Origin of the sequence: Domibacillus enclensis (assembly GCF_900156125.1) — a bacterium.
Lineage (GTDB): Bacteria > Bacillota > Bacilli > Bacillales > Domibacillaceae > Domibacillus > Domibacillus enclensis.
Genome location: NZ_FTLX01000007.1, coordinates 115,344 through 172,375, shown reverse-complemented (window position 1 = coordinate 172,375; position 57,032 = coordinate 115,344). Strand labels below are relative to the sequence as shown.

The window sequence follows — 57,032 nt, the reverse complement described above, 5'->3', positions numbered from 1 at the left end:
TTTTGCGCGAAAGCAGCACAGCCAATACTTCCGATCCGTCCAGCGCGCCGCCGTTACGGAGTACAATACCGATGCCGACACCGAGAAATATACCGCCTGCCAGCACAATCAGGAGCGGGTCTTCCGGGCCTAAAATAATGGTGACATGGTGCAGCAGAACGGTCGAAATCGAAAGGGCCGCGATGCCGACGATGCTCATAATCGCGAAAGTTTTTCCGACCTGCTTGTAGCCGAGGTACACAAACGGCAGATTTAAAATGAACAGTAAAACACCCAGTGGAAGCCCGAATACGTAGGACCCCATAATGCTGATGCCCGTCACGCCGCCATCAATGACGCTGTTTGGAATAAGAACCGCTTCCAGGCCGTAAGCGGCAATGACGGCCCCGAGTACAATCATGATCACTTTCCGTACGGTTTCAAATGTTTTGTTTTTCTTCACGTTTTTCTCCTTCTTTGTTTTAATTGGCAAAAGAACACTTTTTTCAGTTTACCATAATGGGAAAGAAAGACGCTTCTGCGAAAGGAAGAAGGCGAGGAAACGGCGAATAGATAAAGTATCTATTCATGAGGAGGAATGATTGTGTCGGATCAAACGGTAATGGTGAAGGTAGAAGGCAGCGACCTGATTATGGAAAGAATCGTAGCAGCACCCCGTGATCTTGTCTTTCAGGTTTTTTCATCTTCAGATCATGTAGAAGCCTGGTGGGGGCCAGCAGGCTGGGAAACGGAAAATCGTCAATTTGAGTTTAAGCCCGGAGGCGTTTGGCACTATTGCATGCGCTGTACAGATAAGGACCAGGGGGATTTCTACGGGATGGAGTCCTGGGGAAAAGGGGTTTTCCATGAAATAGTTCCACCTGAAAAAATCGTATACACTGATTATTTTTCAGATGAACAAGGGTCAGAAAGCAAGGAAATGCCGTCGACACACAGCACCATCCTGTTTGAAGAAATCGGAGAGGAGACGAAGCTGATCTTTCGGTCCCGCTACGCTTCAGAGGAGGCACTTCAGCAAGTGATGGATATGGGCATGGTTCAGGGGTTCTCCTCTCAGCTTGAGCACCTCGATCAATTGCTGGCAAAGCTTCAGTCTAAATCAATCTAAGCATTTTCAGTTCAATGTTTCATATAATGGAGCATCTGAAGAGATGGGAATATAGAAGAAAAGAGGCGGCTTAAAGCGCCTCTTTTCTTCGTCTTTAGTCGCTGGAAACGCCTGTGTAAATGAGAATCGCGTCCCGCAGAAATGCCGTTCCGCCTTTGACGTGCTGATCGTAATACGCGGTGAACCGTTCGTCCGCCACATACATTTCTGCAAGACCGGCATGTGCTTTTTTTGAGTAGCTTGGCCATGAATACAGAAGCCACTCCTTGTGCCTGGCGGCAAGTTCTTGTGCGTCTTCTGAAGAGGGATCACCTGTTGCGTAAGCTTGTTGAAGCAGAGAAAGAAGGTTATGCTCCAGTGCCTGCATCGCCTCATATTTTTCCTGAGACAAGCCCCTTAGCTTCGTATTGCTGGCATTGATGACCTCGTCGCCATACTTTTCGCGAATGTCAGCTCCATAGGTCCGTTCATTTTCCTCAATCATTTTTTCTTTCATGCCGTTAAATTTTTCGTTGTCCTGCATCGGTATCCCTCTTTCCTGATAGGCTATGGTTTTTTCGATGGTCGCTAAAATGGTGTCAAGGCGGTCGCGCTTTTGCTGCAGCTTCGTGTAATGAGATTGTAACGCTGCGGTTTTGTCGAAGGCCGGGTCATCCAGTATCACTTGAATGCTTTCCAATGGAACCTCCAGCTCCCGGTAAAACAAAATGTGCTGAAGCCGGTCGACCCCCGCTTCTCCGTAAATGCGGTAGCCGGATGAATTGATCCTTGCCGGCTTTAATAGCCCGATCTGATCGTAATAGCGCAAAGTCCGGACTGTGACGCCGGACAGCTGCGCCAGCTTTTTAATGGTATATTCCATAAGCAGCCCTCCTGATGCTCTTATCTTAAAGGCTGACGCTGCGTGAAGGTCAAGAATTTCTTGAGAGTTTGTGAAAAAATGTAATAAAAAAATTCTTTTTTTATTTGGGACATATGTCCTTTTCAACGATGCACAGTTTGCTTTTTAATAGTAAGAAATGAATAATTGAGGAGAATAACAGATGAAAGGCATTGTATTTGCTTTTTTAGCGGGCGCATTTATTACGCTGCAGGGGGTGGCGAATGCCCGGATCAGTGACGCGATCGGGACGTGGCAGGCTGCCACACTCACCCAGCTGACGGGCTTTGTGGCCGCTATGCTTATTTTTTTGTTTGTGCGGGATGGCACGGCGGTACAGTTAAAGCAGGTGCATCCGCTTTATTTAATGGGCGGCGGGCTGGCTGCATTTGTGATCTTCAGCAACGTCACCGCCATTCAGCATGTGGGCGTGACATTGACGATTGCATCGCTGCTCATTGCGCAGCTGCTTTTCACCTTTGTGATTGACGGAATGGGCTGGTTCGGCGTGAAAAAACAGAAGATCCGGCTTCCGCAAATCATTGGCATCCTGCTCATGGCAGCAGGTGTTGTCATGTTAAAAATGTAACCGGCTGGGGGAATGAGTATGAAGGAACTAGCGGATCGCGATCAGCTGAATGCATACGTCCGGGCTCATCAAATGGAGGACGTCTTTCCGAAGTCGCTTGCGCCCTATCTATCACTTTACCTGTTTGAGCCGGGCGAATGGATTTGTGTGCAGGGGCAGGCGCTGGAATATGTGTATGTTCTCGTCAAAGGCAAGGTAAAGGTGTACACGAATTCCGCTGAAGGGAAAACGCTGATTCTTTCTTTTAAGACGCCTCCGGAAGTGATCGGCGATATTGAATATATTGAAGAAACAGATATTATTAACACCGTTGAAGCGGTGTCGCCGGTTGTGATGATCGGTGTTCACCATACGCGGCTGAAGCAGCACGCAGACGAGCATCCGCCGTTTCTCCGCTTTATGCTGAACATTATTGCACGGAAGTTTTACGTGAAGTCGACGTCCTTAAGCTTTCACTTAATGCATTCGGTCGATGTCCGGCTGGCGAGCTATCTTCTGTCGGTTTCGTCGGAGGAACGAAAGACGCTCAGTACGGCCAGCTTAAAGGATGCAGCCAACTTGATCGGCACGAGCTACCGCCACATGAACCGGGTACTTCAGTCGTTTAGCGAAAATGGCTGGATCGAACGAAAAAGAGGCTCAGTTGTTGTGAAGGACCGGGAAGGGCTTTATGAAGCTTCGGGACAAAGTATTTATGAAAAATGAAGGAGGGTACACATGGCAATCGGTCTTTTTTTCGCGGTCGCGGCAGGTGCGCTCGTCGGCATGCAAAATGTATTTAACAGCCGGGTGAATGAGCGGACCGGCTCCTGGGCGACAACAGCGCTTGTGCTCGGAATGGGCTTTGCGGCGTCACTTGTGATGGGTCTAGTCTTTGAAGGAGCAGGATTATTCGCACCAAAGCCGATGGAAATGTGGTTCTGGTTCAGCGGCTTGATTGGTGTCGGGGTGGTCACCTGTCTTGTGCAGGGCATGAAGCGGCTCGGCCCGACTTTTGCCGTTTCCATTATGATGATTTCCCAGCTTAGCTTTGCGCTCGTCTGGGATACATTCGGCTGGATGGGGCTGGAAAAGGTTCCTTTCACATGGCAGCAGTTGATTGGGGTGCTAGTCATTGTCTCAGGAATTATTGTATTCAAGCTTGGCGGCGCGAAGGAACCAAATACAGAAACAAAAACAAAGCGGCAGGCCGGGTAATGGCTGCCGCTTTGTTGCGTTAATACTTATAGGATTGTCCGCCGTCGATCGGTACGACTGCAGCATTGATGAAGTCCGCCTGAGTTGATAGGAGAAATGCAACGAGGTAGCCGACTTCCTCAGGCTTCCCGAAGCGCTTCATCGGATTCACGCTCACAAATTCTTTTCCAACCTCTTGCCAATTATCGCCGCCGATTTGACGAAGAGAGCCCTCAACCATAGGTGTCATGATTGCACCTGGAGCGATCGCTTTTACACTGACACCAAACTGACCGTATTCAACGCCTGAATTACGGGTTAATCCGACGACACCATGTTTGCTTGCTGCGTAGCCTGACTGATTGCCCACACCACGAATGCCGCCGACGGAAGCGGTGTTGACGATCGAGCCGAAGCCCTGATTCTTCATGACTTTAAGAACATGCTTCATTCCATAAAATACACCGTTCAAATTGATGGTGACGACTTTATTAAACTCATCCACCGTAAAGTCTTCTGTTAAGTTTTGCTTTCCTTCAATGCCAGCGTTGTTAAAGAAGCTGTCGATTTTGCCAAATTTGCCGACAGTTTCCGATACGTAACGCTCAACGGCAGATTCATCTGCTACGTTTGCTTCCAACAATAAGATATCCGTTTCCGGTGCCGCTGCTAGAACTTCTTCTTTTGTATCTTCCAGAGCACCAGCGTTGATATCTACAAGTGACAGAGCAGCGCCTTCTTTTGCTACTTGCAGCGCAGCAGCTCGTCCAAGGCCAGAGCCTGCACCAGTAATTAATACAACTTTTGACTCGAAACGTCCCATTATATCCACTCCTTATGAAGCTGGCGCATGAATTCTCGCTCTTATCAACTTATAATAAAATAGGTGAGTAGAAGCAATCCTTCATGATACAGCCAGTTTATGAATTCGTTTACAATATTAGTGTAAGGCTTCTTTTTTTAGTGATCAATCAGTAATAAAGAGCGATATGTGGAGTATTCCAACACTTTGGTGAAAAGTGTTGGAGATATGGGGGGACAGGTGAGGATGGAAAACCAGAGCAGACGAATAGTACGGACAAAGTCTCACTTAAAGACGGCATTTATTGAATTAATTGAAGAAAAAGGCTACAGTCATGTGACAGTAACAGATATTGTTAAGAGAGCACTTTATAATCGGACGACCTTTTACCACTACTACATAGATAAGCAGCATATAACAGAAGAGCTGCAAAATGAAATGGTTGAAGCCATTAAAAAGACGAGTATGGACAAGTATCAAGAAGGGGATCAAATACAAGTCAGCAGCATGGGCCCTCATTCCTTTGAATTAATTTACTTTATTGAACAGAATAAAAATTATTTTAACCTGCTGTTAAAAGCGGATACGATTCCTAATATGCATCATGACCTGCCGAATGCGATTTATCAAATTTTGGACGAGCAATTTGAGTTTGTGTCAGATATGCCAACGATGAATACGCCTGCCCATAAACGCTATATGGCGCATGGGACGTCAGGGCTGATTGTAGAATGGATTAAAAATGGGTATGACTTGACGCCTGAAATGCTGTCAAAAGAGTTGATTAACATTTTGCAGACGATGGCAAAAGGGTTCGTCGTCAAAAAAAGTGATAGAAAGAAGGAGAACGAATGGTGAAGAAAGCAAAGATTGACGCACCCAAGCTTCCCCGGGATCTCGACAGTGTCGATTTCCGGGCGATTTACGACGAAGACGAGCCGGAGCTGTCAGCCTGCACGGTAACAGGCGCTCAGGCATCGGACATAGAAATAGAAAAGATCATTTGTTCAAAAGTAGTCGTCAAAAACAGTTCATTTACGCATGCACGGCTCGAGCGCGCCGACTTAATGGATGTTGTGTTTGAAAACTGTGATTTGTCCAACGTCCTCTTTCATAAAGGTATTTTTCACCGGGTGGCCTTTAAGGATTGCAAGCTGACGGGGGCCGATTTTTCCGAGGCACATTTGAGTCACGTTACATTCGAGCAGTGTGTGGCGCCGCTTAGTGACTTTGTTGATGCCCAGCTTAAACATACTGCTTTTCGTGAATCGTCGCTAAAGGGAGCTAATTTTTGGGGCAGCGCGTTCCAGCACGTGTTCTTCGAAAAAAGTGATCTGGACGATGTTCAATTCAAGCAAATGTCGTTAAAAGGAATCGACATTCGTACATGTACATTTGATCAGCTTCATGTGGAGCTAGAAAGCTTGGAGGGCTGTGTAGTATCTCCGGAGCAGGCCATCGGCTTTGCGAAGCTGATGGGCTTGAATGTAAAGGAGCAGGGGCAATCATGACATTGCAGCAGTTAAAGTATGTCATTGAAATTGTGCATTGCGGATCGATTAATGAAGCGGCTAAGCGGCTGTTTTTGTCGCAGCCGAGTTTGTCCAAAGCAGTGAAAGAACTGGAGGCCGAGCTTGGCATTGCCATTTTCGTCCGCACGTCCAGAGGCATTACGTTATCAACGGACGGCGCTGAGTTTTTAGGGTACGCCCGACAGGTGGTCGAGCAGGCAGAGCTGCTCGAGGGGCGCTACTTGAACGCAAAGCCGGCACGCCAGCTGTTTTCGGTCTCAACCCAGCATTATGCGTTTGCAGTGAACGCCTTTGTGGACACGATTAAAAAGCATGGGGCGGATGAATACCAGTTTACACTTCGGGAAACACGAACGTATGAAATTATTGAGGATGTAAAAAATTTACGCAGTGAGATTGGCATCTTGTATGTAAGTTCCTTTAACGAAAAAGTCATCAGCCAGCTGTTAAAAGATCATGGGCTTTTGTTTGAAGCGCTGTTTGAAGCGAAGCCGCACGTATTTGTCAGCGTACAAAACCCGCTCGCAAAGCAATCATCTGTGACGCTTGAAGAGCTGGAAGCATACCCGCGCCTTTCCTTTGAACAGGGAGAATTTAATTCGTTTTATTACGCGGAAGAACTCTTCAGCACACTGCCGCATCAAAAAAGCATTCAGGTGAGTGACCGGGCGACACTGTTTAATTTGTTGATCGGATTAAATGGCTACACCATCTCAACCGGCATTTTAAGCGAGGATTTAAATGGAACCGATATCGTGCCGGTGCCGCTGCAGGCAGAAGAAACGATGACCGTCGGCTGGATTGCCCATGAAAAAATACAGCTGAGCCGGGTAGCCCAGCTGTATTTAAAGGAGCTTCAATCCATTATAGACGGTCATTTGGCTCATGAATGAGAAAGGCAGGTCACGGTGTATCCAGTTCCGTCAGTTCGAGCATGACCGCACCGTTAATGCTTGATTGAATGCGCCCTATGTTCGGTGCATAATAAACCTTTACGCCGCCTTCACCTGTGACTTCCACCACATGATGAAACGTACCTGCCGGTGTTGTGACGGTTTCAGTAGTCGACGTGATCGTCAATTTTCCAGTTCCATCCGGGTTGATCGACCAGCTTTGACCGACAACAGCGGGGTATTTCAACAGCTGGACGATAGAAACAGGTCCTTCCTCTGTTAAATAGCTGAAGTAATAGCCTTCGCTGTCTTCACGCTCGACCATCGGATCTTCTGCCCTCACGCCGCCTTCATACGTGTTCCATACGTTCCATCCGTTCGGTTCGGTTTCAGAAAAAGAATACGAAATCGTGCCCACTTCATCAGCGCTGTAGCGGTACACCTTGCTTTGATCCATCGCATAGCTCGGCTGCTCAACCTTAAACCGGTCATCCAGCGCCCGGGCTAAAAAAGCGGAAAATTGAGCGCGTGTCACAGCGTCATTCGGGCGGTACGTTCCGTCAGGATAGCCGGCTGCAATATTCTCTGCTGTTATGCGCTGAATAAACGTATACGCCGCCATGTTCGGTGAAATATCGGAAAACGGAACCGCTGCTTCGTCTGTCAGTTTAAAGGCCTTCGATAAAAAGATCGCCATTTGACCTCGTGTGACCGTTTCATACGGCTTATAAGTGCCATTCGGGTACCCGCTTATAATGCCTTCATCGACAGCTGAAGCGATGTAGCCGCTTGCCTGCTGGCTGCTGCTGACATCTGAAAAAGACGTATCACGCTGCTCACCGTCAAGCTGCAGAGCTTTGCCGATCATAATGGCGGCCGCTGCTCTCGTGACAGGTTCTGCCGGACGAAAGGTTTGATCGGGATAACCCGAGATCACCTCGTTCTCTTCTAAAAACATCATTTCCTCATAAAAACGGTCCGATTCCTGCAGGTCGTCAAAGCCATCGGCGCTGGCGGTCAGGGAAAATCCGCTGAAAAACAGGAGAAAAACAGCTGAAAACAAAGATACGTTCCTCAAACTAAACGCCTCCTTTAATATTTACAAATAGGGCATCATTTCCTTTTGATATTCCCTATACTTCCAAATGAAAACGGATACTCGGGAGTTTTTTGTATTTTTTTGATAAAACATTCGAAACGAGGGCATCTTTCCTGTACGATGAGAAGAAAAAGAAGTTGTGCAGGTGAGGATATGGCTTTTGTCTTAATGGTGTTCTTTTCGCTGATTCCTTTGACAGCAGTTTTCATTTTATTTCGGATGCCGCATCAGCGATTCACGTATCCGCTTGGTGTTTTTTATTTAGCGATTAGTATGTGGCAGATGAGCATTGCGGTTTTATATGGCGAGGGGTGGCTGGAGCAGCCGGTTATTGAGCAGCTGTTCCGCTTTTTTCGAGCGGGCACCGTCATGTTTGCGCCGCTTTTATTTTATATGATTTATCAGCTTTTATTTTTTGAAGCATTAAAACTTTCTGATCAGAAAAAACGCAGATTGAAAAAAATAATTAACAAGCCTGCTTTTCTCACCCTGTTAATGTGGAGCATTGGTGTCTATGCCATTAACTGGACCTCGTATGGTATAGCGGAATTTGAGCTTCATTCTATTGAGCCGTTTAATGAAGTCTTTTATTACCCGATGGCGGGGGCGCTTGGCTGGACCTTTTCGTTGAATGTCCTGCTTATTTTCGCGATCAATATGCTGGCGATCTATTTAACTTTTTCCGTTGTTGATAAGCATCGCAAAACGTTTTTAATGACCTTTTTTACGGCCCTGTTATGTGCCTATGTGTTTGGTATCGTGAATCTATCGCCGGAAAGCCCGCTGTTTCAAGCAATCTTTGCTTTAATCATTTTAGTGATGGGCATTTTTTACGCGTATATTAAAATGAATTACGACATGATCAAAGAAGGAAATGGCCAATTGTTTGTTCAGCAATTGTTTTTAAGAAAGGTCATTGATTCGAATCCGAATTACATTTATGCAAAGGATCAAAACGGCCGTTTTTCAATGGTGAATACCGCGCTGGCAGCTGCTTATCAAACAACGCCTGAGGAGATGACAGGCAAAAGCGAGAAGGACTTTTCCTGGACGCAGGCGCAGGCACCGCAGATGATTCAGGAAGACTTGTCGCTGCTTGAGAAAAATGAACAGCTGATGCAGGAAAAGCGGCCGTTTGCGACCGCAGACGGAGAGCGTACGGTTCAAATGGCGAAAAAGCCGATCTTTTTTGCGGAGGGTCATAAAGAACTTCTCTGTGTGGCGAATGATATAACGGAACTGGAGCAAAAAGAAGAGTACATTCGCCGGACGGAAAAAATGAATATCGTCGGACAGCTGGCAGCCGGAGTGGCCCATGAAATTCGAAATCCGCTCACTTCCTTAAAAGGCTTTGTCCAGTTGATCGACCAGGAGTACCAGATTGATCCGAAGTATACGACGATTATGCTGGATGAGCTGGACCGGATTCATTTTGTGGCGAGTGAGCTGCTTGTCCTCGCCAAGCCGGAAATAGCGGTAAAGGACACGATTGCACTGACAGATTTAGTCAAGGATGTCATTGGGCTTTTGACGATGCAGGCTATGATGAAAAGCATTTCAATCGAGCATGTCTCTTTTAATGAGGAAATTAAGCTTGAAGGAAATGCCAATCAGCTGAAGCAGGTGTTTATTAACATTTTAAAAAATGCAGTAGAAGCTTCGGGCGAAAATGCGACGATCCTCGTTCAAGAAAACGTAACGGATGGAAAAGTGGCTGTATCCATTTCAGATCAGGGAGTCGGCATGTCCGAGGAGCGTGTTTCCCGGCTGGGAGAGCCTTTTTATACAAGCAAGACGAGAGGAACGGGGCTTGGCCTCATGATCAGCTTCCGCATTATCAAAGAGCATGGCGGCGAAATATTGTTCAAAAGCAAGGAAGGAACAGGAACAACCGTCACGATTTGTTTGCCTGTTCACGAGGTTTCCCGGTAACCAAGAAAGCCGAACGCATGCACTTGAAGCGTTCGGCTTTTTCTCGTTGCTGACACTAAATCGTGGGTTCTTTTTCATATGTTTTAACAGCCGGCGGTGTATGAGAATGAAACGATGCAAGCAGCTGCTCGGGGGACTCTTCAACGAGAAGCATCGTCCGGTATTGCTCCTGCAAAAAGCGCTCATCCGTCATATGATCGAAAAAGGAAACGAGCGGATCAAAATAGTGGGCGATATTGAGCAAGCCAATCGGCTTTTGATGAAGACCGATTTGAGCCCATGTAAACACTTCAAAAAACTCCTCCATCGTGCCGGCGCCGCCAGGCATCACGATAAAAGCATCCGCAAGCTCCGCCATCTTGGCTTTGCGCTCGTGCATAGAATCAACAATGTACAGTTCCGTCAGATTGGTGTGCGCAATCTCCTTTTCCTGAAGAACCGTTGGAATAACGCCAATCGCTTCACCGCCTTCCTGTAAAACGGCTTGAGCGACAGCACCCATCAATCCTGCACTGGAACCGCCGTACACAAGCCCAATACCTTGTGCAGCCAGTGTTTTGCCCAGCAGAGAAGCGCCTTCTGTATATGCTGCTGAAGCCCCGCTTGCTGAGCCGCAAAAAACCGCTATACGCTTCATCTCCAACTCCCTCATTTCTTCTTTGTCTTTTTTTAAAGTATACGGTTTTTCCGTTAGAAAAAGAACGGAAAAGGGGTGATCTTAACAGAATCTTCATACGGCAAGGAGCTTTTTTTAGTTTACACCCATTAAATTTTCTGTCTGTTCGTCTAACGGTTCACTCCTGTGGGTATAACACTACTACAAAAAGGAATTGGCTTGAGGAGGAACACATATGAAATGGCAGGGAAGAAGAGGCAGCTCAAATGTGGAAGACCGCCGAGGCATGGGCGGTGGAAAAGCGGTTTTGGGCGGCGGCATTGGCGGCATCGGTCTTATTTTTGTCTTGATTTTTACGCTGATGGGCGGCGACCCTTCCCAGCTGCTTGGTACGGGAACGACGGAGCCTTATCAGGAAACTGAACAGGACAGGGAGCTTGCTCAGTTTGTGTCGGTTGTCCTGGCCGATACAGAGGATGTCTGGACAGAAGTGTTTGAAGAAGAAGGAATGGTCTACGAGAAGCCGGTGCTGGTCCTGTTTTCAGGAAGTGTCGATTCCGCCTGCGGGACGGCAACATCCGCTGTTGGACCGTTTTACTGCCCGGGCGATCAGCGCCTTTATATTGATTTAAGCTTTTATCAGGAGCTGCAAAACCAGTTCCAGGCGCCGGGCGACTTTGCGATGGCGTATGTGGTCGCGCATGAAGTCGGCCACCACGTACAAACGCTTCTCGGCACATCTCAAAAGGTGCATGCGATGCGGAACCGTGTCAGTGAGGAAGAGTACAATGAGTATTCCGTTAAGCTGGAGCTGCAAGCAGATTATTATGCCGGTGTGTGGGCACATCATGCACAGGGAATGGGTGTGCTGGAAGAAGGTGACCTGGAAGAAGCGCTGACGGCGGCCAGTGCAGTAGGAGATGACACCATCCAAAAACGGGCGCAGGGCTATGCTGTTCCTGACAGCTTTACGCACGGAACGTCCGAACAGCGGAAAAACTGGTTTTACCGTGGTTTTCAAGCGGGCAACTTGAAAAACGGCGACACGTTTAATGCACGCGATTTGTAAGGGTCTGTGATGTAATTGTATAATGAGCTGTACAGAAAACAGCTGGAGGGAATAAAATGGAAAAGTTACAGTCAATGGAGCAATTTGAGCAATTGAAAAAAGAAGAGCGGGTCGTTTTTATGTTTTCAGCAGACTGGTGCCCGGACTGCCGGGTCATCGAACCGATTCTGCCGGGCATTGAAGCCGATTATCCGGAATATCAGTTTATTTATGTAGACCGTGATCAGTTTATTGATTTATGCGGAGAATTAAGTGTATTCGGTATTCCTAGCTTTGTGGCATTTCATGAAGGGGAAGAAGCCGGCCGCTTTGTCAGCAAAGACCGGAAAACACAGGAAGAGATTGAAGCCTTCTTAAATAGCCTGTCTGCTTGAGGCTTAAATGAAAAAGCGGCTGTCTTACAGGACAGCTGCTTTTTTGTTGTATAATGGAAGGCAACGAAACATGTTTGGAGGTGGATGATGGTGAATGTGAAATGTTCGTCGCAGATTCAAGCGGCCCATGCAAAGCCTGGTTCGGAAAAGGCGATTCTTTGCATGGGGTGAATTTTTTCATCGCCTGAATCATTCCGAAACCGGCTTTGCCCTTACATTGAAAAAAATGATAAGGAGTGGCCGGAAATGAATTACGTAAAAGCAGGAGCTGTTTTACCAGAGGATCTGCTGAAAGAAATTCAAAAGTATGTCCAGGGGGAAATGCTGTATATTCCCAAAACGAAAGACAAACGAAAAAAATGGGGAACACAATCTGGAGGCCGACAAGAGCTGGATGAGCGAAACCGGCGAATAAAGGCCGCTTTTCAGCATGGATGCCCGATTGATGAATTGGCCGATACGTATAGGTTATCTGTGGAAACGATTAAAAAAATTGTGTATAAGAAATCTTTGTCATAAGGGAATTGGGACAAAAGGGTTTAAATAGAAGAGAAAGCCGAGCGGATCATGCGAAACATCGCATCCATTCGGCTTTCTTTGTTGATCTTCATTGCATACTCTTATTAATCAAACAGCCGTTTTAATTTACCAAGTGTCCCTGCTGGCTTGCGGGCTTTCATCACATTCGTGTACAGGGCGTCAATCAGGCTCATTTGAACGATGCGAGAATACATATCGTCTGTGCGTGACTCGATGCCGCTGGAGATGGTGCGCAGCATGATATCGGCTTTTTTATTCATCGGCGACCGCATCATGTTCGTCATGACAATCGTTTTTGCGCCGGCTGCTTTGGCCGCTTCAAAGACGGCCAGTGCTTCGTCTGGTGCATCCGATCCGATAATAATAAAAGCAATATCGTCTTCGGACAGCTGTGAGGCTGCTCTGCGCTGCAAATAGGGATCTGTATACGCATTAGTAGATAATCCAGATCCAATAAATTTATGGTGGGCATCAAGGGCGACAATGCCTGAATTGCCCGTTCCATAAAACTCGACTTTTTCCGCTGCCATCATGGCATTGACCGCTTTTTTAATAAGTGAAAAATCCATCGTTTGAATGGTGTCCTGGAACGTCCGGATGCTCGTATTGAAAATCTTTTCCGTGACCGCCCGCTCATTGTCCTGCTCCTGAATTTTTTCCTGCACCATATCGCGGAGGGGCGAAGCGATTTCAGACGCAAGGGCGATCTTCAGCTTCTGATAGCCCGTAAAGCCCATTCGCTGGCAAAAACGGAAAATCGTTGATGATGCGACACCAACATCTTCGGCTACTTGTGTAATGGTCTGGTTCATAATCTTTTCGGGTGCTGTTAAAATATAATCCGCTATTTTTTTCTCGGTATCGTTAAATTCCGGATAAAAGGATTGGATTCGTGTCAGGCACTGCTGTGGCTCCACGTGGTTCACCTCCATGAAAATCGCTCTTTTCTCCATTATACTGAAATCGACGAGAAAAGAAAATTTTTTCTTGTAACCGATTGCAGGAGAAATAATTTTCCGTATAATGAAAGAACAGACTATAGGTGTTGAAGCAATCGGAGGCGCAATGATGTCCGAATTTTATTTAATATCCGCGGTAGCTGCGGCGATCACGCTTCTTTTATTTTTAATTATGACATTGAAGCTTCATGCTTTTGTCGCTTTGTTCCTTGTCAGTTTATTTGTTGGGGTGGCAACGGGGATGCCGCTTGATTCCATTTTGTTTTCGATGCAAAAAGGAATGGGCGAGACGCTTGGCTTTGTGGCAGTCATTGTTGGGCTTGGCGCCATGTTCGGCCAGATGCTTGACGCATCGGGCGGGGCAGAACGGCTGTCCCGAACGCTAATTCGAACCTTTGGTGAAAAACGAGTGTCCTGGGCACTTGCATTTACAGGCTTTGTTGTCGGCATTCCGGTCTTTTTTGATGTTGGGTTTATTTTGCTTATTCCGATTGTGTACCGGCTGGCGAAAAAAAGTGGCCGGTCACTGCTTTTTTATGCGTTGCCGCTGTTTGCCGGACTTTCTGCCGCCCACAGCCTGATTCCGCCCACGCCGGGACCTATTGCCGTGGCGCATTTGATCGGAGCGGATCTTGGCTGGGTCATTTTGTTTGGGCTGGCTGCCGGGATTCCGGCTATGATCGTGTCGGGTCCGCTGTTCGGCTCATATATGGCAGGGAAAATCCATGTATCGGTTCCGGACTATATGGCGATTCCGGACCGATCGGAAGAGGAGGAGGAGCTGCCGGGGTTTGGTCTGCTTGTTTTCATTATTGCGGTTCCGCTTTTATTGATGCTGATGAATACAACGACAGCGGCTTTTTTAGCTGAAGGCAACGTGCTGCGAACTTTTTTCGCTTTTGCAGGTCATCCGTTTACGGCGATGATTATGGCGGTGCTGCTTGTGTTTTACTTTCTTGGCATTCGGCGCGGCTACTCCAGACAGGATGTGAGGACGATCGCGGGGAGAGCTATACAGCCGACTGGCATGATTATGCTTGTGACGGGAGCGGGCGGCGTTTTTAAGCAAGTGCTTGTTGATTCCGACTTGAACCTTGTTCTCGGCGAGCTGCTTTCCTCGTCTGCCGTCCCGCCGCTCGTTCTCGGTTATGTGTTGTCCGCTTCCATTCGAGTGCTGCAAGGGTCTGCAACCGTCGCTATGGCTACGTCTGCCGGTTTTATGGCATCGATTATTGAACCGATGGCACTGTCTGGGCCCGCGCTTGCCCTTCTCGTCATCTCCATCTCGGCAGGCGGAATTATGGCGTCACACGTCAATGATTCCGGGTTCTGGCTCGTCAACCGGTATCTTGGTCTTGATGTAAAAGACACACTGAAAACGTGGACCGTGCTGGAGATCGCAAATTCGCTGACTGCCTTTGCCGTAGTGCTTATTCTCAGCTTCGTTTTCCTTTGATCATCAATAGGTCATTTTCAATTCTAAATCGTTTTTGGTATTTACGGAGGCGGGGCTTTCTTTTAAAGTGGATGAGAATGGAGTGATCAAGATGGACCCTTTTATGAAAAGTGACCAATATCATTTTCTGAAACATCAGGCAAAACTGTTAGCCAGTGCGTATGGCTCAGTGAATGATGCATCTGTATTAGAAGCGTTGACGTCTCTTGCACAAGAAAAAGCAGTCGGGTTATTTGAACAGCTGACGAGTGAGCAAAAATTATTGCTCGAACCGATCAATGCGGTAAAAGACCGAGAAGGTGCGGATGCGTTTGCGGCATCGCTCAAGGCATACGTGATCCCATTTCCGGACTTGACCGAGCAGGCATTGAAAAAAGCCTTCCCTAAGGTGAAAAAGCTGGAGGTGCCGCCTCTTGAAGAAGTAGATTTTAAAGAAACATCATATGTACGCTGGCATGACGCAGGGGCCAATAAAACGTATATTGTCTTTGAAAAAGACGGCAGGCTGGCAGGAGTGCGCGGGTTAATGAAAAACGAAGGCATTAAAGGTATCTGCAGCATTTGTAATGGACACGAGGATATCGCCTTGTTTATGTCCGAATCCAAAAAAACAGTACAAGGCACTTCTGTGAAAAGGGGAAACTATATTTGTAAAAGCAGTCTTGTATGCAATGAAAATATTCAATCACGGGAAAAATTGATTGAGTGGATGGCGCGACTGACACAATAGGACTTGCGGTTCGTTTTCCTTCTGAAACATAGTATAATGGAAGAAAATCGTTGCTCGGAAATAGGTGATCGTGTGGAAGAAAACGAACAGAATGCGCCGCTTTTAAAGGGGTGGCTCGGACTGACTGCTATTCAGGCAGCTGTTACGAGAGACCTTGAACGGGCACTGCAGGAACAGCATCAGCTTTCGTTGAATGAATGCTATGTGCTGCTGTTTTTGTCAGAAGCGCCGGAAAAGAAATTAAAGCTGTTTCAATTGCAGGAAATGGTCGGTTTAAGTCAGAGTGCCCTTTCCCGGCTGGTGAACCGTCTGGAAGAAAAAAATTGCCGAGTTGTCAGAAGACATAGCTGTGTGGAGGATCGCCGCGCCATTTATGCCTCGCTTACAGATGAGGGAGAAGCAAAGCTTGAACAGGTGCTCAAAACATTTTGTCAGGCACTGGACACCGCTTTTTCCGATTCCGCTACCGAAAAGGCGCTGGACCGGGCGGTCAAGCAGTTGAAAAAACCATAATGTTTAAAAAGCTTTCCAACCGGGGAAAGCTTTTTTGTGTGGAAAAGCGATTATTTTTGACAGTGAAAAGTGTAAATGATAATTTATATGCATGTGCATACATATAAACAAGGAGATGAATTAACATGAATCATTTATTTTCGCCATATTCTATTAAAGGTCTTGGATTAAAGAACCGGGTTGTTATGCCGCCGATGTGCCAGTATTCAGTGGAAGCAAAGGACGGCGTCGCAAACGACTGGCACGCTGTTCATTATGAAAGCCGCGCCATTGGCGGGACGGGTCTTGTTATTGTGGAAATGACCAACGTGGAGCCTGAGGGGCGCATCACCGATTTCTGCCTTGGCTTATGGTCAGACGAGCAAGTGCCGGCGCTGAAAAAAATTGTCGAGGCTGTGCACAAGCGCGGAGCAAAGATCGGCATTCAAATTGCGCACGCCGGCCGTAAAGCGGAGGATGCAGAAATGCCTGTGGCGCCGTCAGCGATTGCGTTTGATGAGAAGTATAAGACACCAAGAGCGCTGTCAACCGATGAAGTAAAGGAAATGGTCCAGAAATTCGGAGCCGCTGTCCGCCGGGCAGTGGAGGCCGGATTTGACACGATTGAGCTTCACGGTGCCCACGGCTACTTGATCCACCAGTTTCATTCACCGCTGACAAACAAGCGGACAGATGAATATGGACAGGAATTAACAAAATTCGGCAAGGAAGTTATTCAAGCAGCCAAAGCGGAAATGCCAGCAGACATGCCGCTTATTATGCGGATTTCAGCTCAAGAGTACGTAGAAGGCGGCTATGGCATTGATGAGAGCATTGCCTTCGCGAAGGAATACAAGGAAGCAGGAGTAGATATGTTCCACATTAGCGCCGGCGGTGAGGGACAAATTGCAGCAGCGGGGCGCCCTGGCACACATGCGGGCTATCAAGTGCCGCTTGCACGCCAGATCAAGGAAGCGGTCGAGGTGCCGGTTATTGCAGTGGGCCGCCTGGACGATCCGATTTTGGCCAACGCTGTGATCGGTAATGAGGACGCTGAATTGGCTGCCGTAGGACGCGGCATGCTGAGAAATCCGTATTGGGCGCTTGAAGCCGGTGTTCAGCTCCAGAAAGAAGCGGACGTACCAAAGCAGTATGTCATGGGGTTCCCTAAAAACTGATGCTCTTGCTATCTGTATAGGCTTAACTTAAAAAGATGTGACCCCCCTTTGTGGCGGTCACTATTTTTAAAAAGCTTGGGACAAAAGGTTTTGAATAGTAGAGAAAGCCGAATGATCGTGCGAAAATATCGCATGCGTTCGGCTTTCTTTTTTTGATTTTTAAGGTGATGAGCCCTTTCGCGACCGCACTTGCGCGAACACAGTCCGGGCGGCTTCTGCAGGACTTCGCGTTCGGAGGGGCGGGCGGTGAGCTAACTTTTGTCGCTCCGCTCCAAAAGTGGATCTCACCTGCCCCGCTGATCCCTCCCGAGTCTACGTCCTGCGCCAGCCGCCCTAAGTGGGGAGCGAAAGCAGTTGATAAAACCCAAACAAGAGCGTCATGAACGGGAAAAAAACAAACGGATCTGTCCTTCCATTTCATAAGAAAAAAGAGAAGCTTCTGCTCATACAGCTACTCGTTAACCGCTGAAAACAGTCGTTTTCAAGCATCTTTCTCCTCCTTGTTTCATTAGAAGGACAACGGGCGGAGGGAGGCCGGCGAATGCTCCCACTGGACGAGCGGACAGGGTAAAACAGCCACGTTTTTTGGGCTGGTTCAGCGTTCGCCCAGTAGGAAAGCGAAGCCGGCAGCCCGGAGCCCCTGCTTGTGCTTTTCCAGAAAAAAGAACATTCAAGACTTTCAGCTACTGGGTCGTTCGGATTCACCGGCTGCCCTCACTGTTATGTCACAGACTCTTATTGTAGAATAAGATGAGAGCGTTATTACAGTTGAGGGGGAATACTGGATGGGGAATTTTTCGATTGTAAAGGTGAAGAAAGAGAAGGGTGTGGCGTACGTCACCATCGACCATCCGCCGGTCAATGCCTTGAATCGTCAGGCACTTCAGGAGCTGGGGGATTGCGTGGATCAGCTGCAGCAGGATTCCTCTGTTAAAGCGGTCGTTTTGACTGGAGAAGGGTCTTTCTTTATTGCGGGTGCTGATATCAAAGAATTTACTCATTTATTTGGACAGGAAGAGCTGGCGGAAGGAGCGGCTCAAAGGGGGCAGTCGCTTTACAATAAAATCGAGCAGTCAGAAAAGCCATTTATTGCAGCGATTAACGGTGCTTGTCTCGGCGGCGGGCTGGAGCTTGCGATGAGCTGCCATATGCGAATTGCTGCGCATGAAGCAAAGCTCGGGCTGCCGGAAACAAAGCTTGGCATTATTCCAGGCTACGGCGGAACACAGCGGCTTGCCCGGCTGACCAATACGGCTAAAGCGTTAGAGCTCATCCTGACCGGCCGTTTTATTGACGGACGGGAAGCGGAGAAAATCGGTTTGGTGAATCATTCTGTTGAAGCGGATCAGCTTCAGCACCGAGCAGCAGAACTGGCGGAATTGGTTGCTGAGAAAAGCAGCTTATCGATTAAAGCCGCGCTGACGTCTGTTTTAAGCGGCATTGATTTGTCGATAGGAGAGGGGCTAGCGCTGGAGGCCCGGCAGTTTGGCTCTTTATTTGGCACAGAGGATGCAAAAGAAGGCGTGACCGCATTTATTGAAAAACGGCCAGCAGCATTTAAAGACCGTTAAAACGGTTTTGTGCGGCACTCTTTCTTTGTTGTATAATAAGCATAGATTGATAATGGAAAGCGAGTGTTCAGTGTGGGACGTAAATGGAATAATATTAAAGAAAAGAAAGCGTCAAAGGATGCCAATACAAGCCGGATTTATGCAAAATTCGGCCGGGAAATTTACGTAGCGGCAAAGCAGGGTGAGCCGAACCCGGAAAGCAATCAGGCACTTCGGATGGTGCTTGAACGTGCGAAAACATACAGTGTGCCGAAAACCATTATTGACCGTGCCATTGAGAAGGCAAAAGGCGGTGCGGAAGAAAGCTATGATGAGCTGCGCTATGAAGGCTTTGGCCCCAGCGGTTCAATGGTCATTGTCGATGCATTGACGAACAACGTGAACCGTACAGCATCTGATGTTCGCGCGGCATTTGGGAAGAACGGCGGAAACATGGGCGTCAGTGGATCTGTTGCGTACATGTTTGATGCAACAGCTGTGTTTGGACTTGAAGGGAAAACGGCGGATGAGGTGCTGGAGCTGCTGATGGAAGCGGACCTTGATGTGCGTGATGTACTGGAGGAAGACGAAGCCGTTATCGTGTATGCGGAGCCGGACCAGTTCCACGCAGTGCAGGAAGCTTTAAAGCAAGCCGGCGTAACAGAGTTTACGGTAGCCGAGCTGACGATGCTGGCACAAAACGATGTTGCATTATCCGAAGAAGACCAGGAACAGTTTGAAAAAATGATCGATGCGATTGAAGATTTAGAGGATGTACAGCAGGTGTATCACAACGTAGATCTTGGATAAAAAAGAACAGGCAGCGCTCATGCCGGGCGGCTGCTTTTTCTTTTGCCCCAGAAATGCTTTAGCAAGATGAACTGGATTATTCTAGGGTGCACCTGTTATGATCGAAGTAGAACGTTACTTCATAAGAATCGGGGAAAAGCCATGTTTGATTTTGCTACGTTATTGACATTTACAGCCGTTGTCATCGGCTTGTTTTTAATACCAGGTCCAGCTGTTTTGCTGACAGCAGCACGCACGATGCAAAGCGGTCGAAAAGCAGGGGTCATTACCGGCCTCGGCCTTGCAGTGGGGGACTTTACGCATACGATTTTTGCAGCGGTCGGGCTGTCAGCTATTTTAATGACGTCTGCTACAGCCTTTAATGCGGTGAAGCTGGCCGGTGCTCTTTATTTGTTTTACATGGGCATTCGAGCGCTGCTTACAAAGGCAGCCGATGCTGAAATGGCCAAAACAACACCGGTTTCATCAACACGTATCTTCAGCCAGGCTGTGCTGGCAGAAATGCTGAACCCGAAAACAGCGCTGTTTTTTCTGGCGTTTTTGCCGCAATTTGTCGATCCGGCACGCGGTGCCTCCATGCTGCAATTTTTAACGCTCGGAGCGATTTTTGTGCTGCTCGGCTTGATCTATACGACGATGATCGCCTTTGTCATTGGGCCGGTAAGTGGGTGGCTGAAGAGAATCTCCTGGCTGAACCAGGGCGGAAACAAATTCATCGGCCTCCTGTACATCGGTCTTGGGGTCAAGGTTGCCTTTCAAGGAAAGTGAAAAAAGAAGCTTTTCTTTCTGGCGATGGAAAAAGCGATCGCTGGTAAAATAAAAATACCGCCGATATCGCCCTGTCTATCGCTGATAAAATGGCAATACCGCCGATATCCTGCTGCCTATCGCTGATATCATCAAAATATCGGCGATAGCTAATGTATATCGGCGGTAAATACCGTATACCGGCGATACTGTAATGAACAAGTTGTTTTTCAAACCGATGAAAGCTTTTGTGCTACAGCACAGAAGCTTTTTTGTCGTTCGGAAAAAATTTTCTTGTAAGGGGTTGCATGAAGAAAAAATATTCTATATAATCACGGCATAAGGAAAAAATTTCGACGATAGATAGAGAAAAAGAAAAATGATTTCGAAGTTCCGCTTAAATTGGAAGCGGTCTCTATTTTGTCGGGGTATACATACAGATGAACAGGAGGATGTTTCATGTCAGATTCAATGTTAATTTTAATTGCGATGGCAGGTATTTTTGCTCTTTTGTTTTTAGTGATTCGGACAAAGCTGCATGCGTTCGTCGCCTTGCTGCTTGTCAGCTTAATTGTCGGTGTTCTTGCCGGGATGCCGCTTGAGGAAGTGGTTGCTTCTGTTCAAAATGGAATGGGCGGCACCCTTGGCTTTGTCGCAGTTGTCGTTGGACTCGGTGCGATGTTTGGGCAGATGCTTGAAGTATCCGGCGGGGCTGAGCGTTTAGCTCAGACGATGATTAAGAAGTTTGGTCAGGACAAGGCGCAATGGGCGCTGGGTATTACAGGCTTTCTCGTTGCCATTCCCGTTTTCTTTGATGTCGGCTTTATCATTTTAGTGCCGATCGTGTACGGATTGGCGAAAAAAACAGGCCGTTCTCTTTTGTACTACGGTATTCCGCTTTTAGCCGGTCTGGCTGTTACACACAGCTTTATTCCGCCGACACCGGGACCGATCGCGGTTGCTGACTTAATCGGTGCCGATCTTGGCTGGGTCATTTTATTCGGAACGATCGCCGGGATTCCAGCGATGATTATTGCAGGTCCACTGTTCGGCCGCTATATTGCGAAACGCATTCACGTAACAGTGCCGGACTATATGAACCTGGAAGAAAAAGAGTATGACAAAGATCTGCCGGGCTTCGGCTTGATTGCTTCATTAATTATGATTCCACTCGTGTTGATTTTGTTGAACACGGTTTCAGGTGTATTATTAGAGGAAGGCAATATCGTTCGCTCGGTTCTGACGTTCCTTGGGCATCCATTTGTTGCCCTGACAATTGCAACATTGGCAGCGTTTACGCTGTTAGGAACAAAGCGCGGCTATACGCGCCAGGAAGTACAGGATATTGCAACAAAGGCGCTGGAGCCGGCAGGGATTATTATTCTTGTGACAGGAGCCGGCGGTGTATTCAAGCAAGTGTTAATTGACTCGGGTGTCGGCGAAGTGCTCGGCAATATGATGGCCGGTTCTGCCTTGCCGCCGCTTTTATTAGCCTTTTTAATTGCCACTGCTGTACGGATTGCACAGGGCTCAGCCACAGTATCCATGGTGACAGCTGCCGGCTTAATGGCACCGCTTATTGACATGCTTCAAATCGAGGGTCCGTATTTAGGCTTAATGGTTATTGCCATTGCCGCCGGTGCTACGGTTGTTTCTCACGTAAATGATTCAGGCTTCTGGCTTGTGAACCGGTACTTCGGCCTGGATGTAAAGGATACATTAAAGTCGTGGACGGTTATGGAAACGTTAATCGGACTTGTTGGGTTTATCGTTGTCTTTATTATCGGCCTAATTATTGGGTATTAATGAAAGGATGAGTGGATGATGGGATTTTTATATACGATGGGGATTGATATTGGCACGACGAGCACAAAAGCCGTTATTTTTAAAAAGGATGGCAGCTTTGTTCACCGGGCTGGCGTGGAATATCCGCTTCACACACCTGAGCCGTCCGCTGCGGAACAGGACCCGGATGTGATCTTTCGGGCGGTGCTGACGTCGATCCGCACGTGTATAGAAGAAAGCGGTGTGCGCGAGGCGGACATTGGCTTTCTGTCCTTTTCATCCGCGATGCACAGCGTCATTGCGGTAGACGCGGAAGGGCGGCCGCTGACCCAGTCCATTACATGGGCTGATAGCCGCAGCACAAAATGGACGGAAAAGCTGAAGGAAGAGTGGGGCGGCCATGACATTTATATGCGAACCGGCACACCGATCCATCCGATGGCACCTTTATCGAAAATCATTTGGCTGCGTGAGGAATTCCCGGAGCTGTTCAGACAAACAGCGAAATTTATTTCCATTAAAGAGTACATATTTTACCGATTGTTCGGGGAGTATGTGATCGATTATTCGATTGCATCGGCAACGGGGCTGTTTAACCTCGAGGCTTTGGATTGGGATCAGGAGGCGCTTCGGATTGCCGGCATTGACGAAAGCCGCTTGTCCGAGCCTGTTTCAACGACACATATTGTCCGTGGCATGGCACCGGGGTTTGCGGTAGAAGCCGGAGTTCGATCGGATATGCCGGTCGTCATTGGGGCAAGTGATGGCGTGCTGTCCAATTTAGGAACAGGGGCAATTAAATCTGGAGATGTCGCGGTAACAATCGGAACGAGCGGAGCCATCCGTGCGGTGACGAACAAGCCCGTGACTGATCCGAAAGGGCGCATTTTCTGTTATGCACTCACAGAAAACCACTGGGTGATTGGCGGACCGGTCAATAATGGCGGTATGATTTTCCGCTGGGTTCGGGATGAGCTCGGTGCAGCAGAAACGGAAACGGCCAGACGGCTTGGAAAAGACCCGTATGATGTACTGACAGAAATCGCGGCCCGCATTCCGGCTGGAAGCGAAGGGCTGCTGTTTCATCCGTACTTTTCAGGAGAACGGGCGCCACTCTGGGACGCAAACGCACGCGGATCGTTTTTCGGACTTGCGCTGCATCATAAAAAAGAGCACATGATTCGTGCGGTGCTCGAAGGCATTTTATACAACCTTTACACGGTGCTGCTTGCATTAGAAGAGCTAACGGGCGAGCCGCAGCGAATTTTAGCAACCGGTGGCTTTGCCCAGTCGGCCTTCTGGCGGCAGATGATGGCTGACGTGTTTGATCATCCGGTGATCGTGCCGGAAAGCTTTGAAAGCTCTTGCTTTGGGGCTGTTTTGCTTGGCTTGTACGGGCTTGGCGAAATTGATTCTCTGGATGTGGCCGCAGATGCAAGCGGCACGGTATTCGAGCATGTTCCGAATGAAGAGAACAGCGATGTGTACCGCGAATTAATTCCATCCTTTATCCGTATTGCCAGAGCGCTGGCACCGGAATATAAAACGATTGCTGAATTTCAGCGCGGGCTGTCCTCAACATGAGGACGGCTTTTTTTATTAAGCATGCTTCCAGTTTGTTGATTCTCCTGATTTTGGACAAGAAGGGAAGGTATCGCCTGGCGCCAATTCCACTTGATCGCCATCTTCATCAATATAGGTATCGGCTTCTGTCACCTGATCGCCTGTATGATGAACATGGTCAGCATGGCGCCATGTAGTCGGTTCATTTGATTTCGGACAAACAGGGAAGGTATCCCCTTTTGTCAATTCAGCGCGTTTCCCGGCAGCGCAAATGTACGTACCTGTTTCTCGAACAGTTTCATTTGTGTGGTGTAGATCCTGAGTTTGGCTCATGTGAAAAATCCTTTCTGTTTTTGGAATGAAGTGTTTACATACAATAGCCGCAATAATAGAAAATAAAACATTTTTCTTGAATTAACGCTTTAGAAGGAAGCAGGTGGGGAAAGGGGAAAGATAACCATTCAGTTAAAAGGAGTGTCTCTATATGGCAAGCCAGAGTGCTGCAGCTTATTTTAAAAGTATTCATCCCAGGCAGATGATTATGCATACAACGGGAAAAGGCTCTGTTTCCAAAATGGACATGAGCGTCATCGAAGATCTGAATAAGCGCTACCACCTGCCGGATGAGGTGGTAAACGTTCTGGTACAATATATTTTGCTGGCCTCGCTTACGCTAAGCCACCCGTCTTTATTCAAAATCGCGATCCACTGGAGCCGAATGAAGGTGAACACTGCTGAGCAGGCGATGAGCCTTGTGAAAAAAGAGCATACAAAATATAAAACGCTATGGATGACCGATATTTTGCATTCGAAAAAGAAGTCAGGCCTGACAGTGGACATGATTCGGGGAGCAGCTGACAGCAATTTAACTGATGAGCAGCTGGGCGCTTATATCCGGGAGTTGTTTTCCCGCTAAAATGCTTGGATTTAAAAAATCTCAATACCGTGTATAATCGTTTCATAAGTAGCGTACACGGAGGAAAATGATATGACGCAATCAAAATGGACCGCACTGGGCTGGATTTCGGCTTCGGTTTTATTTGCGCTGAGTTTGTGGTTCAGTGCTTCTGTGGTCATGGACGAACTCACTGACAGGTGGGGGCTGGCAGACGCAGCGAAGCCATGGGTATCCGCCGCTGTGCCGGCAGGATTTACAGTGGGTGCGCTTTTCAGTGCATACGTTGGACTCGCAGACCGGTTTCATGCACGAAAGGTCTTTATGGTCTCCGCATTGGCAGGTGCATTGATCAACAGTTTGATTCTAGTGGCGGACAGCGGTATCCAAGGGATACTGCTCCGCTTTTTAACCGGTGTGGCACTTGCCGGTGTATATCCGACCGCTGTAAAGGTATTAACGATATGGTTTCCGAAGCAGCGGGGGCTGGCGCTAGGCATCGTGATCGGGGCGCTGACAATGGGGTCAGCACTTCCGCATCTGCTGTCCCTGTTAGCTTCTGGAGTAGACTGGAGAATGGTTATCGCCGGGAGCTCGGTCTTATCCGCTTTATCCGCTTTTATGATGATTGGGCTTGTGAAAGATGCACCGAATCAAGGGAAGCATGCAGTTTTTTCCTTTCGAATGATTGGAAAAGTGCTGCGGAACAAGCCGGTGATGCTGGCGAATTACGGCTATTTCGGTCATATGTGGGAGCTGTATGCCATGTGGACGTGGCTTCCGCTGTTTCTTGCTGCAAGCGGTCTCTTTCATTCATCCTTTCTTTCATTTGCGGCGATTGGTCTTGCAGGAGCTGCCGGCTGTGTAGCGGGCGGCCTGCTGGCAGATAAAATAGGAAGAGCCCGCTTAACCATATGGTCAATGGGCATCAGTGCCGCCTGCTCCATTTTAATTGGCTTTTTCTTTGGGCACTTTCCGTGGCTTACGATGATCATTGCGCTCATATGGGGGTTTTCAGTGATTGCGGACTCCGCTCAATTTTCCGCCGCTGTGTCCGAATTTGCAGAAGCGGAGTACTTAGGGACAGCATTAACCTTTCAAATGAGCATCGGTTTTTTAATTACTATTTTATCGATTAATCTTATTTCGTTTCTTCAGCCTTATGTGGGCTGGGAGTGGGTATTTGTGATTCTTGGAATAGGCCCTTTGCTGGGAGTAGCAGCGATGATGAGATTTAAGGAATATGAATAAAGTCACCGTTTTGTCAAAAAAAGCTTGATAATATCGCTTACATTCAGTATTATGTAGGAAATAAGAATCATTTACCACTTGATAATAGTGAAAACGATCAATTCTACGATACTGGCAAACTTATCGAAAGGTAAGGACGCAAAGCTACGGGTCTAAGGCTGAAAAGCTACGATCGCCGGGTTGCCGAAAAGGAATGGAATACGAAGAAAAGAGCTGCTTTTTGCGTAAGCATCTCTTATTTGAGTATACCCCGCCAACCTTTTTGGCGGGGTATTTGTGTTACAAACTACGCATTCTACGATAATAGCAAACTTGTTGAAAAGCAAGGACGCAAAGCCACGGGTCTAAGGCTGAAAAGCTACGATCGCCGGGTTGCCGAAAAGGAATGGATATACAAAGAAGAGAGAAACCGTCAAAAAATGTGCGGTTATTCTCTTATTTGAGTATGCCTGCCAACCTTTTTGGCGGGTTTTTTGTATTTTATGATGAAGGGGAGAGATAAAGATGAATGTAGAAATCGGAATGGATCGGAAATTAGTGGAAGAACATGTCCGGGGCATTTTGCAGCTGATCGGTGAAAATCCGGAGCGGGAAGGATTGAAGGAGACACCGAAACGAGTGGCAAAAATGCTTGAAGAGGTTTTTTCAGGCGTCGGCATTCGTCCTGAAGAAGCGCTGACGACGACATTTGAAGAAAAGTATGAAGGCATGATTGTTGTAAAGGACATTAGCTACTATACGTTTTGCGAGCATCACTTGATTCCTTTCTTTGGGAAAGCACACATCGGCTATATTCCAAATGACCGCATCGTCGGGTTAAGCAAATTCGCCCGGCTTGTTGAATTAACAGCGAAACGGCCGCAGGTACAAGAGCGCATGTCACAGCAAATAGCGGATGCGATTATGAATGTACTTCGTCCGCAGGGGGTCATGGTGGCAGTAGAGGGCCAGCATTTATGCATGTGTGCGCGAGGGATAAAAAAACCGGGAAGCGCTACTGTCACAACGATCAAAAAAGGAGTCTTTGCGGAAGACATCTCGCTTGTGAGGGAATTCGAGCAGGCTCTGCTGCGGGGGGAGTAATATGACCGTTTATTTATCGAGAAAACTATCGTTTTCAGCGATGCATTCCTATCGCATCGAACAGTGGAGCGACGAAAAAAATCAAGCGGTTTTTGGTCTTTGCAGCAATCCAAATGGGCATGGACATGACTATGTATTGAAGGTGATGGCAGGCGGTCAGATAAAACAGGATTCAGGCATTGTCGTCAATATTACTGATATTGATAAAACGGTGAAAACATTTATAGAAGAGCAGATGGATGGAAAGTTTTTGAATAAAGAGAATGCTTATTTTCAAACAAACATCCCGACCACGGAAAATATCGTTAAATATGTGTGGAATTCATTACGTGACAAGCTGGAGGGATGCAGGCTTCATACCATTCGCTTGTACGAGAGCGATTATTTATATGCTGAAAAAGGAGAAGATGACATGGTGCGGCTAACGAAAAGATATCACTTCTGTACCGCTCACCGGCTTCATAGCGAGCAATTGAGCCAAGAAGAAAACGACCGCCTGTTTGGAAAGTGCAATAATCCATATGGCCATGGACACAACTATTATTTGGAAGTAACGGTAAGCGACAGGCCTGATCCTATTACCGGTATGATTGTCGATTTATCGCAGCTTGATGCGCTTGTCGAAAAGGAAATCATGGAGCGATTTGACCATAAGCATTTGAACTTAGACACGGAAGAGTTTAAAGAACTGAATCCAACGTCTGAAAACGTAACGATCGTTATATGGGATTTATTAAAGGACAGCCTTAAAAACTTGTACAAAATTGGTTTATACGAAACAGAAAAAAATTATTTCGAATATTACGGACCTGACCAGGAGCTGGTGTGAAGATGAATCAATTGTTAAAGGGAAAAACGATTGTCGTTACCGGTGCCAGCAAAGGAATCGGCAGGGAAACAGTTCATCTATTAAGAAAGTATGGCGCCAACGTGGCCGCAGGAAGCCGCGGAAGCCAGATGAACGTAAGTGAGACGTATTTAGAGATGCCGCTTGATGTGAAAAATGAGTCATCGGTCCGCGCTTTTTGTGAACGCGTGATCGATCAGTTCGGCTCGATTGATGTGCTTGTTAATTGTGCAGGGACAGGTACATTTGCCAGTGTAACGGGGTCGTCAACAGAAGATTTCGATGAAATGATTGCCGTGAACTTACGAGGAAGCTATTTAATGTGCAAATACATTGGCGGTCACATGGAAGAAAAGGGATCAGGCCATATCATAAACATGATTTCCATTGCTGGAAAAGCGGCCTTGGCTGGTGGAGGAGGTTATTCTGCTTCAAAGTTCGGGCTGCTCGGGCTAACGAAAGTGCTTCAAGCAGAGCTGCGTCAAAAAGGCGTTCAAGTAACTGCGATCTTACCTGGGGCAGTTAACAGCACGTTTTGGGATCACATTGACTCGAAACCGGATCTTAGCCAGATGATTCCGGTTCAAACTGTTGCCGAGCATATTGTGCATACAATCAATCAGCCTCCAGGTGCTTTTATTGATGAACTAACCATTATGCCGCCTTTAGGTATTTTATAAGGAGGTTATCCGGTGAGACGGCTTATCGAAAAAGCGTTTAAAGAGAGATCTTTAAAAACAAAACCTGCCGCTCCGTCTCTGCCTTCAAAAGTTACACATTCAGAACTGGTCTATATGACAACAAGAGGATTTATAGCTAAAAAACTGGGCCAATATATGGGTTTGCATACAGAGGAGGCTGAGGCTCTTTTCTACCTATCATTTTCAAAATGGTCCTTTGAGCCATATGATGAGCAAAATGAACAAGATTACTTTGTTTATTTAAGTGAACAGATGCTGAAATGGAATGAGCAAAGACAAGACATTCCTCAACATATTAAAAAAATGGACATCAGTGCTGATTGGCAAAATGCATTGTTAAAAGCATACGATATGTACAAAGTTCCCTTATTTGCCGCATCAGATCGAGAATCTCCAACGGAAACTGATAAACAGCTAAAGCATCAGGCGGATGTAAAATGGAGCATTTACAGAGATGTGATATACGCAGCGACACAGGAGAAATTTCAGCTTATTACACCTGATGATATTCCTCTGTATCGAAAAGGCGTTGTTTTTTGTGAAGGGTTCATAAAGCAAAGATCGGATATTCCGGAGTGCCGCTTAAAGGCAAAGGAGCAACTGGAGAAAGAAAATATTGAAAAACCACATTTAATGAGCTGGCTGCTTGTTTTATCAGAAGCGATTACAAATACGATTAAGCATGCGGAAGAAGGAAAGATGACTTTGATTAAGGATGAGGAAAAGCAGCAGATCCGATTTGTGATTGAAGACAATGGACCGGGCTTTGTGATTGAAGAGCTGCCGAAAATGACCTTGCTGGCGGGCTACTCAACAAAACGGTCAATGGGTCAGGGATTTACTCTTATGATGAAAATGTCAGAACAAGTTTTGTTAAGTACATCGCCAAACGGTTCTGTTGTGATTCTTGTTTTCAATTTGGATCGGCACAAGGAGGATGGGCTTCATGATTGCGGATAAACACAGCATGGAAGGAACGATTCAGAAAACCCTTTTCACCGCCCGGCTATTCGACGGATTTTGGGAAAGATGGGTGGCGCATGGCATTGATGAAGAAGAAATAAAGGGAGTGAGGCCTCTCTTAACAGATAAAGAAAGCTGGGTTCGTCTTTGGGCAGGTCTTGCCTTTGAAAAAACAGAAGAAGCCGCCTGTTTTTTAGATAAAGGAAACCGTTTTGAGGCAGAAACACTCTACCGGAAAGCGGGCCTTTATTATCAGTTTGTTCAATGGCTTATACCCGAAGGAAATGAGAAAAAAATATGGATGGAAAAAAGCGTTCTGTCCTCACGACTGGCCGATCAGTTGTCAGCCGTAGTGACGACATATACTGAACTGTCGCTAGATGGAAAAGCGGTCAGCGGCAGGGTGCGGAAACCGATGCATCCGCAGGGGGTTGTCATCATGGTCAATCCGATTGATTCAGCGAAAGAAGAATTATTTTCATATGAAACTGATTTTGCCACATCAGGTTTTGTCACATTAAATTTCGATGGACCAGGTCAGGGAGAAACCTTTTCCGTTCATGGGTTAAAAGCGACAAAGCAAAACTGGGAAATGTACGTAGATAGGATTATTCATTACGCAAAAAGCTGCTTTCCGTCTATGCCGATTTACTTGTTTGGGACAAGCTCCGGCGCAGCCTGGGCACTGTATGGAAGTGGTCATTCTGATGTGGTTAAGGCTGCTGCTGTTTCCCCAGCCTTTTTGGAAGAAAAAAGACAGATGCCTGATTATTTTACAGAACGGCTCACGTATATATCAGAGAACAACCAGGTCCCTTTGCCATCGTTGCTGGATAGACCGTTTCACCGCCCGATTTACTTATTCCACGGCAAGCAGGATGTGATGGTATCGGATCAGCATATCGATTTATTGTTTGAACAGCTTCCGGAAGAATCTAAATTAAAAGAATATGAAAACGAAGGGCACTGCTGCAACTTTAAACTGGGTGATATCCGTCAACTCGCGATGGATTGGTTTGCCCAATAGAAAGAGGAGAGACCGATGACATTTGAAGCGTTCCGTGAGTACATTGCCAAAACCGTTCATACAGAGTCCAAGCTTATTCAAAAAGAAACATCTTTATGTGAAGATTTAGGTGTTGATTCACTGCAGCTTGTTAATTTGCTCGTTGAAATCTCAGAATTCTTTCAGGTTGAATTGGGACAGATTCAAAGTAATGAAGACTTGCAGACGGTAGGGAATCTTTATCAATTATTTGGGGGGATAGATTATGAGCAATCTGTATAAATGGTTGATGGAAAAAGAAGTGGACGAAAATAAAGTATTGCTGACAACGCAAAGCGGTTCTTTTACATTTAAAAACATTACAGATGAAGTAGACCAATACAGTGAGGTACTGAACGAGACAGGAAGCGTAACGAGAAAAAGATTCGCGCTTATTGTTCCGAACGTACTCAGCTATATGAGCTTGTCATTAGCAATAAGCCGGTTAAATGGAGTTATCATTCCAATCAGTCCTATGCTGAGAAAGGAGGATTTAACTAGTATTCTTTCATTTATTAATCCTCATTTTATTTTTTCGATTGAGCAGCACAATGGTATTCCTTTTTCGGAAATTATTCATGAGTGGGCCAAAGAAGAAAGAAAAGAAACAGTCATTTTCACATCTGGAAATAGTGTGGATTGGAATTGTGAAAAAATAAGCGGGGAAAAACGCTTGGATGAACAAAATGAAAAATTAGATATGATCGGCTGTACGTCAGGAAGTACAGGGGTCCCAAAAGGTATTATGGCTGGCCAGGAATTTGTTGAATTCGCTGCAAGAGCACTAAGAGAAATGGTCAGCATGAAAGAACAGGATCAATTTTTTTTAATGGCACCGGTATCAGGTTTATTCGGTCTTTGCTGGTTATTGACCGCTTTTCAAAATCGCAATCATATTACCATTACAGAATCCTTTCATTTTCCGGATATGATGGATTTAATGAGGAAAAGTCAGGCAAATAAATTAATCACGAGCCCGTCCCTTTATAAAGCAGTTTATTTATTGGATCAGTCACGCGAGGAAAAGGCATTAAAGAAGATTGAGTTCGTCAGTTTGGCGGGAGAAAATATATCTTTGGATTTTATTGAATCTGTCGCTCAAGTGAAAGATTGTACATTAACGAGCGGTTACGGTCTTTCTGAAATTGGTGCAATGATGTACACAGAAAAGGATATTCGAAATGGCATTGAATGGACACTTGTGCCGGATGTGGAATACAAGCTTGAAAAAGAAGAAGGTGCCGGCGAACTGCACTTTAAAACAAAATGTGGATTTATGGGTTATTACGGAAATGTTCAGTTAGATAAAGAAGTGTATCATGATGGCTGGTTTAATACAGGGGACCTAGCTCAGTTAACACCTGAACAGAAAATCATGATTGTAGGCCGGAAAAAGGACATGATTAAAAAGGGTGGACAGCAAGTTATACCGGGTGAGGTTGAAAAGGTTCTCTGTCAGCATCCATCTGTTCATCAAGCTGTTGTAGTTGGCGTCCCTCATAAAATATATGGAGAAAAAATAGTCGCCTTCATGACCGCTGAAAAAGAACTATCCTTTATAGATATTACTTCTTTTTGCAGCGAGAAAATCGCTCGCTTTAAAGTGCCAGATGAATTTTATCAGCTGGACGAAATTCCATTAATTCAAGGGAAAGTGGATAAAGTGACACTGCGGCAAAGAGCTAGTGAATACGTAAAATGAAATGAGGGTTTCTTGTGAAAAACAAAAAAACAACATTAAGAAAACAGTTTTTAATGAGAATTCTTTCTATTCTATTCATTGTCACACTCATTTCAGTGGCCATACAAGTCTATTTAGTGCAAAAGCAAATTGATGAAGAATTGAAAATGAAGTCAGAGATGATTGCAACCAGCATTCAAGAAGGAATTAATGAAACAAAACTGGCATCCGAAACGATTGAGCACCAGATCGATTTGAAAATGGCAGGATATGCGTCTCACATCGCCTCTAAGCTAAACACAAATACTGCAGAAAATGTCACAACCGAACAGCTGACAGCGATTAAGGAAGAAATGGAATTATCAGGATTATCTATTTTCGCGAGGCAGGGCGACGATATTGTCGTAGTAAAGTCAACAGATGAGAAGGATATCGGCTTCAGTACACGCAATTTCGGTGACTACGTCTACCAGGCATCAAATGCTTTACTAAACGGCGAAAAGCCTAGTGACGAAATGGCATTTACAGCTGAAAACTTACTCGTCCTACCGATCGCTCAGTCTGGTTCGCATGATGAAAAACCGTTGTTTTTTAAATATGCCTATTACCATCCTCCAGGAGCAGATTATTTTATTAATCCTTTTATTGAGGCAGAAGAAGTGTATCAGTTTACTGAAGAAGCGGGTCCTGACCAATGGATTGAAAAAATAGAAACAGAAACATCTTTTTTAAAAGAAGTAAGCGTCCTGAATCCAGCAGTTTATCAAAATCCCGAATTGGAAAAACAACTTTATCCGCCTATGAAGAAAGTGGTGTTCGGCGGCTATGAAACCTTTACAAAAGAAGATGAAGACATTTTAAAGAAGATAGCTGAAGAGCCAGTTAAAACAACATCGCTTCAAACCATAAAAGGCGAAAAGCTGTTCAAAATGTTTATTCCGACAGAAGACAGCCATGTTGTGGCGGTTGCTCTAGATTACGATCAGATTGTTTGGCCGCTTTATAGACATTCTATTATTTTGATTGTATCCGGCGTCATTGGATTAGTCATTTTAACATTATTGACATTCAGGTTTTTCAACCGGATCTACGAAAACATTCAAAAAATCATCAGACAAATAAAAAACATTGAAGAAGGCGATTTAACAGCTAAAAGCAACGTGAAAGACGGCAGTGAACTTGGGGAACTGTCGCGTACAGCGAACCGGATGGTTGATAAATTAAATGAGCTGCTTGCAGATACGCAGATTCAAGCTTTGAAAACGCAGCAGCTGTCCAATCAACTGGAAAAGGAAGCGTCCGAATCGGTGGATCGTATGTATTCCATTTCAACAGAAGCAACCATTAAATCGAGAGACCAGCTTAATGATATTAGTGAGTTTTTAGACGAAACATTGCGTGTGCTCGAGCCGTATGAGAAAGACAGCCGAATTGGTGTGCTGAAAGAAAGCATTGAGAAAATGAGGCAGATGGCATTGGAGCGGACAGCAGCGGTAACGGAAACGACGCTTTCATTATCGGACCTTGTGCAGGCGCTTCATAAACAATCAAGGGAGCTTTCGACCATTTCGAAAAGCACTATTCAGCAAATTAATAAATTTAAGATTTGAAAGCTGGTGAAAATATGCTGTTGACGGTTGAAAAAGAAGTGCAGCACCGGACGACTATTTTAAAAGTAAACGGACTTATCGACATTACGACGACGAACCTTCTTGATGTCTATCTTGAAGAAATTAATGGGATGGACACGGTGATTCTTGATTTTTCAGGACTGGAATTTATCGATTCAACGGGGATTGGCGCGATTATGAATGCCATATATGCATCTGAAGAAAAAAATTTCACATTAAAGCTTCAAGGAATTGATGAGCTAACGGACGAGCTGTTTGAAACGGTAGGGCTGTATGAAATTTTAGCTGCGTTTCAAGGGGAGGTCATTTAATTGTACAAGGATAAATTGACATACTCCCGCCAGTTGGACCAGGAGGAGCTCTCTTCAATGGATAAAACACTGAAACGTGAAATTAATCTGGCAAGAAATATTCAGTCACAGCTTTTAAATGGAAAAACACCAGTTTTTCAAGGAGGAAAAGTTTCGGGCGCTTCGATTCCGGCGCGATTGATCGGCGGTGATTATTACGATTTTTATCCACTCGTCAATGGAAAGCTGCGAATTGTGATTGGGGATGTAATGGGAAAGGGCATTCCAGCGGCTATGCTCATGATCTTAACAAGAGGGGCGTTTCGAAGCGCAGCTGAAACAACGAAAAGTCCGGCAGAAACGCTTATGTCTATGAACCAGGCACTGTACAGCGATCTGCGTATATTAAAATCGTTTGTCACGTTACTATGTGCTGACTGGGACCCTGCTTCATCGGTACTCACATACGCGAACGCGGGTCATCACCTTCCACTTTTTATTCAAGCGAAGCAAGAAAAAGTAGAAGAAGTGCCGAAAGTGAAAGGAATCATGATCGGCGGACTGCCGAACCAGCAGTATACAAACAAATCTATTCAGCTGTCTAATCAAGATACAGTGTTTTTTTATACAGACGGGATTATCGAAGCATTAAACGAGGATAAGGAGCAATACCGATTAGAGCGCTTAATTCAAACTCTTCTGCTGCATAAGGAAAAGGGTGTTGAAGAAATTCAGACAAGTGTCTTGGCTTCTGTTGAAGCGTTTACAAACGGATTGGCGCAACGTGATGATATTACAATGGTCGTATTGAAAATTAACGACCAGCAAGTAGAAATTACAAGCTTGAATTCTCCATTAATGAAATAAGGGAGAGGGATTATATGCAAAGTATTATTTCTAAAGGAAAAACCTTGCAGGAAGCCATTGATACGGGTCTTTATTTGTTAAATGTGTCGCGTGATGAAGTGAACATTGAAGTCATTCAGCAGGAAACAAAAGTGTTTTTCGGCTTGAAATCAAAAGAAGCAGTAGTGAAAATGACAAAGCAGCTTTCACATGCGTTTACACCTGCTTATGAAAAAAAAGCAGAAGGGGACGTGAAAGAAAAGACGGATGCATTTCAACTACTAGATCAAATGATCGATGTGCTGCCTGAAATAGACAGAGCTCCTGCAGATTCACTTCAAGACACGTGGAAGGCAGAGCTCAAAAAACCGTTAGAACAAGCACCGCCAAATGAATTAGCAGGGAAGGTATGGGTGCAGAACGGCCGGCTTTTCTGCCAGTCTTCGCCAAACAAATACCCGGTCGTCACGATTCCTGAACACGTTAAGCTTTTTCGAAACAGAGAGCTTGTGCAAGAGGATACGATCATTGTTTCAGAGCAGGATTTTTACGAAGTAACCGTGGCAGAAGAAGAACGGGATACGGTTTGGGAAGTGAAAATGGATCACAATAAATTGAAAGTAGAGCTGTATGTGAAGCCAGGCTATCGGATGACGCGGTCTCTTGTTGATATTGAACCGGACAGCCGCATTAAGCTAAAGGTCGATGAACAAAAAAAAGTGAATAATACACTTTCATACACTGACGTTATGCAGGTGCTAGAAGAACGGCGGGTTAAGCACGGTTTTCACCAAGCGGAGATTGTTCGAGCAACCGAGACGGAGGAATCTGGGTTGTTTACCATTGCCACTGGAATTGAACCGATACCGGGTCAAGATGGCTGGCTTGATATACAAATAGATATGGACTCGAAAAAGGGACCGCGTGAAATTGATCATAACCGGGTGGATTATCGGGAAATAAAATCCATTCCGAATGTGGAAAGCGGTCAAGTTATTGCGGTCGTTCATCCTCCTATTCCTGGACAGCCGGGCAGAACAGTCACAAACGAGCCGCTCCCGGCAAAGCAAACACATCCGATCGCTGTGAGAGCAGGAAAAGGAATTGCTATTATTGAAAATAAGGTAATTGCGACTGAGCCAGGCCGACCGCATTTAGAGCAGCGAAACCACATCGCTAAATTTTCGATTATGTCAAAGTTGACGCACCCAGGAAACGTCGATTTATCATCAGGCAATATCCGATTTAAAGGCGATGTTGAAATCATGGGAGAAATCAGCGAGCGGATGAAGGTAGAAGCAGAAGGAGATGTAATGGTTCACCAGTCCATTAACAGGGCCCATGTCACTTCAAATGGAGCCGTTATTGCGAATGGGGGGATTGTCGCGTCTGATATATCCTCAGGAAAAAACAATATGATGATTACGGAGCTTGGAATAGCTCTTGAGCCGATTCAATTTGATTTAAAGAGGATTAATCAGCTGATTAATCAGCTGATTTTGTCTCCAGGCTTTAAAGCGAGTGATTTTTCAAGAAGTGGTCTCCAGCCATTGCTTCATATTTTACTAGAAAAGAAATTTAAGCATTTTCCATCTTTAATTAAAAAATACAAAGAAATCATCGAGCAAGGTGAGGCTTATTTGATCGATCCTGTCTGGAGAGAAATGGACGAAAAGCTGTCCCGTATCTTTCTCACGTTATCAAACGATATTGTGTCAATTGAACAGCTGAAAGGAATTTTAAGTCAAATAGATGAAATGTACGAATACAGTCAGCTTCCAGTAGAGCCGAATTCATATATTCACACGCCGAACGTATTAAGCAGCCGTTTGTTTTGCAGCGGCGATGTGAAAATATTTGGTAAAAGCAGTGTCAATACGAAAATTCATGCAGGCGGAAAACTTGAAATTAGTGGAGCGCTGCGCGGTGGTGAAGTATTCGGACGTATGGGAGTTAAAGTGAAAGAAGCTGGCGCTGAAAGCAATACGCCGACGTTTATTTCAGTACCTGCCGATCAGCAGATTCAAATCGATTACGTTCTTGAAGGGACGACTATTAAGGTTGGAACACGCAAGTATATGTTCAGTGAATCAAGAAGATACGTAACAGCTTCTTTAAACCACCAAAATCAAATTTCGTTTGTTTAGGAGGATCACCATGATTGCATTTTCAATAAAGGCTATATCAGAACAAGAAGCGGTTATCTGTCTGGATGGAGACCTGGATATTGATTCAACAGAAGTAGTAGAAGAAAACATACTGCCCGAAATGGAGAGCTATTCTCAAATTACGTTCGATTTCTCGAAAGTTCCTTTTGTGGATTCTTCCGGTATGGGCCTTCTATTAAACATTGTACATGCTCTGCACGATCAGCATAAATCGATAAAAATAATCAATGTAAACGAAGATGTTCAAATCGTATTCGATCTGCTTCAAATCCCTGAAATTATTGGGGAAGATATTTTTCTTTAAAAAAGGCAACTCATACTCCTAGCCATGCTCTCATAAAATAAGCATGGCTTTTTTCTGTTTAAAAAAGGGAAAAAAGACATGGGCATCGAATTGTTACTGTTAAGTAAAACAGGGGAATATGGTGAAAGAGGAGTGGAGAAATTGACAGGTGCTGTACCTGATCAAATGAATCGAAACGTCAGTGAACGGGAAGAGATGTACCGGAACATTATTGAATATTCAATGGAAACCATCGTTCTTCATTCAGAGGGGAAAATTGTCTATATCAATGAATCCGGAGCTGATTTTTTTCGTGCGCCAAAAGAAGCACTAATTGGCGGTGATGTTCTTTCTGTATTTCAGCCGTCTTCACATGGGGTGATCAAAGAGCGAATTCAAGAGGGAATGAGTGAAGGAGGGCTGGCGCCGCTTATTGAAGAAAGAGTGATTCGAGCGGATGGCACGATGGTGGAGGCAGAGCTTTACTGCCGACCTGTCACGTTTGGCAGTCGCAAAGTCATGCAATCCGTTTTCCGTGACATTACAGAGCGCAAAGAAACGGAAAAAATGCTGAACGACCGGGAAAAGCTCGTTTCGATTGGACAAATTGCGGCGGGAATTGTGCATGAAGTAAAAAATCCTTTAACCGCTGTGAAAGGATTTTTGCAGCTCATGAAGGAATTGAGTTCTCATCCTTATTTGCAGACGATGGAAAACGAGCTGGATAAAGCGCTTGCCACTCTTCAAAATTTACTGCAAGTATCCAAGCCCGATTTGCAGGACGAAACGCGGGTGCCTATTTTCTTTTGCAGGGAATTGGAATCGCTTATGCTGTTGTTTCAGGATAAGCTGTATGATGTGGAAGTGGAAATGGATCTGCGTGATGCGGAAAAGTCCTTTATCGGGAAGAAAAATTTGTTTTTGAAAGCGTTTTTTAATTTAATTAAAAATGCGCTCGAAGCCATTTCAGCAAAAGGGAAGGTTAAAATTACGCATTATTACGAGAATCAGTGGATTCATATTAACATTTCAGATACAGGTATTGGAGTGCCGAAGGACAAGTTGACGTTGCTCGGGACGCCATTTTTCTCAAGCAAGGCAGAAGGCACGGGGCTCGGCTTAACCCAGGTGTACACAACCATCCACGAGCACGGCGGCCATATTTCAGTAGACAGCCGTCTCGGAGAAGGAACAACGTTTTCGATTCGCCTGCCACTGAGAGAGCAACAAATAGATTTTCAATAGAAAAACAGCCGAACGAGCATGCGAAACATCGCATTCGTTCGGCTTTAATGGCTGTCCGCGTTGTTATGTTCAGGCGGCTCCTTACGAGCAGCCGCCTGGTCCACAGCAGTCTCCGTCCATCAAAAAGGTCAGCTTTTTCTTTTTCTTTTTTCGCTCTTGCTCTATTAAAGTCTCCAGCGTTTCTTTGGTTTGAATGCCAGATACTTTCGTTTTACCGATCACAAAAGTGGGGACAGCTGTTATTTCAGCTTGGCTAGTTGCGTGCGCCAGTGCTTTTTCATGCGTTTCCTTATACGTACGCTTTTCAAGGGCATGACGGTACGTTTTCGGGTCCAGCCCAACATCTTCAGCTAAACGAGTGAGAATGTCTACATCTCCAATATTTTGTTCCTCTTGAAAAAAAGCACGAAAAATCCGGCTATTGTACTCGTTTCCTTTTCCGTTTTCTCTCGCAAACTGATAGCCTTCAAAAGCAAGGTTAGTGTAAGGCTGAGGAGAGACATTCGGCAAAGTGATGGATACGCCCATCTCCTTTGCGAGCGGGTAGACGGACTGCCTCCACGTAATTTGTAAATAATCGTCCTCGGGGCGCAGTGTTTCGTTCGGGTATGGGCGCAGCTCGTAAGGCATCCACTCTACTTCAATATCTTCCTGTCCTTGAATGGCTTCGTAAAAAGGCTGCTCTGCTAGAAAACAAAACGGACAGACATAATCAGAATACACGCTGATTTTTAATGTCAAAACACATTCTCCTCTCTTTTCCTTTCTGCTGATTATATAGTGGCAAAACACGTTCGTCTAACCATCCGCTCTGATAGAATGTTTCACGTGAAACAGAAAAAAGATGCAGAATCTGCACCTTTTTTCTGATCATCTTGGACTAGATAAAAGTTCCCTTTATTCTGAAGGAGACTTTATGCTGGATCGTCTTCGTTCCTCTTCTTCTGCTATAATCTCGTTGTCTTCTGCGTTGTCACGGGTTACTTTTTGCGTTAAAATCGCCCCGACAGCTACTAGAATCATGACGGCAATATAATAGCCTTTTTCATTTAATTCCATGTCTGCGTTAAATAGACCGATTGAGAACAGGGCTACTCCGGCAACAAAAGTAAAATAAGATAAAAACGTAAAGGCAGGTGTGTTTCTTCTCCGATATCGCTGCATGTTCTTTCCTCCTAATTGATGGAATTAGCACTAGATGCTAACACTATACCATAATATTCAGAAAAAGAATATGAATGTCCTGTAAAGAAGAAAAAAGAACCTATGGTAAAATAAAATCAAATAGAAGAATCCGGGGTGGAACAATGAGTGGGTTTTCAGTTGAAAAACCAGTGCCATATTACGAACAATTTTATCATTCGATCAAACAAATGATTTTTGATGGTACCTATAAGCCGGGAGAACGAATTGTTGAAACGCAGCTGGCCAAGCAGTTCGGCGTCAGCAAAAGCCCGGTTCGCGAAGCCATCCGCCTGCTGGAAAAAGAGGGGCTTGTCGTCGTTGACGAAAAATCGCGGGTCATGGTATACGAGCCGATGCTAAAGGACGTGGAGGATATTTATGTTTGCCGGATGGCGCTTGAGTCCTTTGCGGTAGGTTTACTGGTGACCATCGCTTCAGATGAAGAACTAAGCGAAATCAACCAAGTGCTGGATGAGGCTGACAAAGCCATCAGCGAAGGAGCCGATGCAGCGGAGATTATTGAGTGGAATGCACAGTTTCACCGGCTGATCGTTCAATTCACACAAAACAAGCGTCTCCAAAAGCAAGTAGATGATTTAAAATCATTAACCCATTATTACCGGATTTTAAATTTCGGAGAGCCGGGCCGGTCGGACGTTATTTTAACCGAGCATAAACGAATTTTCGCCTGCCTAAAAGCACGGAACAAAGAGCAGGCAGCGCAAGAGATGATTATGCATTTAGAACATGACTTGCAGTATATCGCAAAGGTACTGCAGGAAAGAACCTAGATCAATCAGGTTCTTTTTTTCGTTGCAGAATTAGAGGTTGTCTAGTACACTACTTATAAACGGTCGACCGTCGACTAAAATAAAAGGAGGACATAAAATGAAACACTTAAAAGTAGCCAGCATCCCTGGTGATGGCATTGGAACAGAAGTTGTAGAAGCAGCAACAAATATTTTGAAAGCGGTATCAGACATACATGGTGGATTATCGTTTGAATTCACGGATTTCCCGTGGAGCTGCCAATATTATTTGGAGCACGGTGCGATGATGCCGGAAGACGGCATGGAACGTCTTTCTCAGTTTGATGGCGTATTTCTTGGAGCAGTCGGAGACCCGAATCTTGTTCCGGATCATGTTTCTTTATGGGGGCTGCTCATTAAAATCCGCCGGGAATTTGAACAGTCGATTAATCTGCGCCCGGCTAAAGTCATGAAGGGCATCCGCTCGCCGCTGCTGAACCCAAAAGACTTTGACATTATGGTGGTCCGGGAAAACAGTGAAGGAGAGTACAGTGCCATCGGCGGTACGATGAATAAAGGGGAAGATGAAATCGCGATTCAAAACGCTGTGTTTTCCCGCAAAGCGACAGAACGGGCCATGCACTTTGCCTTTGACCTCGCGAAAAAACGAAGTGGCCGAGTGACAAGCGCCACAAAATCAAACGGAATTGTGTATTCAATGCCGTTTTGGGATCGTGTATTTGAAGATGTAGCAAAGTCGTATCCAGAGGTAAAAACCGATTCTCAGCATATTGATGCACTGGCTGCTTTTTTCGTCACGCAGCCGGAACGCTTTGATGTCATTGTCGCAAGCAACCTGTTTGGCGATATTTTAACCGATGTGGGTGCAGCGATTATGGGCAGCATTGGCATTGCTCCGGCAGCGAACATTAACGTTAGCGGTAAATACCCATCCATGTTTGAGCCTGTTCATGGGTCAGCGCCGGATATTGCAGGCAAAGGAGTGGCTAACCCGATCGGCCAAATTTGGACGGCGAAAATGATGCTTGACCATTTTGGAGAAGAAGAGCTAGGGCGCGTACTGCTTGATACAGTGGAAAGTGTGACGAGCGACGGCTTCTTAACGCGCGATATTGGCGGCAAACATTCAACGAAAGACGTCACCGATGAAATTATCGCCCGACTAAAGGCAAAAGCTTAATCGGAGAAGCTAGGCAAAAAAGCATTCATCATTTATAATAAAAGAACAAAATAATCTGAAAAAGGCAAACTTCTCCGAAAGGAAAGGACGCAAAGCCATGAGCCTGCCTGCTGAAAAGCAAACGGTCGTCAGGTTGCCAGGCTCTCATTCTGTGAGCTTCGGCTGACAGAATGGAGGGCTTTTTCGTGTTGAAAAAAATAATAATTTCTTTACTGGTGCTTTTGTTAGCCGCTGCAGGGAGCCCGGCAGAAGCGGCTTCACCTAAAGACCAGGCAACCTGGCTCTGGAATCCGTGGATGATTGTGAATGATGAAGCGGGAACTCTCTCGTTTCTAGAGAGTAAGCAAGTAAACAAAGTGTACGTACAAATTGACCGTGACGTGCCGATGAAGGTATACCGCAGCTTTATTGAAAAAGCAGCTGCAAAAGGCATGAGCGTTTATGCACTGGACGGTGCACCGGACTGGGTTGCGCCAAAAGGCTATACAAATCAGAATCAGCTTGTCAACTGGCTGAGCCGGTTCCAGAGCGGTTCCAAAGCTGCTCAAAAATTTTCAGGCATTCACCTTGATGTAGAGCCGTATTTATACAGCGGATGGACGACGAACAGAGCGGCAACCGTGAAGTCATACCAGGCTCTGCTTACAAGAGCAAAAACGAGCGCCGCATCGTTGAATCTGCCGCTTGAAGCAGATATGCCGTTCTGGTTTGATGAAATTCCCTTTAAAAATACGTATGGAAAAGGGCTGCTGTCAGAGTGGGTGATCGCCAATACAGCGAGCGTCACCATTATGGCATACCGCGACCAGGCTTCTTTGATCAACGAATTTGTGAAAAACGAAATAACGGCAGCAGAGAAATATGGAAAGTCCATCGTCGTAGGCGTTGAAACCGGTCAGACGGCTGAAGGGGATGCGATTTCCTTCTATGAAGAGGGAGAAGTGGCGATGCTGAATGAACTCGCTGCGGTAAAAGCTTATTACGAGTACTCTCCGGCATTCAACGGAACAGCTGTTCACCACGTCGGCAGCTGGATGACTCTTCAGCCGTGAAATAAATAGCCGGATATTTTGAAAAGAGACATTTCATATCAAATGAAATGTCTCTTTTTCAATGCTACCGTGCTTGCGCGCGCACAGTCCGGGCGGCTTCTGCAGGACTTAGTGGGGAAGGAAAGCAACGGATAGAACTTATAAAGAAGCGTTTTGAATGCGTAACAACAAACCTCATTCTATTATTCGTGTAAAAAAGAAAAGGCCCTTCTCATACAGCCACTCTTTAGTCGTTGAATACAAGCCGTTTTTAAGCATTTTTGTATTCACTGTTTCATTAGAACCACAATGGGCGCAGGGAGGCCGGCGAAGACTCCCACTGGACGAGCGGACAGGCTGAAACAGCCATGGTTTTCGGGCTGGTTCAGCGTTCGCCCAGTAGGAAAGCGGAGCCGGCAGCCCGGAGCCCCTGTATGTGCTTTTCCAAGAAAAAAGAGGAATCAAGGCTTTCAGCTGCTAGATCGTTCGGATTTAGGGCCAATCTCGTTGTTATATCTCCGCCTCTTTTTTATTTTACTAAAAATAAAATTGACTTTTACTAAAAATTAAGTAGAATAAAGTAAAAAAGGAGGCGTTTTCATGAATGTGAATGATTTAAAACAAACCTTTGAACGCGTATTTGACCGTCAGGCAGAACGAACTTTTTTTGCGCCGGGACGGATCAATTTAATAGGGGAGCACACAGATTACAATGGCGGCCACGTCTTTCCACTTGCGATCACCTTTGGCACGTACGCCGTAGCCGCAAAACGGGAAGATGAGAACATACGCTTTTACTCCGTAAACTTCAAAGACCAGGGCATCGTGGAAAGCTCGCTCCATTCACTTGATTACAAAGAGGCAGATGGCTGGACGAATTATCCGAAAGGGATGACCAAGCTGATGAACGAGAATGGATATGCCATTCCGTCGGGTTATGACGTTCTTTTCTACGGCAACATTCCTAATGGTGCAGGGCTTTCTTCTTCTGCTTCGATTGAATTGGCAACGGGCGTTATGCTGGAGGGATTATTCGGCTTGGCTGTGGACCGGATTGAGATGGTCAAAATCGGACAGCAGGTGGAAAATCAGTATATTGGCGTGAACAGCGGCATCATGGATCAGTTCGCGATTGGCATGGGCAAAAAAGGGGCCGCAATCTGGCTGGATTGTGAAACGCTCGCTTATGAATATGCGCCAATCGAGCTCCCGGATGCAAGCATTGTTATAATGAATACGAACAAGCGCCGCGAGCTTGCTTCATCTAAATACAATGAGCGCCGCAGCGAGTGTGAAGAGGCATTAAAACGGCTTCAAACAGAGCTTCATGTAACCTCCCTCGGCGAGCTGACACCGGAACAGTTTGAGAAGCACCGGTCGGCGATTGGCGATGAACGGCTGGAGAAGCGGGCCAAGCATGCCGTTTATGAAAATGCCCGGACGATTGAAGCGCTGAACAAGCTGAAGGAAGGAAACCTTGAAGAAGTCGGGCAGCTTATGAATGAGTCGCACCGGTCACTTGAGCGCGATTATGAGGTGACAGGCAAAGAGCTTGATACGCTCGTGTATGCAGCGTGGGAGCAGCCAGGCGTGATCGGAGCACGGATGACCGGCGCCGGCTTTGGCGGCTGTGCGATTGCCATTGTGGAAAACGGCCACGTAGAACCATTTATTCAGGAAGTCTCAGCACGATATAAAGAAGCGTGCGGCATTGACGCGGCATTTTATATGGCGAATATCGGCGGCGGAGCGCGTGAATTAGCAGAGGAGGAAATGGAATGAGTATTGCAGTTGTAGGTGGAGCAGGGTACATCGGGTCGCATGCAGTACGTGCCTTGCTGGCGCAAAAGCGTGACGTGGTTGTAATTGACAGCCTTGAAACCGGCCATGCAGAATCTGTGCCGGACGACGTTCAATTTTACAAAGGCGATATTCGGGATCGTGCCTTTTTAAATGAAGTGTTTGAGCACGAGCAAATTGAGCAGGTCGTTCACTTTGCGGCGAATTCCCTTGTCGGTGAATCAATGGAAAACCCATTAAAGTATTATGACAACAACGTGTTCGGCACACAGATCCTGCTTGAAACGATGACAAAGCATGGTGTCGGTCATATCGTCTTTTCTTCATCTGCCGCCACATACGGTGAGCAAAAAGACATGCCGATTACGGAAAAAGCGCAAACAGACCCGACGAGTGCCTACGGTGAAACAAAGCTTGCGATGGAGCGTATGATGAAGTGGTGTGACGCGGCTCACGGCACAAAGTTTGTTTCACTGCGCTACTTCAACGTAGCCGGAGCGAGTGAATCCGGCGTTATCGGCGAGGATCATCACCCGGAAACGCATTTAATTCCGGTTGTTCTGCAGGTAGCAAATGGACAGCGGGAGCATATTTCGATCTTCGGAGAGGATTATCCGACGGAGGACGGCACGTGCATTCGTGATTACATTCACGTAGAAGACTTGGTGGACGCTCATCTTTTAGCACTGGATTATTTGAAAAAAGGCGGAGAAAGCAATATCTTTAACCTCGGTTCGAATCAAGGCTTTTCTGTAAAAGAAATTGTGGAAACCGCCCGTAACGTAACGGGCCATCCGATTCCAGTCGTCATTGGAGATAAGCGGGCAGGTGACCCTGCTGTCCTGATTGCTTCCTCTGAAAAAGCCCGAACTACACTTGGCTGGTCACCGTCGCGGACAGATATCACGACGATTATAGAACATGCCTGGAACTGGCACAAGAACCATCCGAACGGCTACAAAGGGGCGGAACAGAGATGATCTTTGCTTACGTGGAAGAGCTGATTCGAAAAGCGGAACAGGCAGAGTTAATCACAGCACGCGACCATATGTATGCGCGGAATCAGCTGATTGCTTTGCTTGGACGCAATGATTTTGTGCAGCCAGCGGATGATGTGTCGGCTTTGTCCATTCCGGATCTTGTTGAAAAACTGACGGAAGATGCTGTCGAGCGGGGCATTGTCCAGCCATTTTTAGAGGAGAAGGATATTTTTGCGGCAAACGTTATGAATGTATTTGTATCAAAGCCCTCTCAAATTGCCGAAGCTTTTTGGGGAAGCTATCAATCTTCTCCGCAGCAGGCGACGGATTTTTTTTACAGCATGAGCAAGGCTTCTAATTACATTCAAACAAAGCGTATTGCCAAAAATGTGTCGTATACATCAGCCACGCCTTATGGAGAAATTGATATTACCATTAATTTATCAAAGCCTGAGAAAGATCCGGCTGAAATCGCCCGGGCTAAACTTCGCCCGGAGCCGGAGACGAATTATCCGAAGTGCCTTCTTTGTGTGGAAAACGAAGGGTATGAAGGGCATGCCACTCATCCTGCGCGATCCAACCACCGGATTGTTCCGGTTGAATTGGACAGCGAAGAGTGGTTTCTTCAATACTCTCCTTATTTGTATTATCATGAGCATTGTATTTTATTGTCAGGTGAACACCGGGATATGAAAATCGACCGGGCGGGATTTGTCCGACTTCTCGATTTTGTTCGTCAATTCCCGCATTATTTCGCTGGATCAAATGCAGACCTTCCTATTGTAGGTGGATCAATTTTGACCCATGATCATTATCAGGGCGGACGCTATGAATTTGCGATGGCGAAAGCGAAGGAAGACGTTTCCTTTTCCGTGGACCGGTTTCCTGCTGTAAAGGGTGCCACACTATATTGGCCAATGTCTGTTGTCCGGCTGAAAAGTGAAGACCCGGACGAGCTGGCGGCAGCGGCTGATCACGTACTGGCTGTCTGGAGGGGATATGATGATGATCTGTGCGGCATTCAGTCGTTTACCGGAGAGACCCGGCATAATACGGTCACACCGATTGCCCGGAAACGCGGCGAGGTGTTTGAGCTTGATCTCGTGCTCCGCAATAACCGGACAACGGACGAACATCCAATGGGGTTGTTTCACCCGCATGCGGATATTCATCACATCAAGCGCGAAAACATTGGCTTAATTGAAGTGATGGGGCTTGCGGTCTTGCCGGCCCGTCTCAAAGAAGACTTGGCAGCGGTTGCGGCTTTTCTTTCTGATGAGACTGTTCAAGTAAAAAAAGAACATCAGGAATGGGCGGAAGAGCTGCGTAAACAATACGTTGGGGAGTTGTCTGAAGAGGCATTTGTCCGGGAGGCCGTCGCGGCGAAGTTTTTAAGAGGGCTGGAAGACTGCGGTGTGTTCAAGCAAACAGAAGAAGGCAAACGCGGATTCAACCGTTTTCTAGCCCGACTTTAACAGATTGGAATGAGTAAAATGGCAACGATCAAAGATATTGCGGCGCAGGCGGGCGTATCGATTGCGACTGTGTCCCGTGTTTTGAATTATGATCCGCATTTATCCGTCAGTGCCGAAACAAAGCGGAAAATCTTTGAAGCGGCGGAACAGCTTGATTATAAAAAAAGACGTCCGGCTAAAAAAGCTGTTCAAGAAACAGTGGCATTAATTCACTGGTACACAGAAGAAGAAGAGCTGAATGATTTATACTACCGGTCGATTCGCCTTGGGGTTGAAAACAGCTGCCGGGAGAATGGAATTTTCGTTCAGAAGGTGTTGTATGATGAACTTCATCTTGTCGACAAGAGCTCGATAAAAGGGATCATCGCCGTCGGCAAATACAGTGCGGAGCAGGTACAGCATCTCGGTGAGTGGACGGACCAGATTGTGTTTGTTGATTTTTCGCCGGAAAACGAAGCATTCGACAGTGTAGTGACGAATTTCTCCAAAGTAACGGAAAAAGCGCTGAATTATTTATGGGGCAGCGGTCTGCGGCGAATTGGCTTTATTGGCGGACGTGAGCAGTTTCAAGATCAAACAGGTCTCGTACCGGATAAGCGAGAGCAGACGTACAAACAGTTTATGTTGGAAAAAAACAGCTTTTTGGAAGAGCACGTGCTGATCGGCACATTTAGTGCAGATGATGGCTATGCAATGATGAAGGAAAGCATTGAAAAAAACGGAGAAGCGTTGCCGGACGCTTTTTTTGCGGCCAGTGACACGCTGGCTATCGGGGCGCTCAGGGCATTAAACGAAGCAGGCATTCCGGTGCCGGAGCGCGTGAGCCTTATTGGCGTAAATGACATTAGCGTCTCGAAATATGTGTATCCGCCGCTGACCACGATCAAGGTACACACTGAATTTATGGGAGAAACGGCCGTTCAGCTGCTGCAGGAGCAATGGAAGGAAGAACGGATTCCGAAAAAAGTTGTTCTTCCGTCTGAGCTAATTGAACGCGGGACGACCCGGTAAATCCTTTGATTATACGGCGCAATTAACGTAAATAAGGCGCAATTCCATGTGAATTGCGCCTTATCCTTTATAATTGCGCGTTAGTCTGCACAATTGCGCCACCGCGACGGGTAATTGCGCGATAAACCGCTTAATTGTGCCGTACGCCGGCTGTTATTTTGCTAATTGATCGGCGAAGGCTTTTACGTAAGGAGGCAGATCAGGCGGGCGGCGGCTTGAAATAATGTGGCCGTCTACAATGACCGCTTCGTCGTGCCATTCAGCGCCGGCATTGGTCATATCATCTTTAATGCCGGGAGTGCTTGTAACGTTTTTGCCGTGCAGAATGTTCGCTGAAATCAGCACCCAGCCGGCGTGGCAAATTTGTCCGATCGGTTTTTTGGCTTCATCCATTTGGCGCACAAACTGAAGAACTTCCGGATAGCGCCGCAGCTTATCAGGGGCCCAGCCGCCCGGCACTAAAATCGCGTCGTATTCATTAGCATCAATTTCATCAAAGGAATAAGCTGCTTCCGCTGGCACGCCGTATTTGCCGACATACGTTTTTCCAGCTTCCTTGCCTACTAGGTGAACCGTCGCACCTTCTTCCTGCAGCCGTAAAATCGGATACCATAATTCTAGATCTTCAAACTCTTCCTCAACAAGGGCAATGACTTTTTTATTCGCTAGTCTCACGTGAACGCCTCCTTTTTTCTTTCTTTAGTGTAACAAAAAGAGGAAGGAAATAGGAAATGATATTGACTTGAGAAGCAATATTCGAGATAATTAAATGTAAGCGCTTTACAATAGGGAGGGGTGGAAATGAGGATGAAAAACAAGCCGAAATATTTTTATAGAATTTTCCTGCCTTTTGTTATTGTCGGCGTACTGGCTGTCATGCTTTTTAATGGATTCGCCTACTTTTTTTCGAAAAATTCATTTGAAGAGCAAATCATAAAAGAAAAACAGGAAAACGTCGTTCAAACGATGAACACATTTGAACAAAAACTTCAGGCCGTTGACTACTCATTTAACTCCTACGTATACGACCCTTCTTTTGAGCAGATGATCCAGCAGCCGCTGTCCGCCAGTCATTTCGATATTTATCGGACGATTGACAACCGCCTTAATTACATTTCCACATTTGGGCCAAACCAAACAACAGCGGAGCTTGTCAGCTTTCGGGGAAACTGGACGATCAACCAAAATGGCTTAAAGCAGCTGGATCAAAAACAGGTTCAAGCAGACTACGCGGATTACCTGGCGCTGCCTAACGCATCCACCTGGCTTAAGAAAGCTGACGCAAAAGAGATTCAGCTAGTGAAAAAGGTACCGCTCATGAAAACAGTGAAAACAGGCGCGCTCATTATTCACATTCCAATTGAATCACTGAGCAGTCTTGTATATAAGCAAGCAGAAACGGGCTCGATGTCGATTTATAACCAGGATGGCCAGCTCGTGTTTCAAAGCGGTGATCAGAAGTCAGATGCCGTGCCTCAAAGCATTCTCAGCACGCTCGACAATGAAAAATACAAGCAGATCGGTGTACTCGAATCAGACGGTGAAGGAAAGTTCGCGTACTCGAAATCGGTTTACAACAGCTGGATCTATATAACAAAAATTGACGAAAATGAGTATGCAGCGGCGATGAAGCCGACGGTGATCGGCACGGTGCTTATGAGCATCGTGATGCTTATGCTGATCGTAATGATTGCATATTTAAGCTCCAACTACTTTTCAAAGCCGATTCGCGAGCTGCAGACGATTATCCCGAAATCAAAAAGCGGCACCTTTAAAGATGAATTTGAACTGATCGGCCGGACGATCCGCACGGTGCTTGATCAAAATGAGTCGCTTGAGCACCGGGTAAACGGCCAGGTTGAGCAATTAAAAACGCTGTTTGCGATCAATTTATTTCATGGCAGAAAAACAGAAGATGAAATCGCAGAAGAGCTGCAAAAATTCGGCTATCCGGTTTCCTGGTCTCGCTTATACGCCTTTGTGCTGCAAGTGGACCATGTTGATGCCAAAAAATATACGAGCAAAGAAAAGGACGTGCTGTCTTTTGGCATCAGCCAAATAATGACAGAGATTATTGAAGAAGGAGAACGGCTGGCACCGGCTGCGATTGATTCGAAAACCCAGGCGGTTATTCTCATTGGCCATGAACCGGATGAGCAACAAAACGCCGCCCTTCTGCAGTCCTATGCGGAGCAAATCCAGCAAACGGTGAAAGAGCTGTTTTCCATTTCCGTCAGCATTGGCATCAGCCGTTCGTTTGAAAAGCTGAGCGAAAGCGACCAGGCACTCGACCAAGGACTAAGTGCACTGAAATACCGATTGAAGGTGGGCAAAGAAGCGATTGTGTTTCATGATGCGATGTTTGACGCGTCGGAAGTGAAAACAAGCTATTATCCGAAAATTTTAGAGAACCGTTTGTTTGAAGCGATTAAGCTTGGTGAAAGCGACAAAGCGAAAGAAGGCCTGGATATCCTGCTGGCGGATTTATTCAAGCGCAACCGGGGAACGCATGAGCTGGAGCTGAATATTATGCGCTTGATTAACAACCTGGTCGAGCTCATTCAGCTGCTCGGGATGGATTCGCTCATGGTGAAGGATCATAAAACGCTGTACAAGTCCGTATTTGAGATGGAAACGGCGGAAGAAGTTGAGCATTTTATAAAAGGGACCATCGTCTACCCGATGATTGATTTAATGGAAGAGCGTGAAAGCTCCCAGTACAAAACGATTTCGGATAAAATTGTTCATATCGTCCAGCATGAGTTTGATACAAAATTAACGCTGGATGTCATTGCGGGCCGTCTTCATTACAATCCAAATTATTTAAGTGAAATTTTCAAAAAAGAGCTGGGCCAGTCCTTTAGCGACTACCTGGCGAATTTCCGCTATACAATGGCGAAAAAATGGCTGAAGGAAACGGACCTATCCGTGAAGGAAATCGCGGAACGGCTGCAATATAACAACTCGCAAAACTTCATCCGCTTTTTCCGCAAGCTGGAAGGCATCACACCCGGGAAATACCGGGAGCAAAACCGCTTTGACGGAACGCCCGCCAATAACGAATGAGCCGGATTCAATGAGAATCCGGCTCACGCTGTTGAAAAAAGATTTTGTCAATGAATAGCAGGTGACTACTCCGCTTTTTTAAAAGCAGCCGTGCTTGCGCCAACATAGTAGGGCGGCTTCTGCAGGACTTCGCGTTCGGAGGGGCGGGCGGTGAGCTAACTTTTGTCGCTGACGCTCCAAAAGTGGATCTCACCTAACCCGCTGATCCCTCCCGAGTCTCCGTCCTGCGCCAGCCGCCCTGGTGGGGAGGAAAAGCAGATTGCAAAACCAAAAATGGAAATGGTTCTGATTGGAAAGGGAGAGGTGAGAATCCCTTGATTTCCACCATGTAGGAAAAGCGGGATTCCTTCTCGATGTCACATGTTTTCAAGAATAGCCGTCAGTCATTCACTCCGTTCCTTTAAAACCACTACGGGCGGAGGGAGGCCGGCGTAGACTTCCGCGAAACTGGCGGGCAGGTGAGATCCGGCTTTGGCGCGACAGCGACAAAGACTAGCTCACCGCCTGCTTTCTCGATGCGCGGAGCCGGCAGCCCGGAGCCCCTGAATGTTCTTTTCGAGAAATACAGCCTAATCCTTGCTCTGAAAAATGGGAACAATCTTGAAAAACAGTTAAGATTCTTTTGACACGTTTGTTTTTTAACTTTATGAGCCGGATTCAATAAGAATCCGGCTTGTCCATTTCTTTTATGAAAGGGGCTAATGCGGGTATTTTTTTGTTGATTTCCTCTGCCACAAACCGGGCCATTTTTTGGGCGCCGGCTTTTTTGAAGTGAGTGTTGTCATCTAGTCCATCCGGGTAATTAGGACTTTCTCCGGGTTTTAGCTGCATGAAAATCGCAGCGGTTCCCTCGTAGCCGAGCTCGTTGTAATAAGCGAGGCTTTTTTTGTTTAAGTCAATAAGCACAAGTCCCTGCTCCTCCGCTATTTCCCGCATCGCGTTCGTATACGCCGGGAAGCTGTCAATAAACGTACCCGCCCCCTTATCAAACGTTCTTCGGTTCATTGACGTGACACAAACGGGAATTCCCTGGCGCTGAAGAACGCCTCGAATATAATGATCTCTTAAATAGGTCTTGTACTGATCAACCGTCACGTACCGGTCCAGCTTCGTTGGGGTTTCGTCGTTGTGGGCGAACTGGATCAATATATAATCCCCCGGCTTGATGTCTGTCAGCAGCGCATTCAGCCGCCCTTCCCGGTAAGCCGAGCGTGTGCTGCGGCCGCCCATGGCCGGGTTTTCAATATGGATTGTCTCCTGAAAAAAGCGGCCGATCATCTGCCCCCATCCAGCCATCGGTGCCCGCTCCTTTTCATAGGTGCAGACCGTTGAATCGCCTATTAAAAAAAGAGCAGGATATGTGCTTCTTTGGCGTTCATGGATAGGCGTGACTTCAACGGTTGATAGAACGGCAGGTGATCCCTCCACGTGTAGGTGCAGAGCTGTGCCGACAAGCGCAAAGGGGAATAAGCATGTCCATTCCTGTTGTTCAAGCACCCAGGTGGGCTGAATCTCTACGCCGTTGACCGTCAGCTCCATCTCCTGCACATTAGCGCTGGCCGGACTGGTGAGAGTGATCGTATAATCCCTATCCGGAAGATCTGCTTGAAAGTGAAGAAGAGGGGCCGTATAAAGCCCCTCCTCTATTCGCATGCCGTCTGTTTCAAGAAAGCCGGCGCCAAGCTTTTCATTATATATGGTCATCGAGCCATCTCCTTTTACGCTTTCACTGAGCCGACGAGCGCGCCCTTGACGAAATATTTTTGAAGGAATGGATAAATGATCAGCATTGGCAAGGTTGCCACGGCAATAACGGCCATTTTCACCGTTTGAGCCGGTGGAACAATATCAACGGCGGTTGTATCGGCCTGCATTCCGCTGGAAACGATTACAATTTGGCGGAGCAAAATTTGAATCGGCCATTTAGCAGAATCATTAATATACAGGATCGCATTCATATATTCGTTCCAATACGCCACAGCATAAAACAGGGAGATCGTCGCAATCGATGGCAGTGACAGCGGCAGCACAATTTTCAAGAAAATCATAATGTCGTTGCAGCCATCAATCTTAGCGGATTCCTCTAAGCTTTCCGGAATCGCTTGAAAAAAGTTTCTCATAATAATGAGATTAAAGGCGCTGATGGCCACTGGCAGAATCAAGGCCCAGTACGAGTTGATCAGCCCCAGGTTTTTCACAACCAAATACGTCGGGATCATCCCGCCGCTAAACAGCATCGTAAAGACGACGAGAAAGTTCAGCTGCCGGCGTCCATATAGGTAGGTTCTGGACAGCCCGTACGCCATCGTAGCGGTTAACACCATACTGACAAACGTACCAACGCCGGTTACGCCGATTGACACGACCAGGCTTTTAAAGATAGTCGGTGTTGAAAAGATAAAGGTGTAGGCATCAAGCGTAAATGTCGTCGGAAATAAAATAAACGACTTTTCCATGACCTCGTCCGTTGTGGCGAATGAGCTGGCAATGACATTAATGAAGGGAAGCAGACAGGCGAGCGAGATCACCGCAAGAAATGTGTAGTTGAACACGTTGAAGATGCGGTTTCCTATAGAATAATCTTTCATGAAAAGAACCTCCTTAATGAAGTTTGTTATCTGACTTTACTGTAGCAACCGGCTGTGAAGTGCGTCTATACTCATTTGACCATACGTGGATAAAACCGAAGAAAAAAGGGCAAATGCTCGTCCATAATCATCCCGGAAGAAAATGATCATTTCAACAGGAGGCGTTCGGAAAACGCTTTCAAACCGCTGTTTGCAAGGGGACAGGCAAGATGATTATAGACGTTACGGCGGGTGCTGCATTACGGTATAGATGTGCAAAACAACAAATGCAAACGAGGAGGGATTCGCGTTGTGAGAGACACAAACGTTGCCGTGGATCAAGTGTCTGCAGCTATATCAAAAAAAGAAATAAAGCAGCTCGCCAGAAGGAAAAACATCGCCAGCCTTGCGAGGAACAAGTATCTCTATTTAATGATTTTGCCAGGCCTTCTGTATTTTCTTATCTTTAAATACGTGCCAATGGCGGGCATCATTATTGCCTTTCAGGATTATCAGCCGTTTCTTGGGATTGCGGGAAGTGAATGGGCTGGACTCAAGCACTTTGAACGACTGTTTACAGAACCGACTTTCTTCATGTTATTAAAAAATACACTCATCTTTTTCGCTTTAAACTTATTTATCTTCTTTCCGATTCCGATTATCGTAGCACTTATGTTAAATGAAGTGCGAATGAAAGCGTTTAAAGGTGCTGTCCAGACGATCATCTACATTCCACACTTTATGTCATGGGTCATCATCGTGTCGATTTTCTACGTGTTCCTGACTGTAGATGGAGGCATTGTGAATGAAGTAATTGCCCGAATGGGTGGAGAAAAGGTTGATTTCCTGACAAGCCCGGACTGGACGCGTACGTTGTACATCACTCAGGTCATCTGGAAGGAAATGGGCTGGTCAACGATTATTTATTTGGCCGCTGTAACTGCTGTCGATCCGCAATTATATGAAGCAGCCAAAATTGATGGGGCAAACCGTCTCCGCCAAATTTGGCACGTGACGCTTCCGGCGATTCGCCCGGTCATTATCATCTTGCTGATTTTGAAAATCGGCCAGACGCTGGATCTTGGATTTGAGCATGTGTATCTTCTATTGAACTCACTGAACCGTGAAGTAGCAGAGATTTTTGATACGTATGTTTATACAGCCGGCTTGAAAAACGGCCAGCTCAGCTACAGTACAGCGGTAGGCGTATTTAAAGGCCTTGTCGGGCTTGTTCTCGTCATTGGTGCCAATAAACTGGCGAAAAAGTTTGGTGAAGACGGCCTTTACTAATGAGAAAGGGTGGTGAGTGGAATGGATAAAATGGCGGAGCGGATGAATGCCTGCTGTTCTCTTCTATTGAAGCTCGTTTATGTGAATGTGCTATGGATGGCGTTCACACTCGCAGGACTCGGCTTGTTTGGAGCCGGTCCGGCAACACTGGCACTGTTTGGTGTGCTTCGCCAGTGGATTCGGGGCAATGAATCGATTCCGGTGTTCCATACATTTAAGGAGCTGTACAAGCAGCATTTCAAGGAAGGCAACAAGCTGTTTTTCCTGTATGGAACAGTGGGCCTGATTCTATACATTGATCTGCTATATGTTGAATCCATGGTGATTCGAGCAATTGTCATTGCAGCGAGTATTTTGTATGTCGTATCGTTGATTTATCTGCCGTGCATTCTTGTTCATTACGAAATGAAAACGCTTTTAAGTAAAATGAAGTATTCGGTTTTTCTAGGCATCGCTTATTTTCAATATACGCTCGTGTTACTTGCCGTATCAATGGCTCTATTCGTTATATTAGCGATTAATCCGGGCTTTTTCTTTCTATTTGGCCTCGGTCCGGTTGCTTATCTATCTATGTGGATGGTGAATCAAGTTTTTATGAAAGCCGAAATGCAGCAAACAACGAACGACCGCCGCCTGGCCGTCGACAAATAAGGGGATGGATGAAATGAAAAAGAATAACGTAACGAAAGTCTTGTCAATGAAAGCATTAATGGCTGCAGCTCTTTTAATGGGAGCTTGCTCGAACGATGCAGACAACGCGGCGCAGTCGTCAGCCGAGTATGATCCGGAATCAAAAGCTTCTGTGAACTGGACAGCCATTCTTCACGCCCCATCTCCGCCGAGCGGTGATGTTCTGACAAAGCTTGAGGAGCATACCAATGCGGACATTAACTTTAACTGGGTACCGGACGCGTCAAAAGAAGAACGGATTACCGCCGCTCTTGCTTCTGGTGAGCTGTCTGATATCGTTTCGCTGACGATGATGACAAACTCATCTGTGCGGCAGTCGCTTAAATCCGGTATGTTCTGGGATGTCGGCGAGTATCTTGACGATTATGACAATTTAAAAGCTATTTCGCAGGAGGTTCGGGATGCGGCTTCGATTGAAGGGGTACTGTACGGGGTGCCTTTTCAAAAGCCGCTGGCGCGTTCAGGACTCGTTCTTCGCCAGGACTGGCTGGATAATTTAGGCATGAAGCAGCCGACGAACCTTGAGGAGCTTCGTGAAGTGGCGCGTGCCTTTACAGAGGATGATCCGGATGGAAACGGCAAGGATGACACCGTCGGCTTCGGAGACCGGAGCGATTTGCGCTACAGCAGCTTTAAGCTGTTGGCTTCCTATCACGGGGCGCCAAACGGCTGGAAGGTAGAGGAAGACGGCTCATTTACACCGGAGTTTGAAACAGAAGAGTATATGAATACGATGAAATATTCCAGAGATCTTTATGAAAATGGCTTCTTATCACAGGATTTCGCAGTCACAGCGAAAACGGACCAGCAGCAAAAGTTCGCCCAGGGCAAAACAGGTATTTACACGGGGATGATCGATATTTTGAACTTGAAAAACTTGTCGCAGGGCTTGCAGGATGGCTTGAAGCTTGTGCCGGTGAACAAAATTGCCGGACCTGACGGGGAATATCACGTCTGGTCAGAAAACACGGGTGTCGGAGGCCTCATGGCATTTCCGAAATCAGAGGTGGAGTCAGAAGCAGAATTAAAACGTCTTCTTCAGTTCGTGAATGACTTGATTGATGAAGAGGCCTTTATGCTGATGACGGGCGGAATTGAAGGCACCCATTATGAATTAAATGAAAGCGGCGCGATTGAAATTACAGATACGGATTTATGGCAAAAAGAAGTACAGCCGC

At 46.2% G+C, this 57,032-nt stretch carries 58 protein-coding genes and 3 riboswitches (2 of these 61 cut by a window edge); of the genes, 46 read left to right on the top strand and 12 right to left on the bottom strand.

Features of this window, described 5'->3' with window-relative positions; all coding sequences use genetic code 11:
• Nucleotides 1-400: the 5' end (the start) of a YitT family protein gene (locus BW952_RS14810; protein WP_414735773.1), read on the bottom strand. It extends 419 nt beyond the left edge of the window; the window shows 400 of its 819 coding nt (coding positions 1-400); the start codon lies at nucleotides 398-400; its stop codon lies beyond the left edge, outside the window.
• Between the two features lie 183 nt (nucleotides 401-583).
• On the opposite strand from BW952_RS14810, the gene BW952_RS14805 reads away from it, so the two are divergent.
• Nucleotides 584-1,108, top strand: a complete 525-nt coding sequence (locus BW952_RS14805; RefSeq protein WP_045849475.1) for an SRPBCC family protein — start codon at nucleotides 584-586, stop codon at nucleotides 1,106-1,108.
• Nucleotides 1,109-1,202: 94 nt separating this feature from the next.
• Here the strand turns inward: BW952_RS14805 and BW952_RS14800 are convergent, their stop codons facing one another.
• Nucleotides 1,203-1,970 (bottom strand): MerR family transcriptional regulator, encoded by a 768-nt coding sequence (locus BW952_RS14800; protein WP_045849474.1) that lies wholly within the window; start codon nucleotides 1,968-1,970, stop codon nucleotides 1,203-1,205.
• A gap of 181 nt (nucleotides 1,971-2,151) precedes the next feature.
• On the opposite strand from BW952_RS14800, the gene BW952_RS14795 reads away from it, so the two are divergent.
• The 3 genes from BW952_RS14795 to BW952_RS14785 are packed head-to-tail and all read left to right on the top strand — an operon-like array spanning nucleotide 2,152 to nucleotide 3,774.
• Nucleotides 2,152-2,577, top strand: coding sequence for a DMT family transporter (locus BW952_RS14795; protein ID WP_045849473.1), 426 nt, complete (start codon nucleotides 2,152-2,154; stop codon nucleotides 2,575-2,577).
• Between the two features lie 18 nt (nucleotides 2,578-2,595).
• Nucleotides 2,596-3,282, top strand: coding sequence for a Crp/Fnr family transcriptional regulator (locus BW952_RS14790; RefSeq protein ID WP_045849472.1), 687 nt, complete (start codon nucleotides 2,596-2,598; stop codon nucleotides 3,280-3,282).
• A 12-nt stretch (nucleotides 3,283-3,294) separates the two neighbouring features.
• Entirely contained in the window at nucleotides 3,295-3,774 is a 480-nt protein-coding gene (locus BW952_RS14785; protein ID WP_045849471.1) for a DMT family transporter, read from the top strand.
• A gap of 19 nt (nucleotides 3,775-3,793) precedes the next feature.
• On the opposite strand, the gene BW952_RS14780 is transcribed toward BW952_RS14785, so the two are convergent.
• On the bottom strand, nucleotides 3,794-4,576 hold the full coding sequence (locus BW952_RS14780) for an SDR family oxidoreductase (RefSeq protein ID WP_045849470.1): 783 nt from the start codon (nucleotides 4,574-4,576) through the stop codon (nucleotides 3,794-3,796).
• A 225-nt stretch (nucleotides 4,577-4,801) separates the two neighbouring features.
• Here BW952_RS14780 and BW952_RS14775 point away from each other — a divergent pair, with 225 nt between their 5' ends.
• Genes BW952_RS14775 through BW952_RS14765 form a run of 3 tightly spaced genes read left to right on the top strand, consistent with a single transcriptional unit; the run spans nucleotide 4,802 to nucleotide 6,980 of the window.
• Complete coding sequence (locus tag BW952_RS14775; protein ID WP_045849469.1) at nucleotides 4,802-5,413, top strand: TetR/AcrR family transcriptional regulator; 612 nt, start codon at nucleotides 4,802-4,804, stop codon at nucleotides 5,411-5,413.
• On the top strand, nucleotides 5,410-6,066 hold the full coding sequence (locus BW952_RS14770) for a pentapeptide repeat-containing protein (RefSeq protein WP_169714110.1): 657 nt from the start codon (nucleotides 5,410-5,412) through the stop codon (nucleotides 6,064-6,066). Before BW952_RS14775 ends, BW952_RS14770 begins: the two co-directional genes overlap by 4 nt.
• Nucleotides 6,063-6,980, top strand: a complete 918-nt coding sequence (locus tag BW952_RS14765; RefSeq protein WP_045849467.1) for a LysR family transcriptional regulator — start codon at nucleotides 6,063-6,065, stop codon at nucleotides 6,978-6,980. The genes BW952_RS14770 and BW952_RS14765 overlap by 4 nt, the downstream gene beginning before the upstream one ends.
• A 10-nt stretch (nucleotides 6,981-6,990) precedes the next feature.
• On the opposite strand, the gene BW952_RS14760 is transcribed toward BW952_RS14765, so the two are convergent.
• Nucleotides 6,991-8,058: an S-layer homology domain-containing protein gene (locus tag BW952_RS14760; RefSeq protein ID WP_052698354.1), complete on the bottom strand. Its 1,068-nt coding sequence runs from the start codon at nucleotides 8,056-8,058 to the stop codon at nucleotides 6,991-6,993.
• Nucleotides 8,059-8,232: 174 nt separating this feature from the next.
• On the opposite strand from BW952_RS14760, the gene BW952_RS14755 reads away from it, so the two are divergent.
• Nucleotides 8,233-10,011 (top strand): ATP-binding protein, encoded by a 1,779-nt coding sequence (locus tag BW952_RS14755; protein WP_052698353.1) that lies wholly within the window; start codon nucleotides 8,233-8,235, stop codon nucleotides 10,009-10,011.
• 55 nt (nucleotides 10,012-10,066) lie between these two features.
• Here BW952_RS14755 and BW952_RS14750 read toward each other — a convergent pair whose 3' ends face one another.
• A complete protein-coding gene (locus BW952_RS14750) occupies nucleotides 10,067-10,648 on the bottom strand; it encodes an LOG family protein (RefSeq protein WP_045849466.1) in 582 nt (193 codons plus the stop codon).
• Between the two features lie 214 nt (nucleotides 10,649-10,862).
• Between BW952_RS14750 and ypfJ the strand changes: the two genes are divergently transcribed.
• The 3 genes from ypfJ to BW952_RS14735 all read left to right on the top strand — a co-directional run bounded on the left by ypfJ (nucleotide 10,863) and on the right by BW952_RS14735 (nucleotide 12,589).
• Entirely contained in the window at nucleotides 10,863-11,696 is an 834-nt protein-coding gene (ypfJ, locus tag BW952_RS14745) for a KPN_02809 family neutral zinc metallopeptidase (RefSeq protein WP_045849465.1), read from the top strand.
• A 56-nt stretch (nucleotides 11,697-11,752) separates the two neighbouring features.
• The gene (locus tag BW952_RS14740; protein ID WP_045849464.1) at nucleotides 11,753-12,070 is read left to right on the top strand and encodes a thioredoxin family protein; all 318 of its coding nucleotides are present in this window, start codon (nucleotides 11,753-11,755) and stop codon (nucleotides 12,068-12,070) included.
• 246 nt (nucleotides 12,071-12,316) lie between these two features.
• Complete coding sequence (locus tag BW952_RS14735; protein WP_045849463.1) at nucleotides 12,317-12,589, top strand: CD3324 family protein; 273 nt, start codon at nucleotides 12,317-12,319, stop codon at nucleotides 12,587-12,589.
• A 104-nt stretch (nucleotides 12,590-12,693) separates the two neighbouring features.
• Here BW952_RS14735 and BW952_RS14730 read toward each other — a convergent pair whose 3' ends face one another.
• Entirely contained in the window at nucleotides 12,694-13,527 is an 834-nt protein-coding gene (locus tag BW952_RS14730) for a MurR/RpiR family transcriptional regulator (protein ID WP_231581266.1), read from the bottom strand.
• Between the two features lie 151 nt (nucleotides 13,528-13,678).
• On the opposite strand from BW952_RS14730, the gene BW952_RS14725 reads away from it, so the two are divergent.
• From BW952_RS14725 to gntK, 9 genes are all read left to right on the top strand, one after another.
• Nucleotides 13,679-15,025, top strand: a complete 1,347-nt coding sequence (locus tag BW952_RS14725) for a GntT/GntP/DsdX family permease (RefSeq protein WP_045849461.1) — start codon at nucleotides 13,679-13,681, stop codon at nucleotides 15,023-15,025.
• A 103-nt stretch (nucleotides 15,026-15,128) separates the two neighbouring features.
• Nucleotides 15,129-15,755, top strand: a complete 627-nt coding sequence (locus BW952_RS14720; RefSeq protein ID WP_231581264.1) for a FusB/FusC family EF-G-binding protein — start codon at nucleotides 15,129-15,131, stop codon at nucleotides 15,753-15,755.
• Between the two features lie 72 nt (nucleotides 15,756-15,827).
• The gene (locus BW952_RS14715) at nucleotides 15,828-16,268 is read left to right on the top strand and encodes a MarR family winged helix-turn-helix transcriptional regulator (protein ID WP_045849459.1); all 441 of its coding nucleotides are present in this window, start codon (nucleotides 15,828-15,830) and stop codon (nucleotides 16,266-16,268) included.
• A gap of 125 nt (nucleotides 16,269-16,393) precedes the next feature.
• Nucleotides 16,394-17,425, top strand: coding sequence for an NADH:flavin oxidoreductase/NADH oxidase (locus BW952_RS14710; RefSeq protein ID WP_045849458.1), 1,032 nt, complete (start codon nucleotides 16,394-16,396; stop codon nucleotides 17,423-17,425).
• A 785-nt stretch (nucleotides 17,426-18,210) separates the two neighbouring features.
• Nucleotides 18,211-18,996 (top strand): enoyl-CoA hydratase, encoded by a 786-nt coding sequence (locus BW952_RS14705; protein WP_045849456.1) that lies wholly within the window; start codon nucleotides 18,211-18,213, stop codon nucleotides 18,994-18,996.
• Nucleotides 18,997-19,068: 72 nt separating this feature from the next.
• The gene (locus tag BW952_RS14700; RefSeq protein WP_045849455.1) at nucleotides 19,069-19,785 is read left to right on the top strand and encodes a YebC/PmpR family DNA-binding transcriptional regulator; all 717 of its coding nucleotides are present in this window, start codon (nucleotides 19,069-19,071) and stop codon (nucleotides 19,783-19,785) included.
• 141 nt (nucleotides 19,786-19,926) lie between these two features.
• Complete coding sequence (locus tag BW952_RS14695) at nucleotides 19,927-20,553, top strand: LysE family translocator (RefSeq protein ID WP_045849454.1); 627 nt, start codon at nucleotides 19,927-19,929, stop codon at nucleotides 20,551-20,553.
• 438 nt (nucleotides 20,554-20,991) lie between these two features.
• A complete protein-coding gene (locus BW952_RS14690) occupies nucleotides 20,992-22,338 on the top strand; it encodes a GntT/GntP/DsdX family permease (RefSeq protein ID WP_045849453.1) in 1,347 nt (448 codons plus the stop codon).
• Between the two features lie 15 nt (nucleotides 22,339-22,353).
• Entirely contained in the window at nucleotides 22,354-23,901 is a 1,548-nt protein-coding gene (gntK, locus tag BW952_RS14685; RefSeq protein WP_094031988.1) for a gluconokinase, read from the top strand.
• A gap of 15 nt (nucleotides 23,902-23,916) precedes the next feature.
• Here the strand turns inward: gntK and BW952_RS14680 are convergent, their stop codons facing one another.
• Entirely contained in the window at nucleotides 23,917-24,213 is a 297-nt protein-coding gene (locus BW952_RS14680; protein ID WP_045849451.1) for a hypothetical protein, read from the bottom strand.
• A gap of 151 nt (nucleotides 24,214-24,364) precedes the next feature.
• Between BW952_RS14680 and BW952_RS14675 the strand changes: the two genes are divergently transcribed.
• The 15 genes from BW952_RS14675 (at nucleotide 24,365) to BW952_RS14610 (ending at nucleotide 38,809) form a co-directional block, all read left to right on the top strand.
• Nucleotides 24,365-24,796, top strand: coding sequence for a DnaD domain protein (locus tag BW952_RS14675; protein ID WP_045849450.1), 432 nt, complete (start codon nucleotides 24,365-24,367; stop codon nucleotides 24,794-24,796).
• Nucleotides 24,797-24,868: 72 nt separating this feature from the next.
• Nucleotides 24,869-26,026, top strand: a complete 1,158-nt coding sequence (locus BW952_RS14670) for an MFS transporter (RefSeq protein WP_045849449.1) — start codon at nucleotides 24,869-24,871, stop codon at nucleotides 26,024-26,026.
• A gap of 103 nt (nucleotides 26,027-26,129) precedes the next feature.
• Nucleotides 26,130-26,214, top strand: a riboswitch (cyclic di-GMP riboswitch).
• A gap of 107 nt (nucleotides 26,215-26,321) precedes the next feature.
• Nucleotides 26,322-26,406: riboswitch (cyclic di-GMP riboswitch) on the top strand.
• Between the two features lie 124 nt (nucleotides 26,407-26,530).
• On the top strand, nucleotides 26,531-27,109 hold the full coding sequence (folE, locus tag BW952_RS14665; RefSeq protein ID WP_045849448.1) for a GTP cyclohydrolase I FolE: 579 nt from the start codon (nucleotides 26,531-26,533) through the stop codon (nucleotides 27,107-27,109).
• A gap of 1 nt (nucleotide 27,110) precedes the next feature.
• Complete coding sequence (locus BW952_RS14660; protein WP_045849447.1) at nucleotides 27,111-27,938, top strand: 6-carboxytetrahydropterin synthase; 828 nt, start codon at nucleotides 27,111-27,113, stop codon at nucleotides 27,936-27,938.
• Nucleotides 27,939-27,940: 2 nt separating this feature from the next.
• The gene (locus BW952_RS19720) at nucleotides 27,941-28,636 is read left to right on the top strand and encodes an SDR family oxidoreductase (RefSeq protein ID WP_045849446.1); all 696 of its coding nucleotides are present in this window, start codon (nucleotides 27,941-27,943) and stop codon (nucleotides 28,634-28,636) included.
• 12 nt (nucleotides 28,637-28,648) lie between these two features.
• The gene (locus BW952_RS19715; protein WP_052698352.1) at nucleotides 28,649-29,617 is read left to right on the top strand and encodes an ATP-binding protein; all 969 of its coding nucleotides are present in this window, start codon (nucleotides 28,649-28,651) and stop codon (nucleotides 29,615-29,617) included.
• Complete coding sequence (locus BW952_RS14650) at nucleotides 29,604-30,647, top strand: alpha/beta hydrolase family protein (RefSeq protein ID WP_045849445.1); 1,044 nt, start codon at nucleotides 29,604-29,606, stop codon at nucleotides 30,645-30,647. Before BW952_RS19715 ends, BW952_RS14650 begins: the two co-directional genes overlap by 14 nt.
• A 15-nt stretch (nucleotides 30,648-30,662) precedes the next feature.
• Nucleotides 30,663-30,908, top strand: a complete 246-nt coding sequence (locus tag BW952_RS14645) for an acyl carrier protein (protein ID WP_045849444.1) — start codon at nucleotides 30,663-30,665, stop codon at nucleotides 30,906-30,908.
• The gene (locus tag BW952_RS14640) at nucleotides 30,892-32,367 is read left to right on the top strand and encodes a class I adenylate-forming enzyme family protein (RefSeq protein ID WP_045849443.1); all 1,476 of its coding nucleotides are present in this window, start codon (nucleotides 30,892-30,894) and stop codon (nucleotides 32,365-32,367) included. The genes BW952_RS14645 and BW952_RS14640 overlap by 17 nt, the downstream gene beginning before the upstream one ends.
• Before the next feature lie 14 nt (nucleotides 32,368-32,381).
• Nucleotides 32,382-33,956, top strand: coding sequence for a HAMP domain-containing protein (locus BW952_RS14635; protein WP_231581263.1), 1,575 nt, complete (start codon nucleotides 32,382-32,384; stop codon nucleotides 33,954-33,956).
• A gap of 14 nt (nucleotides 33,957-33,970) precedes the next feature.
• A complete protein-coding gene (locus BW952_RS14630) occupies nucleotides 33,971-34,288 on the top strand; it encodes an STAS domain-containing protein (protein ID WP_045849442.1) in 318 nt (105 codons plus the stop codon).
• A complete protein-coding gene (locus BW952_RS14625) occupies nucleotides 34,289-35,134 on the top strand; it encodes a PP2C family protein-serine/threonine phosphatase (protein WP_045849441.1) in 846 nt (281 codons plus the stop codon).
• A 14-nt stretch (nucleotides 35,135-35,148) separates the two neighbouring features.
• Nucleotides 35,149-37,260, top strand: a complete 2,112-nt coding sequence (locus tag BW952_RS14620) for a flagellar assembly protein A (RefSeq protein WP_045849440.1) — start codon at nucleotides 35,149-35,151, stop codon at nucleotides 37,258-37,260.
• Between the two features lie 10 nt (nucleotides 37,261-37,270).
• Complete coding sequence (locus tag BW952_RS14615; RefSeq protein WP_052698351.1) at nucleotides 37,271-37,585, top strand: STAS domain-containing protein; 315 nt, start codon at nucleotides 37,271-37,273, stop codon at nucleotides 37,583-37,585.
• A gap of 78 nt (nucleotides 37,586-37,663) precedes the next feature.
• Nucleotides 37,664-38,809: an ATP-binding protein gene (locus BW952_RS14610; RefSeq protein ID WP_231581262.1), complete on the top strand. Its 1,146-nt coding sequence runs from the start codon at nucleotides 37,664-37,666 to the stop codon at nucleotides 38,807-38,809.
• An 81-nt stretch (nucleotides 38,810-38,890) separates the two neighbouring features.
• On the opposite strand, the gene BW952_RS14605 is transcribed toward BW952_RS14610, so the two are convergent.
• Both BW952_RS14605 and BW952_RS14600 read right to left on the bottom strand, forming a co-directional pair.
• Entirely contained in the window at nucleotides 38,891-39,550 is a 660-nt protein-coding gene (locus tag BW952_RS14605; RefSeq protein WP_045849439.1) for a DsbA family oxidoreductase, read from the bottom strand.
• 156 nt (nucleotides 39,551-39,706) lie between these two features.
• Entirely contained in the window at nucleotides 39,707-39,973 is a 267-nt protein-coding gene (locus BW952_RS14600) for a YiaA/YiaB family inner membrane protein (protein WP_045849438.1), read from the bottom strand.
• 143 nt (nucleotides 39,974-40,116) lie between these two features.
• Between BW952_RS14600 and BW952_RS14595 the strand changes: the two genes are divergently transcribed.
• From BW952_RS14595 to BW952_RS14565, 7 genes are all read left to right on the top strand, one after another.
• Complete coding sequence (locus BW952_RS14595) at nucleotides 40,117-40,785, top strand: GntR family transcriptional regulator (RefSeq protein ID WP_045849437.1); 669 nt, start codon at nucleotides 40,117-40,119, stop codon at nucleotides 40,783-40,785.
• Nucleotides 40,786-40,882: 97 nt separating this feature from the next.
• A complete protein-coding gene (locus BW952_RS14590) occupies nucleotides 40,883-41,944 on the top strand; it encodes a tartrate dehydrogenase (RefSeq protein WP_045849436.1) in 1,062 nt (353 codons plus the stop codon).
• Between the two features lie 53 nt (nucleotides 41,945-41,997).
• Nucleotides 41,998-42,085, top strand: a riboswitch (cyclic di-GMP riboswitch).
• 47 nt (nucleotides 42,086-42,132) lie between these two features.
• Entirely contained in the window at nucleotides 42,133-42,996 is an 864-nt protein-coding gene (locus BW952_RS14585; protein WP_045849480.1) for a hypothetical protein, read from the top strand.
• Between the two features lie 579 nt (nucleotides 42,997-43,575).
• Nucleotides 43,576-44,757: a galactokinase gene (locus BW952_RS14580; protein ID WP_045852107.1), complete on the top strand. Its 1,182-nt coding sequence runs from the start codon at nucleotides 43,576-43,578 to the stop codon at nucleotides 44,755-44,757.
• Nucleotides 44,754-45,755 (top strand): UDP-glucose 4-epimerase GalE, encoded by a 1,002-nt coding sequence (gene galE, locus BW952_RS14575; protein WP_045852108.1) that lies wholly within the window; start codon nucleotides 44,754-44,756, stop codon nucleotides 45,753-45,755. The genes BW952_RS14580 and galE overlap by 4 nt, the downstream gene beginning before the upstream one ends.
• Nucleotides 45,752-47,230 carry a UDP-glucose--hexose-1-phosphate uridylyltransferase gene (gene galT, locus BW952_RS14570; RefSeq protein WP_045852109.1) on the top strand — a complete coding sequence of 493 codons (1,479 nt, stop codon included), beginning with the start codon at nucleotides 45,752-45,754 and terminating at the stop codon, nucleotides 47,228-47,230. Before galE ends, galT begins: the two co-directional genes overlap by 4 nt.
• Before the next feature lie 18 nt (nucleotides 47,231-47,248).
• Nucleotides 47,249-48,241 (top strand): LacI family DNA-binding transcriptional regulator, encoded by a 993-nt coding sequence (locus BW952_RS14565; protein ID WP_045852110.1) that lies wholly within the window; start codon nucleotides 47,249-47,251, stop codon nucleotides 48,239-48,241.
• 153 nt (nucleotides 48,242-48,394) lie between these two features.
• On the opposite strand, the gene BW952_RS14560 is transcribed toward BW952_RS14565, so the two are convergent.
• A complete protein-coding gene (locus BW952_RS14560; RefSeq protein WP_045852111.1) occupies nucleotides 48,395-48,916 on the bottom strand; it encodes a type 1 glutamine amidotransferase domain-containing protein in 522 nt (173 codons plus the stop codon).
• Nucleotides 48,917-49,042: 126 nt separating this feature from the next.
• Here BW952_RS14560 and BW952_RS14555 point away from each other — a divergent pair, with 126 nt between their 5' ends.
• Nucleotides 49,043-51,307, top strand: coding sequence for an AraC family transcriptional regulator (locus BW952_RS14555; RefSeq protein WP_045852112.1), 2,265 nt, complete (start codon nucleotides 49,043-49,045; stop codon nucleotides 51,305-51,307).
• 657 nt (nucleotides 51,308-51,964) lie between these two features.
• Here BW952_RS14555 and BW952_RS14550 read toward each other — a convergent pair.
• Both BW952_RS14550 and BW952_RS14545 read right to left on the bottom strand, forming a co-directional pair.
• Nucleotides 51,965-53,011, bottom strand: a complete 1,047-nt coding sequence (locus tag BW952_RS14550; RefSeq protein ID WP_052698469.1) for a rhamnogalacturonan acetylesterase — start codon at nucleotides 53,009-53,011, stop codon at nucleotides 51,965-51,967.
• Between the two features lie 14 nt (nucleotides 53,012-53,025).
• Nucleotides 53,026-53,895 carry a carbohydrate ABC transporter permease gene (locus BW952_RS14545; RefSeq protein ID WP_045851240.1) on the bottom strand — a complete coding sequence of 290 codons (870 nt, stop codon included), beginning with the start codon at nucleotides 53,893-53,895 and terminating at the stop codon, nucleotides 53,026-53,028.
• Nucleotides 53,896-54,306: 411 nt separating this feature from the next.
• Here BW952_RS14545 and BW952_RS14540 point away from each other — a divergent pair, with 411 nt between their 5' ends.
• The 3 genes in view from BW952_RS14540 to BW952_RS14530 are tightly spaced (at most 21 nt apart) and all read left to right on the top strand, a layout consistent with a single transcriptional unit that may run on beyond the window.
• Nucleotides 54,307-55,164, top strand: coding sequence for an ABC transporter permease (locus tag BW952_RS14540; RefSeq protein ID WP_082084629.1), 858 nt, complete (start codon nucleotides 54,307-54,309; stop codon nucleotides 55,162-55,164).
• Nucleotides 55,165-55,185: 21 nt separating this feature from the next.
• The gene (locus tag BW952_RS14535; protein ID WP_045851241.1) at nucleotides 55,186-55,815 is read left to right on the top strand and encodes a YesL family protein; all 630 of its coding nucleotides are present in this window, start codon (nucleotides 55,186-55,188) and stop codon (nucleotides 55,813-55,815) included.
• Between the two features lie 13 nt (nucleotides 55,816-55,828).
• Nucleotides 55,829-57,032 carry the 5' portion of an extracellular solute-binding protein gene (locus tag BW952_RS14530; protein WP_045851242.1) on the top strand. Its footprint extends 308 nt past the window's final position, so only the first 1,204 of its 1,512 coding nucleotides appear in the window; it begins with the start codon at nucleotides 55,829-55,831; the stop codon falls past the right edge of the window.

Excerpts from the sequence above, each read along its gene's own strand:
- BW952_RS14680 (WP_045849451.1), bottom strand. The coding sequence starts at position 24,213 with ATGAGCCAAACTCAGGATCTACACCACACAAATGAAACTGTTCGAGAA.
- BW952_RS14660 (WP_045849447.1), top strand. The coding sequence starts at position 27,111 with ATGACCGTTTATTTATCGAGAAAACTATCGTTTTCAGCGATGCATTCC.
- BW952_RS14670 (WP_045849449.1), top strand. The coding sequence starts at position 24,869 with ATGACGCAATCAAAATGGACCGCACTGGGCTGGATTTCGGCTTCGGTT.
- BW952_RS14695 (WP_045849454.1), top strand. The coding sequence starts at position 19,927 with ATGTTTGATTTTGCTACGTTATTGACATTTACAGCCGTTGTCATCGGC.
- BW952_RS14690 (WP_045849453.1), top strand. The coding sequence starts at position 20,992 with ATGTCAGATTCAATGTTAATTTTAATTGCGATGGCAGGTATTTTTGCT.
- BW952_RS14550 (WP_052698469.1), bottom strand. The coding sequence starts at position 53,011 with ATGACCATATATAATGAAAAGCTTGGCGCCGGCTTTCTTGAAACAGAC.
- BW952_RS14630 (WP_045849442.1), top strand. The coding sequence starts at position 33,971 with ATGCTGTTGACGGTTGAAAAAGAAGTGCAGCACCGGACGACTATTTTA.
- folE (WP_045849448.1), top strand. The coding sequence starts at position 26,531 with ATGAATGTAGAAATCGGAATGGATCGGAAATTAGTGGAAGAACATGTC.
- BW952_RS14755 (WP_052698353.1), top strand. The coding sequence starts at position 8,233 with ATGGCTTTTGTCTTAATGGTGTTCTTTTCGCTGATTCCTTTGACAGCA.
- BW952_RS14790 (WP_045849472.1), top strand. The coding sequence starts at position 2,596 with ATGAAGGAACTAGCGGATCGCGATCAGCTGAATGCATACGTCCGGGCT.
- ypfJ (WP_045849465.1), top strand. The coding sequence starts at position 10,863 with ATGAAATGGCAGGGAAGAAGAGGCAGCTCAAATGTGGAAGACCGCCGA.
- BW952_RS14640 (WP_045849443.1), top strand. The coding sequence starts at position 30,892 with ATGAGCAATCTGTATAAATGGTTGATGGAAAAAGAAGTGGACGAAAAT.
- BW952_RS14740 (WP_045849464.1), top strand. The coding sequence starts at position 11,753 with ATGGAAAAGTTACAGTCAATGGAGCAATTTGAGCAATTGAAAAAAGAA.
- BW952_RS14615 (WP_052698351.1), top strand. The coding sequence starts at position 37,271 with ATGATTGCATTTTCAATAAAGGCTATATCAGAACAAGAAGCGGTTATC.
- BW952_RS14540 (WP_082084629.1), top strand. The coding sequence starts at position 54,307 with ATGATTTTGCCAGGCCTTCTGTATTTTCTTATCTTTAAATACGTGCCA.
- BW952_RS14800 (WP_045849474.1), bottom strand. The coding sequence starts at position 1,970 with ATGGAATATACCATTAAAAAGCTGGCGCAGCTGTCCGGCGTCACAGTC.
- BW952_RS14765 (WP_045849467.1), top strand. The coding sequence starts at position 6,063 with ATGACATTGCAGCAGTTAAAGTATGTCATTGAAATTGTGCATTGCGGA.
- BW952_RS14565 (WP_045852110.1), top strand. The coding sequence starts at position 47,249 with ATGGCAACGATCAAAGATATTGCGGCGCAGGCGGGCGTATCGATTGCG.
- BW952_RS14645 (WP_045849444.1), top strand. The coding sequence starts at position 30,663 with ATGACATTTGAAGCGTTCCGTGAGTACATTGCCAAAACCGTTCATACA.
- BW952_RS14785 (WP_045849471.1), top strand. The coding sequence starts at position 3,295 with ATGGCAATCGGTCTTTTTTTCGCGGTCGCGGCAGGTGCGCTCGTCGGC.
- BW952_RS14545 (WP_045851240.1), bottom strand. The coding sequence starts at position 53,895 with ATGAAAGATTATTCTATAGGAAACCGCATCTTCAACGTGTTCAACTAC.
- BW952_RS14735 (WP_045849463.1), top strand. The coding sequence starts at position 12,317 with ATGAATTACGTAAAAGCAGGAGCTGTTTTACCAGAGGATCTGCTGAAA.
- BW952_RS14705 (WP_045849456.1), top strand. The coding sequence starts at position 18,211 with ATGGGGAATTTTTCGATTGTAAAGGTGAAGAAAGAGAAGGGTGTGGCG.
- BW952_RS14795 (WP_045849473.1), top strand. The coding sequence starts at position 2,152 with ATGAAAGGCATTGTATTTGCTTTTTTAGCGGGCGCATTTATTACGCTG.
- BW952_RS14535 (WP_045851241.1), top strand. The coding sequence starts at position 55,186 with ATGGATAAAATGGCGGAGCGGATGAATGCCTGCTGTTCTCTTCTATTG.
- BW952_RS14650 (WP_045849445.1), top strand. The coding sequence starts at position 29,604 with ATGATTGCGGATAAACACAGCATGGAAGGAACGATTCAGAAAACCCTT.
- BW952_RS14620 (WP_045849440.1), top strand. The coding sequence starts at position 35,149 with ATGCAAAGTATTATTTCTAAAGGAAAAACCTTGCAGGAAGCCATTGAT.
- galT (WP_045852109.1), top strand. The coding sequence starts at position 45,752 with ATGATCTTTGCTTACGTGGAAGAGCTGATTCGAAAAGCGGAACAGGCA.
- BW952_RS14595 (WP_045849437.1), top strand. The coding sequence starts at position 40,117 with ATGAGTGGGTTTTCAGTTGAAAAACCAGTGCCATATTACGAACAATTT.
- BW952_RS14720 (WP_231581264.1), top strand. The coding sequence starts at position 15,129 with ATGAAAAGTGACCAATATCATTTTCTGAAACATCAGGCAAAACTGTTA.
- BW952_RS19720 (WP_045849446.1), top strand. The coding sequence starts at position 27,941 with ATGAATCAATTGTTAAAGGGAAAAACGATTGTCGTTACCGGTGCCAGC.
- BW952_RS14675 (WP_045849450.1), top strand. The coding sequence starts at position 24,365 with ATGGCAAGCCAGAGTGCTGCAGCTTATTTTAAAAGTATTCATCCCAGG.
- BW952_RS14600 (WP_045849438.1), bottom strand. The coding sequence starts at position 39,973 with ATGCAGCGATATCGGAGAAGAAACACACCTGCCTTTACGTTTTTATCT.
- BW952_RS14610 (WP_231581262.1), top strand. The coding sequence starts at position 37,664 with ATGGGCATCGAATTGTTACTGTTAAGTAAAACAGGGGAATATGGTGAA.
- BW952_RS14775 (WP_045849469.1), top strand. The coding sequence starts at position 4,802 with ATGGAAAACCAGAGCAGACGAATAGTACGGACAAAGTCTCACTTAAAG.
- BW952_RS14725 (WP_045849461.1), top strand. The coding sequence starts at position 13,679 with ATGTCCGAATTTTATTTAATATCCGCGGTAGCTGCGGCGATCACGCTT.
- BW952_RS14580 (WP_045852107.1), top strand. The coding sequence starts at position 43,576 with ATGAATGTGAATGATTTAAAACAAACCTTTGAACGCGTATTTGACCGT.
- BW952_RS14555 (WP_045852112.1), top strand. The coding sequence starts at position 49,043 with ATGAGGATGAAAAACAAGCCGAAATATTTTTATAGAATTTTCCTGCCT.
- gntK (WP_094031988.1), top strand. The coding sequence starts at position 22,354 with ATGATGGGATTTTTATATACGATGGGGATTGATATTGGCACGACGAGC.
- BW952_RS14750 (WP_045849466.1), bottom strand. The coding sequence starts at position 10,648 with ATGAAGCGTATAGCGGTTTTTTGCGGCTCAGCAAGCGGGGCTTCAGCA.
- galE (WP_045852108.1), top strand. The coding sequence starts at position 44,754 with ATGAGTATTGCAGTTGTAGGTGGAGCAGGGTACATCGGGTCGCATGCA.
- BW952_RS14780 (WP_045849470.1), bottom strand. The coding sequence starts at position 4,576 with ATGGGACGTTTCGAGTCAAAAGTTGTATTAATTACTGGTGCAGGCTCT.
- BW952_RS14710 (WP_045849458.1), top strand. The coding sequence starts at position 16,394 with ATGAATCATTTATTTTCGCCATATTCTATTAAAGGTCTTGGATTAAAG.
- BW952_RS14590 (WP_045849436.1), top strand. The coding sequence starts at position 40,883 with ATGAAACACTTAAAAGTAGCCAGCATCCCTGGTGATGGCATTGGAACA.